The following is a 57671-nucleotide window of genomic DNA, read 5'->3' on the forward strand; positions in this document are numbered from 1 at the left end:
TCCGGCGCGGTGAGGTAGTCGTACATGGCTCCGCGGGCCACGAGCCCCCCGATTTTGCACCAGACGTTCGGCCGCTTCGCGACCTGCCGAATGCCGTCCCGCCATTGGTCGAACTGGCCTGATTGGTCCGACGCATAGCGGCCGTACCCCAGAGGGCCACCGCTATGGTTTACCACGACCTTCAAATCCGGAACAGCATCCGCCAGTGCCGCGACGTCGTCCAATTGGGTATGAAACAGCCAGGCGTCGAGGGTGAGCGAGTTTCGTGCCAGGACACGAGCCCCGTCAAGGATTTTCGCTTCTCGGAGCATCCCGGGTCGTTTCCCGGACTGCGTGTTCGCGATCTCGGGACTCGCATCCCATCCGGTGCTGAACCGGACACCCCGAAATCTCCCGCGACCAGCCGCCATGTGCTCTGCCAGAACCGGCTCGACTGCGGCACCCAGTGTGAGGTCGGCGAATCCCACGATGCCGGCCGCCACGTCCACTCCGGCGCTCGACGAACCGGCCGCCGCGGCTACGTACTCGGTCTCCCCGAGCGGCCGCAGTTCGACCGGTCCAGAATCGCGGTAGCCGGCTCCGCATTCCACATAAACCGTGGCCTCGACGTGGTGACCGGACTGGATGTCCGCCTCGAAGCCGGAACGATCGTAGACGTACGGGTGCTCCCAGAGATGGTGATGGGAATCGACGATCGGCAGGTCCGGCTCGAACACCGCCTCTGCCGACTGCTTCGCCAGCCACTCGTCAGACGGTTCGAAGATCGTGCCGAACTCAGTCGGCCGTCCGTGCTCGGAGAGCTTGTAGAAGCGCGCGTCCAGTGCCATGCCTACCCCAGCCATCCGGTTATCAAGGCGGACTCAGCCATTCGATCAGACCTCGCCGCGCGCCGCCGCGACAGCACGCGACTTCCGTGCCGCAGGGTCGAGGAGGATCGCGCCGATCAGACCGGCCGTGCAGATTCCCATGAGGAAGATTGCTGCGTACCAGGGCGTGCCGCCGCCTGCCCCGACGAGGGCCGCCATGACGATCGGCACCGGCCCCGACAGAAGCGCCGCGGATACCTGGTAGGTGATGGCAGAACCTGTGTAGCGAAGCTCCGGCGGGAAGACGGTGGTGAAGAGCAGCGCGGTAACCGAATACGCCACTCCATGGCCGATTCCCAGGCCGATGATCATTGCCGCGATGATGGCGATGGGGTTGCCTGTGTGAATGATCCAGAAGACCGGAATCGGAGCGACCGCCAGCAGTGTCAGGGCAGAGAGGAACACTCGCTTCGGGCCGATACGGTCGGAATTCCAGCCGACAATCCCCACACAGGCCAGGTGAACCAATCCCGCAACGATGACTGCCATCAGCACGGTCGTCTTCGCCAAGCCGGCCTCGGCCGACCCGTAGTTCACCGCATAGGTGCTGTACGCGTAGAAAGCCGCACCGAGTCCACCGTTGGCGAATCCGAGCGCCAGCATCGTCCGCCAGTGGTTGCGAATGACTTCCCTCGCCGGGTTGCTGACGAGAGCGTTCTCTGCCTTCTTCTCCTCGAACACCGGCGATTCTTCCAGCTTTAGCCGAATGAACAGCGCGATCGGGAAGATCAATGCACTGACCAGGAACGGAATACGCCAGCCGTAGCTCTCCAGCGCGTCCTCGGGCATGAAGTAGGCGGCCAGGCTGACAAGGTTGGCCCCCACGAGGGCCGCCGGAATACCCATCTGAGCGACGCTGGTGTAGCGCCCGCGCAGGTGTGGCGGCGCATGCTCAATCGACATGGTGGCGACGCCGGAGAACTCACCACCGGCCGACAGACCTTGAATCATCCGGAACAGGACGAGCAGCAGCGGGGCCCAGAAACCTATCTGATCGTATGTGGGCAGCAGGCCGGTCGCGATCGTGGCCACGCCCATGCCGATCAGGGTCATGAACAGTACCGACCGCCTGCCAAGACGGTCGCCGAGGTGGCCGAAAATGAACGCGCCCAAGGGCCGCATGAGCCACGCCGATGCGAAGGTGCCGAAGGCAAACAAGGTGCCGACGGTGGGGTTGTACGTAGGGAAGAAGAGCTTGTTCAGCACCAGCGCGGCTGCGACGCCGTAGACGAAGTAGTCGTACCACTCGAGCGCGGTACCCAGGAAGAGGGCCGTGCCGAGCCTGGCAAAGCTCGTCTTACGAGGTGGGGACGATTGGCCGGATATCGCATCTGGCTGCATAGTGCTCATGATTCTGCCTTCAGGTTTGGGATGGAGAAGTAAGCGCGAGGCACAATCTCGACCTGCCGACATTTCGCCATGAGGGCACGAGAGGTACCGACGCCTTTCCGGTCGAGAGCTATTTGCAATGTTGCGTATTTGCTCTGCAGCACAGCGATACGCTGATCTAGGGCTTCGCCGGAATTCGGACATCTGGGTTGCGAGCGGACATGCCAAACGCCGGTAGACGAACATGTTCGTCCCCGCTGACGTACAGCTGAGCTCCGTGTCGGTGCTTTGAGAACAGAATTATTACCTGCTGCCCTCAACTGTTCGACCAGGCGCGACCCGGTGAATCCAAAAGCGACTACGAGTACAACGTCCCTCGGTGTCACAGTGAGTTCTCCTACTCATCTCGCGTGGCCCGGTCGGGTCTTCCGGCACCCGAAGCCGAGATCCCCCATGTATCGCTTGTTTCGCTGCACTTATTGACACGGGGGTGACTGTGATTGCGCTCACTCGGTGATCAGTAGACCAGACTATTATCTGACTGTCAAACATCTAGCAATGGCGCGTCTGTTATTGTTAGCACGGCTTGTCGCTTGGCAACGCCTGGGACTCACTCCCATCAAGCTCCGAACGGCCCGAACGGGCCTCCGCGCCAGTTGTGGTGTCCGACAGAACGTACTGCCGAAAGTTCCCCAGGTTCGTTTATGCGGCGTTCATGCTCGATGTGTTCCCCCGACGCGGGTCGTAGGCCGGCAAGTGTTGACCTAACTGCGCACCGATCTCGCACTGGACGCGTAGGAGATGGGATTCAGGCCGTCACGACGACCAGGATCTTCGGCGCCGGGCACCCTGCACCCGAACCGTGGCGTGCAATACCTGGCCGTCCGCTACAGCGAACACCTAAGTGCGGTCGGCAACACGCCCAGCGGAGGTGTTCGGGTGATGGGCGGGGGCGCGCGATGATGAGGCGTGCCTGATGATCTCGATGATGGTGGTTCGTTCGAGGTAGCCCCTGGCGCAGCCGGGCAAACCTGATTCCGGGTGCCGAAGCCACTGGTGGATAAGAAATTTCGTGCGTTTGACCCGGATGAGGGTTTGTTGCTGCCGCCACCGGTCGACGACTGGGTGCCCGCCGAGCCTCTGGCCTATCGCGGAACTCGTCGACGAGCACCTGGACTTGACCCGGATCCCCGACGCGTACACCGAGAGCCGCGGCGCCCCAACATGATCCGAGGCTGATTGTGCTCATCCTACTCAACGGCTGCACCACCGGAGTGCGCTCGTCCCGGGCGATCGATCGCAAATGCACCGATGACGTGGCTGTTCCGGTGCTCGGAGCGGGGTGGCGGACTATCCGGCGATCACCCGGGTCCGCAAGCGGCGCCCGTCCGCCCTCGGGCCCTGTTCGTACAGGCGTTGGCGTTGCCAGGCCGCGGGCATGATCAGGCTGGGCGGTTGTTGGACGGGACGAAGTTGCGGACTAACGCCTCCAAAACCCAAGGCGACGAGCTACGCCCGCATGTCGGAGAAGGAGGAGGCCCTCGCCGCGAGGTCTCGACGAGGCCGAAGACGCCGAGCTCAGCGAGAACCGGCGTGGCGACGAGCTGCCCGAGGTATCGCGGCATCGGGAACCCGGTTGGCGACGATCCGGGAGGCGAAGGCCGCCCTCACGGAAGAGGCTCGGCAGGCGGCACGGGAGCGGACCGGGACGACGGCTGACCGGCGACGGGGCCTTCGCGCAGTGTTCCAACGCGGAGGTCGTGGTCGACGAGAAGCCTCAGGGATCGCGGCCACCGACGTGCACACAAATGCCGTCGATGCCGGCAATCTGATGCCGATGACCGAACAGACGGCGGCGAACACCGGGCAGGTCCTCGCCGACTCCCACTACTACTCGGCCGACAACTCGGACCGGGCCGCCGAGTTCGCCGCCGAACAAGGCATCTAATTCTATGTCGCGAGCGGGCGCCGGTCCCGTGACCGGGCATCGGTGCCATGGCGACCCACCAGCGGCGTCCTCGCGGGCGGATCCCCAAGCCCGCGAACGGCAAGCAGCGCGTGGCCTGCAAACGGGCTACCCGGAAAGGTCGGGCGGCATAGGCCCGCCGGAAGGCCACCATCGAACCGGTCTTCGGTCAGATGAGCACCATGCACAACGCCAAACAGATATTGAACCATCAGCCCTGCAAGAAGTTCCCTCGAAACCGATCGAATCAGTCTCCCGTGACGCCTGGGCCCAACGCCGCCGGCCGTCCCCACTGACTACACGGCTCTGCAGCCAGCCCTGGTCGCGCTATTCGACCAGGACTTATCAGGACAGGCTAGAGGCGGGGAAGTACACGTGCCTCTTCTTCGAACCCGTACACCGACTTGACTTCGAGGTACTCCTCCAAGCCGTAGACGCCCATTGAGCGGCCGATACCCGATTCCTTGTAGCCACCCATCGGTGTAGTCTGATTGGGACTGGAACCGTTGTAGCAGATACGACCCGCGCGAAGTCCGGATGCGAACTCGTACCCGCGCTTGCGGTCCTCGCTGAACACGTAACCGCCAAGTCCGAAGATCGAATCGTTGGCAATCTCCAACGCTTGTTCCTCTGTGCGGTACGGCATGACGACCAAGACCGGACCGAAGATCTCCTCCTTGGCCAAGGTCATGTCGGGAGTGACGTCCGCCAGGACGGTGGGCTTGCAGAAAAATCCCTGGTCGAAGCCGTCGATACGCCCCAGGCCGCCGGTGACGACTCGCGCCCCTTCCCGCAGCCCGATCTCGATATGACGCTGAACACTGTTGAACTGCTGCGCGTGAACGAGCGGTCCGTGCGTGGTGTTCGGATCGCTCGGGTCGCCGACTCGCATCAGGTTGATCGCGTCGACCAAGAAGGGAAGGATGTCCTCCACTTGACTCTCGTGCACCAGCAACCGGCTCGGCGCATGGCAGGATTGGCCGGAGTTCGAGAAGCCGCGCTGAATGTTGAAATGTGCGGCCTTCTCCAGGTCGCCGTCGGTCAGCACGATGTTCGCGGACTTGCCACCCAGCTCCAGGCAGGTTCGCTTGACAGTCTGAGCGGCCGCCTCGCCCACCTGACGTCCCGCGGTGGTCGAACCGGTGAACGAGATCATATCCACGTCCGGGTGCCGCGAGAGCCGGTCGCCCACCACACTGCCACGACCGATTACCAGGTTGAATACACCCGGCGGAGTTCCCGCTTCATGCATGACTTCTGCCAGTGCAACGCCCGAGGCGGGCGATGCATCCGATGGCTTGAGCACCATTGTGCAACCCGCAGCGATTCCGTAGATGACTTTAATGACGGAGGTCTGAATCGGCCAATTCCATGGTGAGATGAGGCCGCACACGCCGATCGGTTCTCGTCGAATGATGGTGTCGTCGAGTTGCCGTTCAAACTCGTAATCTCGGATCACGTCCCGCGCGACTCGCATGTGACCGGCCGAGGACTTCACCTGGCCTTTGAACGAAATGGGGATGCCTACTTCTTTGGCGATCAGCTCGGACAGCTCCGTCTCGCGGCGCTCGTAGGCCGCAATAATGCGGTCGATGAGTTCGATGCGCTCATTGACCGAGGTCCTGGAGAAGCGAATGAACGCTCGCTTAGCTGCCGCTACTGCGAGGTCCACATCATCGACTCCGCCGCCCGAGGAGACAGTCGCCCACGGCTCTTCCGTCGCTGGGTTGATCAAGGGACGGGTCCCCGAGATGGACGGCGAGACCCATTCGCCGTCGATGTACAACTTGTCGAAGTGGTCCATTGACTTCCTCCAAAGCGAGCAGATTTGCTTAATGTCAGACTAATTATACGACTGCTTGGTGTCAACCTTTTTCTCATTCTAAGGGGAGGCACCCGCAACACCGTCGGTACTGACCCCTATACCAGCATCAACGGCCGCGGTGACCACGCTGCATGCGGGTAGGGTTGACGACCCGGCGACGTGGCTACCGGAAAGCCGCCCGCGGACCACCGACACCGGCGACCGCGCGGAGATGCGAATCTGCAGCCACTGTGGCTGCGACCTCCTCCCCACCGGGACACATCACATGCCATTCCAGTGCCTGTCCGCCAGCGGCTTCCAATTCCCGTGCCGCGGCCGCTCGCACGGTCGCCAGCCCGGTGCCGGAGGCGCCGACGGACAAGTCATAGGTTGGATTCATCGCGATTCTCCGGGCGAGGTTGCCGACCGGGCGGGGCGTTCATGTGGCCGGCGCGGAGAAACCAAGCCCCACGGACGGATTGACGAACAATCCATCTATAGGTAATAGTGTGACAACCTTCACTTAGGTCAGTCAGTTTTCCTTGATGTCAAGAAAGTGTGTCTAGGTCAATGCGCTTACAGGTCAAGCACCGGTACCTGGCGCGCCACCCTCAACGCGTGGGCTGTGCTGATGTTGCTGATCGTCGTATCGCTGGCAGTGACACTTGCCAGCCTGGCGGGCGACCCCATTTGGGTGGCGTCTGCGTCGGCGAGTGTTCTCGCGCTTGCCACGTTCGGTATCGTCAGCAACCTGATCAGCTGCCGGACCGGTGGCTCCCCCTCGCGGACCGGTCTCGCACATCAGGTGCTCCGCTACTTCGCTGGAACGTCCGTCCGTCTTGCGCGGGAACGCATGTTTTCTCGCCGGAGTGGTTTGTTGCGGTCGTGGGGCGGCACTACTCACCCCGCTGTCCGCTGGGTCGCCGAGGGCAGCGCGAGCTCTCGGCATCCGAGTTGCCACTCGTACGGTTATCGAGTGTTGCGGCTTGTCAGTGCCACAACGGATTTCGCTCGCGAAGCACGCCAAGGCGGCCCTCGACAGCAACATCGCCGCGCTGCGCGGCGAGGACCCTACGGCCCAGTGCCGGTCAACCCGTCCGCACATCAGGGTAAGCGTCGAGTGGAATCAGTTGTGATCAGTCTTCCTTGTACAGAACAGTTTTCGGAGGCGAAATGAGCTCGACCATCCAAGGGCTACCCGAGGGCAGCATCGTGCCGGATACTGAAGCCCAGCGCCGGCTGGACACCGGCCAATGGTCGGTCACCTCGTTGAGTACGTTTCTCGACGATGCGGTAGTCAAGTACCCCCAGCGGGTGGCGGCGGTAAGTGTTGACCACCATGGTCAGGCGGTACGGGAAATGACGTTCGCGGAGCTGGACGAGATGAGCCGCAGGGTCGCGGCGGGGCTACAGGCGCGGGGCGTGCGTCCCCGTGACGTGGTGACGGTGATGATGACGAACTCGGCAGAGTTTCTCGGGATCGTCTACGGCATCCTGCGGGCGGGTGCGACGTACTCGGGAATTCCGATCACGTATGGGACCCACGAAGTCGAATTCATGACCAAGACAACCGGCACAAAGATGCTGATCGTGTCCCGCTTCCACGGCGGTCGCGACGTCGTGTCCACGGCAATACCCGCGAGAGTGCGCGACGACGAGGGACTGGAGGTCGTGATCGTCGGCGAGCCAGTCGGTGACACCGTCACGCTCGATTCCCTGATGTGCCCAGCCGACACGTTCGAGCCGGTTCCCGTCGACCCTCTCGGGATCGCGCAGCTCGCCTTCACGTCGGGAACGACGAGCGAACCGAAGGCCGTGATGAATCTGCACACCACGCTTGACGTGGTGGTTCGCGGCTGGGCCGCCCATGTCGGGCACGACTCGCTCGGGCAACCGATGCGCAACCTCGTCATGTCGCCAGTCGGACATTCGACGGGATTCTTCTGGGGAGCCCTTCTGACGGTGCACCTCGGAGGCACGGCGGTCTTCGTGGAGAAATGGAGCCCGGAAGTCGGGGCACAGATCATCCACGGGGCTCGCATCACCTGCATGGTCGGCTCACCGACTTTCCTGATCGACTTGCTGCGGACCGCCGGCCTCACCCGAGAGGAGGCTGACACGCTCTCACTTATCGTCGTAGCCGGTGCGCCGATCCCGCGGCCGCTGATGGCCGAGGCGGAGCGAGCGCTCGGATGCGCGGTGATTCCCGCGTGGGGTATGACCGAGTTCGGTATTGCGGTCTCCGGCCGGCCGGGTCTCGGGAACATCAACCGTGAGACCGATGGTGTGCGGCTCGACAGTGCCGAGATCAGCATCCGCGATCCCGAGGGTGCCGAGGCGCCCGACGGCACCGAGGGTGCCTTGTGGCTGCGCGGTACGGGCATGTTCGTCGGGTACTACCACCGTCCTGAGGCGACGCAGGAGGCATTCGACGGCGAGGGTTGGTTCGCGACCGGCGACACCGCGGTGCGTGATTCGCAAGGGTCGGTGACCATCACCGGCCGCACCAAAGACATCATCATCCGTGGAGGCGAAAACATCCCGGTGGGCTCAGTCGAAAGCCTGATCTTCCGGCATCCCGGGGTGACCGAGGTGGCGGTCGTCGGTTATCCCGACGAGCGGCTCGGTGAACGAGCATGTGCATTCCTGCGTTGTCAGGCGGGCACGTCGTTGAACGTCGACGAACTCCGGATCTTCTTGACCGAGTCCGGCCTCGCCAAGCGGTACTGCCCCGAGCGGGTGATAGTCGTCGACGATATGCCGAAGACCATGAGCGGAAAAATCCGCAAGGTCGAGCTGCGCGAGCGACTCGCCGTCGGAGCGTCCGCACAGCCATCCGGAACCGTCAGCACGTGATTCTAGATGGCTCAATCTGCACCAGTAACCTACTCGACTTTCACTTTGATTGAAGGTGTTTGATGTCCGGGTCTCCCTCCGCTGCCGACGTGAGACGCGTGGGTCTTGCCAGCCTGATGGGCACGACGATCGAGTACTACGACTTCTTCGTGTACGGCACGGCAGCTGCGCTGGTGTTCGGTCAGGTCTTCTTTCCGAACTCGAATCCACTGACCGGGACCCTCCTGTCGCTCGCGACATTCGGGGTGGCATTCGTGGCACGCCCGCTTGGTGGAATCATTTTCGGCCATCTCGGGGATCGTGTGGGCCGCAAGGCCGCGCTGGTGACAACCTTGTTGATAATGGGGGTCGCGACCGTCGCGATCGGGCTGGTTCCCTCCTACGGTGCCATCGGGATCGCGGCACCGATCCTGCTGGTCGTCCTTCGGTTCGTGCAAGGCATCGCGCTGGGCGGTGAGTATGGCGGGGCGGTCTTGATGACAGTCGAGCACAGCCCGCCAGGCAAACGGGGCTTCTACAGCTCCTGGGTGCAGACCGGCGCCCAGTTCGGACTGATTATTGCCAACGTCGTGTATCTGGTCGTCGGGTCTGCGATGGGCGACGACGCCTTCCTGAGTTGGGGATGGCGTATTCCGTTCTGGGTCAGCAGCCTGCTGGTGATTCTTGGGCTGATGATTCGGCTGCGGCTGGAGGAAAGTCCCGAGTTCAAGGCGCTCAAAGAGTCCAACGACATCCTTCCTGCCCCTGTCCTGGTCGTCTTTCGTCATCACATGAAAGAAGTTCTGCTGATCGCCGGCGCAGCCGTCGGCAATTCCGTGACGTTCTACGCGGCGACTGTGTTCGGTCTGTCGTATGGGGCCACAAAAGGCTTCAGTCGCAACGAGATGCTGGTGATCATCATCGTGGCAGCGGCGTGGGTCATCGCGGCGAGTATCTTCGTCGGCGCCCAGAGCGACGCCTTCGGCCGCAAGCCGATTTTCATCATGGGCAACCTGGCGATTGCCGCGACGGTCTTCGGATGGATGAAGGCCATCGACACCGGCAATCAGGCTGTGGTGTTGATCGCGTATCTGGTACTGCTGACCGGTTATTCGATGACGTGGGGCACCATCGGCGTCTTCTTCGCCGAAGCGTTCCAGGGTGCAGTCCGGTACACAGGCCTGTCGCTCGGATTCACCATCGGCGTCATCGTCGGTGGCGCAGTGACGCCCCTGGTTCTCACCAAGCTCGTCGCCGACACGTCTTCGGCGATGCCAGTAGTGCTTTGGGTCGCCGGGTCGACGATCCTCTCAGCCCTGTGTGCCATTCCCATGAGGCAGATCGACGACGGCGTGGGAGGGCTCGGTACCACGCCCAGTCGAACCGGTCGAACGGCTCCACAGCTTTGACAGCAGCACCCATCTATTGCAAACTGCCATACTGCGTCCCAAGAGGTTTCGTCGGTCCTGTAAGGCCATCGCTGTGGTCGCTGCAAGAGAACTGTCGCCAGGAGCCTTCATCGAAGGACATGCGACGGGGGCATCATCGAGCGATTCCGCGTCAATCACCTCCAACGAGTATGAGAACGCATTTCCCGGGCGCAGTCCATGGAAGCGCTCAGCTCGACGGCCGACATTGCCGACTACCGTGCTGTCGTGGGGCCGCCCACACGTTCGGTCGGTTCTTCACCGGTCAGGTCATCGCCGCGGGCAAGTTCCCGCCGGCCAAGGTTCTGATCGCAGGAGCCGGTGTCGCCGCGATCGGCGCCGCGAGCAGCCTCGGTGCGATCGTGCGTACAACCGATCCCGAATAAGAGAGGACCGAGATGCGCACTACAGCAGACTCTTCCGTATCGTCCCGGCTTCCCATGACTTGGTTCTGGGACTGGCAGCTCCGAGCACGCTGCCGCGGGATGGACATCAATGTCTTCTTCCCCCTGGATGACGAGACACGCGGTGACCGTCTTCGTCGAGAGCGCGTTGCCAAGCAGATATGTCTCGGCTGCCCCGTCCTACGCGAGTGCCGCAGCTACGCTGTGGCGTCGCTGGAAGAAAGCGGGATCTGGGGTGCCACCTCCGAAGTTGACCGCCGGTACCTGGCCCGCTCGTCGCCTCGGCGGACCGGCGATCCAGAAACCACCCACCCACGAGTGCCGCCACAGCATTTGGCGCCAAGAGGATTACGCAGGCTCACCGGGTGAACAGCCTCGCCGAGTGGCGTGAGTGCATATCTGGGCAGACGCGAGCCTGTCTCGACCATAACGAAGGCCTCAGACAGGGCGCACAACTTTGGACGATTGAACGTAACGCGCATCATTCACTTCGTTCGTCGGCGACGATTACCGTTCTGACTACGCGGTTGAATCTAGTTGCTAACGAATCGCGTGCTGGCCAATGCGCCATTCGCGAGACCTCCGCGTGGGAGCGCCCTCGGAAGAGGAGGCGAATACCACTGATTGATAGGTCGTTTCAGGGTCTGCTGATCGTTGTCGCCTCTTCGTCGCGATGGATTAATATTCGCCAGCTTGACGAGCACGGTTAATGACTTACAATTATCTAAGTGGGTCCACCATGCCAACGGTAGACGTGACGCACAGTATTCCCGTTGATCAGCCCCGCCAGGAGCTTTACAGCTCGGAACTCTACGGCTGGCGGGTAGTTCGTTGCTTTTGCAGAGGTGACTGCACCACTCAGTTCGATCGATAGGAGCGCAATGCCCGAAGGCAACCAGAGAAAGTACCTGGAGCAGCAAGAACTCGGTGCATGTTCGACGTCGCCGCCCCTCTCCAGCGCCGGTACACGTATGGCCGACATCCCAGTAGCTCTACGTAAGCATGGGAGGGATTGGCGTTATCGTCGACGCGCAGACCTGCAAAGGGCACTCTTGGGACTTCCCCACCCAAGCGCTGATCCACAGGATTTCATTGGATTCGCCCACTCCTGGCTGCCGTATGGCGGCGCGCCGGACGAGGACATCTTTGAGAAATTCGGGATGACACGTACACGCTTTATCGAACGACTCTGGCACACAATTCGGGAGTCTCATGCCGATCCACGTCTCTCTGCGAGGTTGGCCGCCGTTTACCGTCCACCTGGCACAGGTTGGAGAAAGCCAGTAACTACTGGCACAGGTAGAGAAGCCAGTAACGAACGACCCGAATGACTTTCTGAGAAACTGAATAGCACGACACGAAACGTGTTACAACGTTGATGATTAAGAAAATGCCGTGAGCCGGCGTTCTCCTCGATGCGGGAGGTGCAATTGGGCTCCGGGAGATTGGGACGATCCAGGTCTGCTGTGCGAGCAACCGGCCAGGGGCAGCCTCCCCGGGGTGACGTCCTTGCACCGAGTCCGTTGACGTGCTCGACGAGGGTTGCGTTCGCGGTCGGATTCTTCTCGGTGAGCCGTGGGACCTTGTTGCGCACATCCCGTCGGTGAACGTCGTTGTGGAGCGCACGGTGCCGGCAAATTCCTTGCCGAGCGGACTGAACGGGACCTGTCCGATTCCAGCCCGGCCAGGGTTGGCAAGATCTCCCCCGTGTCCACAGCAAGTACTCGCTGCAGGACGGTGATCCGCTGATGTCACGGAAGATTCCTCGGACAGCCCGAAGTGCCGCGCCTTGCCCTCATGAATCAACTCCCCTACGGTCCCCACGACGTCCTCGACAGGCAGGCACATCTGAGTCGACGCGGTGCTGGTAGAACAGGTCGCTTCGGTGACGCCTCGGGGATGCGACGTATCCGCTCTGGTCGGCTCGAGACGGAACCGTGTTGCCTTCGATGCGCCAACCACTTCGTGGCAATTACGACCTGGTCACGAACCGGTTCAACTACCTCATTGACGTTGGGCTGCGGGTCGACGCGACCACATCTAATCCTGCGGTAGGCCGATCGCCAGGGGATCACGTTGGCGAGCACGGTCTCTACGATTCCCCGGCGACAGGGCAGCATCACGGGCCCCGGTAGTCCCGCACCGTGCGCAGCCGACGGCCGACCGTGGTGATTCGCGGCACCGCACCACCCCGTAGCAGGTCGTCGCGACCCGAGGGAGTTCTCGTCGAGCGCCCTTCCTGTAGTGGTGGTTCACAGGGTGTCCATCGAAGGCAATCTGGAGAAGCTCCCGGCCACCGGACGCGCTGGGTGGTTCGATGCACAGGGAGCCAGACCAAGCCGGACTGGCGATAGGTCGCCGGATGACAACATGCGCGAGCTCATGCCCCCTACGGGGACCGCTTTTGTACGGCCTGCATCCTGTCGGAGCAGGTCAGTGTACGGGAGCGTTTGTCGCACACCTGCCCCACTCGGGTTCTGGGAATTTCAGTCTCCGGATCGACTCGCGACGTTCCATTTGTCTCGCCCAGCGCATCCATCGACTACAATCTACAATACTGTCATATCTTTTACGTAGTCTGCGTGGGATGTAGGGGAGCCAGATGTTTACACCACAGCAAAAGGGATTCCCGCCGAGGTGATCGCGCACCCCTTGGAGGACGCCTGCATCTGCGAGACTGTAGGACAATTGCCGACCGCCGAACGGTCGCGCGTCCAACCACAACTGGAGACCCGATGGCATCTACCGCAAACAAATCCTTCAAGGCGACGCAGGTCACCCGGCCGCGAGATCAGGTGGAGGCACAGCTCCGGGAAGCGATCTTGGACGGTCGTTTCGCGCAGGGCGACAAGCTTCCGCCCGAGACCGAGCTCGCTCAGCTGTTCGGTGTGAGTCGACCCACCGTTCGCGAGGCCCTCGGCGCCCTCGTCAGCTCTGGGCTGATTCGCAAGATCCCTGGCGTCGCTGGCGGCAGTTTCGTCAACACCGTGACGCCCGACTCTCTGAGCCAGATGCTCAGCGAGTCAATGGACACTATTTTGCGAATTGGCGCGCTAGACGTCGACGAGATCACCGAAGTCCGTCGTGTTCTCGAGATCCCCGCGGCGCAGTGGGCGGCGCGCAACCGCAGCGATGAGGATATCGCCACGATGCAGTCAGTCATCGACCAGCAGAAGAAGATCACCATCGACGACCCGAACATTCCGGAATACGACCTGCGTTTCCACACCGCCATCGGTTTCGCCTCCGGCAATCGCCTGCTGGCCGCATTCATCGCCGCGGTGCACAACGCCACCCATCCAGCGCAGTTCCTCGAGGTCACCCGCGATGTTGCACAAAAGACAGTTCGGCAACACATCGCCATTGCCAAGGCCATCGAGTCAGGCGATGCGGACAAAGCTGGGGAGGAGATGCGCAAGCATCTTGACTTCGTTCTTCGCTACTCACTACCTTGCTGATTCTCGAGAACTGCGTGCAAAGTCTTCCGAAGTTAGTTGTTATCCGACCAGTAAGTTGCAGTTTGCTCATCCGCCGCCAAATGACCCGTCGCCCGGTGGTAGGCAGCGAGGGGACCGCAGCCGCGGTCCCCTCGCTGTGACCGTTGACTGGCCACTATCCGGGTGCCAGTCAGCGACGTCGGCTACCGATCGGGCTCTCCGATTCGGTGCAACCGGCCTGGAAGCGCCGGTGATGACCCACTTGAACGATGACAGTGTGGACGTGGTCGATATCCCTGCGAAGCTGGCCGCGCGGGGGCGGCTGCTCTCCACCAGTCACGGCCAAGAGAAGTCCGGTCGGCGCTTCGAGTTCCGTTGAGCAGAACCGGACCTTCGACATGCATGTCCATGCCCGACGCGTCCTCGAAGCGGATACGTTTACCACCGACCATATTGTTGACCAGCACACTGAATTTCGGCTCCGGATTGCCATCAGCGCGAGCAGCAGCTCTCGGCCCTAGGGAGGCGAAGGATGACCCGATCAATTCCTCGGTTCAGGTTCGCCCAGAACAGACTGGCGCCGGCGCGGTCCAGCGGCCACCGGTCGGCATTGCTGCCGCGGACTCCGTGCACGGGCCTCCACTCCACGCCGTCGCTCATCGGCGGGTCTATGGTCGGTGGTCGTTCCAGTCGATCTATACCCCCGGCTCGAGTTCCCGCCTCTACCTCCCTCTCACCCGGCAGCCGTCTCGCGCGCCGCGGTAAGTCGGGTGTCCCGGGCCACGAGCATGCTTTGTACCTGGTTAGTCCCGTCATAGATCTCTGCGATCTTCGCATCGCGCAGCCGACGTTCCGCGCCGACCGAGACTCGGTCACCGTCGGGACCGAGCAGCTCGACACAGCTCGCCGCAACCCTGGTGCCCAAGGTGGTGCAGTGCATCTTCAGCAGTGAGACCTCGGCGACCGGTTCGTCTACGCTCTGGTCGACCTGATCGGACACCGACATCAGCATGGCGCGAGCGGCAGTGATCTCTCCGCGGAGACGCGCAAGATCGAACTGGAGATCCTGCGCTTCGGCAACCTTCGACGACAGCAAATCACGCTCCATCGCCCAGGCAACGACGGAGTCGAAGGCGCCCTGTGCGAAGCCGACGCCCTGCGCGGCGGCACTGATGCGCGAACGGGTCACCGAACGCAGTAGCAACGCATAGCCTTCGCCCTCAGCGCCCATCCGGGCGGCCACCGGAATCCGGCAATCTTGGAAGGACAACGCAACGGTGGAAGCGCCCTTCTGCCCCAGCTTCTTCATCGGCGCCCCGGCCTCGAATCCCGCAAGTCCCGCGGTCTCCAGCAGGAATGCGGTCACTCCGCCCTTTCCGCGCGAGGGGTCCACCGTCGCGAAGAGGACTATGACGTCCGCTCGATCGCCGTTGGAGATAAAGGTCTTCTCGCCGTTGACGACGTACTCATCGCCCTCGCGACGGGCCACGGTGCGCATCGCCCCGACATCCGAGCCGGCTCCAGGCTCGGTGAGCGCGATCGAGCCGACAGCCGACCCGTCGCAGAGCCGAGGAACCCAGGTCTGGATCTGTTCCGGGGAGCCCTGCAGCTGGATCGGGTGGGCGCAGTGCATCTGCGTCATGTACACCGTAGAGGTAGAACCGCAGGCCGCGGCGATACGAGACAGCGCCTCTGCATAGGTTGCCGTGCTGGTTTCTGCACCGCCCAGGGACTTCGGGGCCAGCATGACGCCGAGCCCGGATTCCGCGAGATCGGCCAGCCCGGCTGTCGGGAATTCGGCGGCGATGTCGACCGCGGCCGCCTGCGGTTCGATCGTGCGCTCGATCACTCGGTCAACGGCGTTGACCACATCTGGATCGACTGACGCCCACTGTGATTTCATGATTCCTCCCGCTCGAAGATCGGCGCCCGACGCTCGGCGAAGGAGATGATCCCCTCCTGGCCGTCACGCGAGGCGATGGAGATCGCCGCCAGCGCGGCCTCGTGATCCAGTGCGGAGGCGACGAATGCCGGACGCGCGGCATCGAGGATGTTGGCGGTGCCGCGTCGGCTCCCGGTGGCAATTAGCTCGGCCAGACGGCGTGCTTCCGTCGCGGCTTCGGCGGGTGCCAGTGGCGGCACCGACAGCAGGCCGATCTGCCAAGCCCGATCGGCGTCGATCCGCTCGCCTCCCAGCATGAGTAGCAGGGCGGCCGGCTTGCCCACGGACATCGCGAGCCGTTGCGTACCACCGAATCCTGGAATGCAGCCGATACGCGCCTCGGGCAGTCCGAACCGGCTACGACTCGATGCCACCACCAGGTGGCAGGCGAGCATCAGCTCGAAACCGCCGCCGAGCGCGTAGCCGTCGACTTCGGCGATGACGGGGACGACAGAGTCGGCGATCGTCGACATGGTCCGCTGTCCGGCATGGATGAAGGCCTGTGCGTCCTCGATCGGAAGGGCGCGGATCTCATCGAGGTCCGCGCCGGCGCTGAAGGCGCGTTCCCCACTGCCGCGGATCACGATGCAGCCCACCGAGGTGTCGTGGCGTGTTCCTTCGACCGTGTCTCGGATCTCGCGCAGCACCTGCGCGTTGAGTGCGTTGAGCTGTTCGGGGCGGCTGATCTCGATGGTCAGCACTCGCCCGTCCTGCGAGGTCTCGATCACGGAACCCACAATGTCTCCCTTCCTACCAGTTCGGAGATGGTCTTCTCATCGAGCCCGATCTCGGTGAGGATCTCGCGGCCATGTTCGCCGCGCATGGGTGCCGGAATCCGGGCTTGCCGGTCTTCGGGATCGGACGCCAGTCGCCATGGCGCTCCCACGCCGCGGAACACTCCCGCCACCGGGTGCTGGTAGTCGACGATCGCCTTGCGGGCCTCGACCTGTGGGTCGGCAACCACTTCTGACAGGAAGTTGATCCGGCTACAGGGCACGCCGACGTCTTGCAGCAGCTTGAGCGCCTCATTGGAGGACAGTGCGTTCAGGCGTTCCTGGAAGGCTCCGACGACCTCTTCGCGGTTGGCCCGGCGATCGGCATTGGTCGCCAAGTCCTCGCGCTGTGCCAGTTCGTCGAGTCCCAGCGCGGCGCAGGACCGCTGCCAATGCCGATCGTTGCCGATCGCGACGACGATGGGCCGGTCCGCGGTACGCATCGGCTGGTAGATCGCGACCACCGAATCGGTGCCACCGCAGGGCTTGGGTTCTTCGTCGCCGGCCAGGAAGCTGGCAATGCGCGGCGACATGAATGCCAAGTCGGCCTCCAGGAGAGCGACGTCCACGATCTCGCCTTGGCCGGTCTGCTGCTGACGCACCAGTGCCGCAGCCACCGCGAAGGCTGCAACGGTGCCCGCGGCCACATCTGAGAGCGCGGTGCTGACCCGCTGTGGGACTCCGTCGACGCCGGTCACGCTCATCATCCCGGACCGTGCCTGGGCAATCAGGTCGTAGCCGGGCAGCCCGGCATCCGGACCGGTGAGCCCGAAGCCGGAGAACGCGCAGATCACCAGCTGTGGGAAACGTTCGCGCAGGCCGTCGAGACCGAGTCCGTGCTTGTCCAGTTTCACCGGGTTCAGGTTCTCGATGAAGACGTCGGCGGACTCGAGCAGCTGGAATAGGACCTTGCGGCCCTCCTCCCCGCGGATGTCGAGACACATGCTGCGCTTATTGCGGTTCACCGAAAGGAACCAGGCTGCCTCACCATTGAGAAAGGGCGGCCCCCAGCCCCGGGCATCATCGCCCCCCAGAGGTTCGATCTTGATGACGTCGGCACCCATGTCGGCAAGGTACATCGAGGTCGTCGGTGCGGCGTAGGAGGAGGAGATGTCGACGACTCGCACGCCGTGCAATGGCCCGCTGCCTGTACTCATGCTCGTCTCCTTCGCCTCTGCTGATCTGGTTTCATGTGACGTCATTGGTGCCGTCCCGTCCGCGGACCCAAGCCGCGTTCGGCGACCCGTGCGACGTGCAAGCGTCTGCCGCCGGTGCGCGCCTGGATGCCGATTGCGTCACGCAGCAGCCCGGTGAGCGGGTACTCGTCGATGTAGCCGTAGCCGCCGTGCGCCTGAATGGCGTCAATGCACACCGACGTCGCCGCACGTCCGGCGGTGGCGGCGAGGTTGTCGATCGAGGTGCGGTCCTCCAGTGCCCGATCCAGGGCAGTCTCGACTCCAGCCACCGTGAGATCCATGTCGGCGACGAGCGCGCGCAGCCCGGCGAAGGACCCGATTGGCACTCCGAATTGATGCCGTTCGAGCACATAGGATTGGGTCTCTGAGAGTGCTCTTCGAGCTACGCCCGCGAGAGCGGCGCCGGTGAGCAGATCCCACAGGAAAGCGGCCTCGGCGGCGGAGCCTTCGAGGGCGGCGGCACCGTCGGGAATCGTCACCGAGACGAGGTCCGCCCGCTGCAGCCCCGTGCGGGCCTCGTGGTCCACCGACGGTGCCAGATCCGCCCAGGACACCACGTGCAGGGAGGACGTGGTGCTATCCAACACCACCACCGCGTCCGGTCCCAGGGCGCCGGCCAGCACCGGACGCGATCCCGGAACGGCGAGGGCGAAGGTCGGTTCGGTGGCGGCCTCGGCATCGATGGCACGATCGGCCACGTACCGGCTCGCCAGCACGAACGCCAGCGAGGGATCGGTCTGGGCGACGGTCCGAACGGTGTACGCCAGCCACTGGAGGGCGTCGGGTTCGTCCGCTGTGTCCCGCGCGAGTTCCAAGAGGCCGGTCTCGCTCAGCGAGTTCCGCATGGCAGACAGCGCACTCTCGCCGTCAGCTGCCGAGGAGACGACCTTCGAGACGACCGCGAGAAAGTCTGTGAGTTCTGGGCTGACTGAAGTCACCGGTGGAACCTCGCACGGTCGGGTTCGCGCCGCTGCTCGAAGGACTGCGACATCTCGTCCGCTTCCTGGGTGCTGCGGTAGGCCGTGAGCAGCAGGTCGTGCGCGATGCGCGCCTGCCCGACGACGCCTGAGTGACGACCAGAGAAGGCGGTTTTCAGCGCGCTGAGGGCGAACGGGCCTCGCTGCCGGAGAGTTTGAGCGATCTCGTGGGCATGTGCCACCGGGTCGTCGGCGATGTCGTTAACTAGTCCCATGTCGAGCGCCTGCTCGGCAGTGTATTTACGGTTGAGGTACCACATCTCCTTGGCCCGTCGCCGGCCGATCGTTTCCTCCAGGTACCAGGTGCCATAACCGGCATCGAAGCTGCCGACCATCGGGCCGACCTGCCGGAATATTGCGTGCGGTGCGGCAACGGTCAGGTCGCAGACCACCTGCAACACGTTGCCCCCGCCGACCGCGTAGCCGTTAACCGCTGCGATGACGGGCTTCGGCATGGTGTCGATGAACTCGTACAGGTCGATCACCGGCATCACGCTGGAGTAGTCCAGCGAGGCAAGCTCCTCGTGCTCGCCGCCGATGCAGAAGAACTTGTCTCCCGCGCCGGTCAGCACGGCGACGTCGATGCTCTTCGTCTCACGCACCATGCGGAAGGCGTCGAGAAGCTCCCTCGCGGTCACGAAGCGGAGCTTGTTGGCGTTTTCCGGGCGGTTGATCGCGATGGTCGCCACCCCTGCATCCACAGTGACGACGATGTCCTCAAATGTCATAGCACTACCACTTCCGCAACGTCGGTCTGACCGTGGCCAGCCCTTCCTAGTTGGTAACTTGTTGACAGCAAGTTATATTATCTTACAGATAGTTGCAAGGGTCCCCACCCTTTCAAGCGAGCCACGAACCGAGGAGACGCGATATGACCACAGCTTCCACCCCGATCTGCGTAATCGGAGCGGGCACCATGGGACGTGGAATCGCACAGGTGGCACTGACCGCGGGCCATCCGGTGAGCCTGGTCGATCCGCAGCAGGCCCAGCTGGAGGCCGCCGCCACCGAACTCGCGGCACGCCTCGCCAAACGCCATCCGGAGGTCGCAGCCAACCTGGATGCACAGCTAGGCACGTATGCCGCCATCGATCAGGCCCCCAACCACCCGGACACCGTTGTGATCGAAGCCGTCCTCGAGTCGCTGGAAGTAAAGGCCTCGGTATTCGCCGCAGCCGCCAAACACTTCGGGGACCGGTGCATCCTGGCCACCAACACCTCCTCGCTGTCGGTAACCGAGATCGCCGCCCGCTCGCCGCTACCGGATCGCGTGGTCGGATTGCACTTCTTCAATCCGGTTCCGGTGATGAAACTGGTCGAGGTAGTCACCGGCCTGCAGACCGATCCGCAGGTCACGGATCGCATCGACGAACTAGCCGTGACCTGGGGCAAACAGGTGGCGCGCGTCAAGAACGCCCCCGGCTTCATCGTCAACCGGGTCGCACGTGGCTTCTACGGCGAGGCGCTGCGGGTCCTGCAGGAACAGGCCGCCTCGCCCGCCACGCTGGACGCCGCATTGCGGGGCGCCGGGCAGTTCCGGATGGGTCCGTTCGAACTGATGGACCTGATCGGCAACGACGTCAACGCCGCAGTCACCCGATCGGTGTGGACCGCGTTCAACTTCGACCCACGCTTCGAACCCTCCCGGATCCAGGACGAACTGGTATCGGCAGGCCGCTACGGACGCAAGCGCGGCCACGGCTTCTACTCGTACGCCGAGGACGCGGCCCCTCCGTCTCCGGCTCTCGTCAGCCCCGGCGACCTTCCCGGCACCGTCGGCTTGCGCGGACAGTGTGGTCAGCTGAAGGCGATCATCAGCCGCGCGGACATCGCCGCCGAACCGCTCGACGGTGACGGCACCGAGCTCGTACTCGACGAGGCGATCGTCATGGTCACCCGCGGACTGACCGCCCACGCCGAGTCCGCAGCGCGGGGAGGGGCGCCGGTGGTGGTGATCGATCGATGGATCTCGGCGGAGAACGCCACCGGGCTCGCGGTGGCCGCGTCGCATCCCGAGGCACTGTCGACGGTCGCCGCGTTACTGGACCGCGCGGGCATTCACGCGTACCCGGTCGACGACGTGCCTGGTCTCATTGCGGCCCGGACTCTCGCGGTGATCGCCAACGAGGCCTGGGAGACGACCCTGCACGGGGTCGCGACCGCCGATGACATCGATGTTGCGATGCGGTTGGGCACCAACTACCCGGCCGGCCCATTCGAGTGGACCGCGGTCTGGGGCGCGGGCGCAGTCGTGGGGATCCTCGACCGGCTGTGGGAGACGTACCACGACACTCGCTACCGTGCGAGCCGAGCCCTCCGGGACGCCGCCGTCATCTGACGCGGCAGACGCACAGAGCACCCTCGTCAGAAGGAAGGGAGGTGCTTCCACCTGGAAGCACCTCCCTTCTTTCCGGCTCACCGCGGTGGGGTATCCGAGTGCCGCCTGAGCCAATCGACCACCCCCGGCATGGTCTTCTTCCGCGCGGCTGACCCCATCAGGGCGCCCGCGTGGCCACCGGGGATACGCAGGATCTCCACGTCATCGGACCCAACCAGCTCGGCGAGTGGTTCCGAGTTCGCGGGCGGCACGAACTCGTCCTTCTCCGCGATGATCATCAACAGCGGAATGGTGATCGAATGCAGGTCCACGGGCCGGCCCGCCAACTCCGCTCCCCCGTTGACCAATCGATTCCCTCGGACGTAATCCTCCACCATCTCTACAAAAGATGGTGCGGCCATCGATCGATGGTCCCACGCCCAGTGGTTGATGGCGCGGTGCGCGTCGGCGTAGCCGTCCCGCCACAGGTTCTCCCACAACGTGACGTACTGGACGATGTCCGAGGTCGGCTGCAACAGCCGGAACATGCCCCGGACGGCATCCTCCGGGACGAGGCCCGTCATCTCGTCCACCACATGGCGGGTCTCCAGCCGGCCGTCCTTGAAGCCGGTGAGAAACCCGGGGGCATGGTCGTAGTCGCAGGGCGGAGCGAACAGAACCGCGTTCCGTACCGGCACGTTGCTCCGGCTGCCGAGCAGCAGAGTCAGCATGAGCGAGCCCATGCAGTAGGCCGCCACCGACACCTCGCCTGCGCCGCCGATCCTGCGCACCGCATCGACAGCAGGCACGAAGTAGCCGTCCATATACGTTCCGAGGTCGTGCTCCCCTTCAGCCGCCTCCGGCCGTCCCCAATCGAACAGGAACACGTCGAAGCCCTCCGCGACCAGTTTCTCCGCCCATGAGTTTCCCGGAAACAGGTCGAAGATCGCCGAGTCACCAACCAACCCCAGGAACATCAGTACCGGTGGCCCATGCCGCACGTCGTCATTGTGGTAGCGCCACAGCTTCGCCTTCCCGAACGACCACACTTCGTCCTTCGGCGTGTTACCCACCTGAGGGGGCGGGCGCCGCGCGATCAGCTCGATGCCCCGCCGGGCACGCAACTGCGTGCGCTCGACCTCACGGACCAGTCCGCGTGCGATATCCACCACCGGGCCGATCGGACTCATTCTGAATCCGTCGACTCTCGCTCGGTGACGGCCTGTTCACGACGCATGGCCAGCAGTTCACGTTGCACCTTGATGAGATCCCTGCGCAGAACGCGCACCTCGGCATGGGACGGGATCCCGACCAGGTGCAGACCGAAGCCCACCACCGCCTCGACGGGGGCAATCACCGCCTTCTTCACGCGTCCCACCTTGAGGGAGAACACTTGGAAGTCCGCGGAGCTGGTCGCGTTCTCCAGCGGGGCGCCGATCCGACGCTCGACACCGTCGAATGCCTTCCGCCACAGAGGCGACTCAGCGGCCATGCCCGCCACGCTCCTTCTCGAGCGGGTACCGCCAACGGACCAGCGCGTTGGTGTACTGGTACGGATATGCGCTCCACGGTGCGGACCGCACCATCCCGGCCATCTGTTCGGGAGTCACGACCTGCGCCCCCGTCCACGCGGAACTCTCATCGTGGTGGTCTGCACCGAAGAACTCGGCGATGGCGTTGCCGGCTCCTGAGGCATCGTCATGGAGCATGTAGTGTCCCCAGCCCTCGAAGATGCGCAGCCGCGCGTTCGGCAGGTAGCCCGCCAGGATCGCACCGTTCGCCATCGGGATGATCCGATCACCGGATCCACTCAGGACCAGCGTCGGGTGGGCGACGGTAGGCAGCCACGGGAGGCTGTTGAACCTCGACATCGCCATCATTTGCAGCGTGTACCCGCGCATTGTCGGCGCCGCGCCGTGGTGCCAATCGGCCATCAGCTCCTTGAGTGCGATGCTGTTCTTCTCCTCCGGGGCAAGGTTCACCAGCTTCATCGTCGCCCGGTACGCGACCTTCGAGTGGTGCCGCGCGGGGGTCATCACAGCCATCAGCGCCAACATCGACCCCGGTACCGCTCCGGCTCCACACGTCGTGCTGACCAGCGCCAGGCGTCGCACCCGCTCCGGCGCCTGGCGGGCGAGCTGTTGCGCGACCGCGCCGCCGAGTGAATAGCCGAGCACGTCCGCGGATTCGTGACCGAGCGCGTCGAGCACCTCGGACGCGACATCGGCGATGTACGAGAGGCTGTACGGCAGATAGGGCGCCTGCGAGCGTCCCACACCCGGCGCATCGAAGGTGATCACCTGGAAGTCCTCGAGGTGTGGCAATAGCGGCCCCCACATCGCGACGTTCGCCCCCAATCCGTTGATCAGTAGCAACGGCGGTCCCTCGCCGTGGACGCGGACGCGGACCTGCCGGCCGTATATATCCAGGTACTGCTCGTTCACGGTCATCGTCCCCCACTCATCCGGCCACCTCGTCTATGCCCCACAACCGATTCCGCGCCTGATTCACATCCACCCGATGGGTGAGCAGCATCAAGTCCCGGTTCTCACCGTCGCTGTCCCGAACGAAATCGACGAGCAGCGCCTCCGGCTCGAACCCGATGTCCTGGAACATGGCGACCAACGCATCCTGTGCCGCGATCACCTCGACGTACACGTGGCTGCAGCCGAGCTTGACCGCCTCCAGCAGCGCCGCACGGGCCAGCGCCCGCCCGACGCCGCGGCCCCGATACGCCGCACCCACCACGACGCGGATCTCGGCGACGTGCGACGACCAACCCTCCCCCGCGAACGCACCCGCCAATCCGGCGATCTCACCGGCACCGTCGAGCGCGGCCAGCCGCACTGCCGCCGTCTCCCGTTGGTAGTCAGCGAAAACCTTCACGGGATCAGACAGGTCCTCCTTGAGGAAACGTCGTCCCTCACCCGCCAAGGCCATCGCGAACCGCGTGAACGCGTCGAGGTCCCCCGGTTGCAGCGGCCGCACGACCGCTTCGGCCCGATCGTCAAGCTCTGACGGTGTCATGTTTCGTCACACCATTTCCCGGTTCGTCAAATATCACTCTTTTCACAGCTTGTCTCGCATGACTCAGCGGCCGCCAAACGAAACAGTCCCGCCCGTCCGACTCGGACGGGCGGGATTGCAACACCTCAGCGCCATACCGAATTCGCGCTCATCGCGCACCGAAGTCAGTCCTCTTCGGAGCCGAGCACTTCCTGCGCGACGGCCATCGCGGCCATGGCCTTCGGCCAACCCGCGTAGAACGCGAGGTGGGTGATCACCTCGACCAGCTCGATGCGTGTCGCCCCGTTGTCCCGCGCCCGCACCAGGTGATAGCGGAGTTGCTCCACGTTGCCGCCCGTCACCAGGCACGCAACGGTGATCATGCTGCGCTCCTTCGCGCTGATCTCCGCGCGCTCCCACACTTGGCCGAATAGAACGTCGTCGGTAAAACCGATCAGCCCCGGGGCGAACTGCCCCAGCGGATGACGATCACCGCTGGGGCGGTTGTCATTCTGCGACATCTGACTCCTCATCCAACCGTTCGCGACACTCGCCGCAGGTCTCACAATCGTTCCGGGCCACCACTGCGGGAATCACCCGCGCAGCAACGCCCGGTTCATCAATCGTTTCGGTGCGCCGGCATCATCGTCGTGACCACCGTCGTCGGGCGGTCACTCCGGTTCTGCCACGCATGGCGTGTACCGCGCTGAACCATCGTGTCACCGGCGCGCAGTACCGTCTCCCCTTCTTCCATGACCGCCCAGATCTCGCCGTCGATCACGGTCATCACGTCGATGGTCTCGGTGGTGTGCATTCCCGGCACGGCGCCGCCCTCCGCATTTCCGGGGCCGTAAATGTCCGCCATCGCCGCCGCGTACGCTGCAGCGGCCTCGGCCGAGATCGAGCTATCGGGCGGAAAGACCGTCGTCCGCACCACGACACCGGTGGCGGGTGGGGCCAACACCACTTCGTTTTCCAGCGTCGACTCGGAGTTCACCGAAATCGGCAACTCGTCCTCACGCCACAACTCCATCACCAGGGTCCCAGTCGGCCGACGTGTCCAGGGACTCGCCGGCCCGTCGGACGAAACAACCGACTTTCCCTCGTCATTCACGCCGGTCACCACAACCCGGGCCAACGCCGGCTCACCGCTACTCGTCATGCTGATACTCCTTCCATTCTGTGAACTGGGGGCGGGTGAGATCGGAGCAGTAGCCCCATCTCACGGGGCCGCGGTCAGGCCCGAGCTTCGCCGTACTCGGCGTCGGTGACCTCGGATTCCCAATTCGTGGCACCCAGGGTGACCGATGTGTGCAGCATGAAGCGATCGTCGGCGGCACCGTGCCAGTGACGAACGCCGGGCGGAGTCCACACCATGTCGCCGGCGCGAACGGTGACAATTCCGTTCTCGTCGGACACATGCCCTTCGCCGGCCATGACGATGAGCAGCTGGCCGCCGACATGCGAGTGCCAGTAGGTCCGCGAACACGGCGCGAAAAAGTTGTTGCCAATCGCCACCCCGTCGGTCGGCGCCATCACCATGTCGCGCCAGGCCTCACCGGTGAAGGTCCCCTGCGCCAGGGCGGACGGCTCGCTGTTTGCTCCCCTGATAACTGTCAACATGGAATCGAAACTACTTTCTCTGTATATGCGTTGTTATCGTTTGACATTTTACACATTGCTCGAACGTGCGTGCATGTATTCCGTCCGTTCGGGTCACCCACCGCGTAGGGTTCTACCGAGGCGAGTCGCGGCCGTGAGAACCATGTCCTTCGCAGTTTCGATGAGCGCAAGATGGTGGGCGAACCCGTGCATCTGGTCGTCGGCCACGAGGAGCGTCACCGGCACCTCGGCTTGCCGCAGCAGTCGTGCGTATTCGATCCCCTCATCCCGGAGCACGTCGTACTCCGCGACGCACAGCACCGTCGGGGGCAGGCCCGCCAGAGAACCCTGGAGTGGAAACAGGTAGGGATCCTCGCGCACCCACTGCGACGGTAAGTACGCATCCCAGATCCACTTCATGAACGACCGATCGACGGTGAACCCGGGACCACGTTCGCCGTAGGAGGGCGTCCCCGGGTCCCAGTAGTCGAGCACGGGATACAGCAGGAAGTGCGCCGCGAGCTGGCGCGCGCCCCGCTCTCGGATCCGTTTCGCCAGTGCGGTCGCGATGGTCCCGCCGGCGCTGTCGCCGCCGAGAGCGAATGCGCCCGGCTCAACATCGAATTCGTCACTATTGGTCACCAGCCACTCGAACACGACATCGCCATCGTCGATCGCAGCCGGATATGTGTGCTCGGGGCTCCTCCGGTAGTCCACCGAGAAGACGCTGCACTGCGCGACCTCGGCGATAGTCCGGCACAGTTCGTCATGCGTATCGAGGTCGTTGAAGACCCAGCCGCCCCCGTGGAAGAAGACGAGCGCAGGGTTCCGGTGGCCGGGCGGCCGATAGGCACGCACTCGGATACCCCGATCCCCGGCGGGAACGATGAAGTCCGCGACGCGCAGCGACGACGGCTCGGCCTGCCTGATGAGTGCCGAGCGCATGCGAACACGAGCAGCCTCGAGTGGAATCTCGTAGGACGGGGGCAACTGGGTGGCGGCCACCCGCATTTTCTCCGCCGCTGGGTGCAGCGCCTTCGGGCGCAGTTCGTCCATGCTCACTCGGCCCTCGGATTGATCGCTACCCATCCCGGGAGGGCCGCACGATGTCAACCACGGGGATACCACTCGGCCATGAGCTGACTCTGATCCGCATCGCCGCCGAACCGCTCGATCGCCGTCTCCGTCATCTCTTCCACGAGATGTCCGATCGGCGTCGCGTGGTTCATGCTCGCGGCGAGTTCGTTTGCCAGGTGAACATCTTTCCGCATGAGATCGAGGGTGAACCCCTGCAGCTTGTAATCGGGCTCGCTCAGCAGAGTCGGGAACGTGTACTCGGTCGTGTAGTTCCGCCCGGTCGAGCTGTTCAGCACCGCGACGACCGTGGACTGCTCGATACCGCACGCCTGCCCGAGCCGGATGGCCTCCAGCGCGGCGAACCGATTGCAACTGTTCAGAAGATTGTTGACCAGCTTCATCGCGTGACCGGCACCGACCGGCCCCACGTGATGGACGTCCGGCGTCACCGCCTCGAGCACCTCGACAACCTCTGCGAACACGTCGTCGTCGCCACCCACCATCAGGGTCGCCGTACCCTCGCGGGCCCGCCGGACACCGCCCCCGATCGGCGAATCGAGGAACTTCACTCCACGTTCGCCGAGGGCCGCAACGACCTGGTAATCCGCCGTGGGGGTTCCGGTGGTGATATCGACGACGACGGTGCCGACGGCGAGGTCCTTCGCGATCCCCTCGTCCCCAAAGAGCAACTGATCGACATGCGTCGGAGCGGGGAGGCACAGGAACACGACCCGACACGTCCGGGCGATCTCGGCCGCGTCGGTGAAGGTGGCGCCGGCGGCGACCAGTTCGTCCGCAGCCACACGGTTGCGATCGTTGACGTACAGATCGAAGGGCTCGACCAGGCGGCTCGCAATCGCGGAGCCCATCGCCCCGATCCCGATGAATCCAATCTTCTCACTCATAGCATTGACTCCTTAACTGTCCAATAATCCAGCTGGCCCGGCGAAGCCAGCGACTCAGTCCACAGTGATGGACGCGCCGAGGTGCCAATCAACGAAGGCCTGGAGGCCGTCTTCGATCCGGGTGCCCAGGATCGGACCGAGGTCTGCGAGCATCAAGTCCCGGGACACCTGCTGATACCGCACCAGTTCGGGCTGCCAATCGATCGTTGCCGCGTCGCCCCCGACGAGTTCGACGAGAATGCGAAACAGCTCAGTGGTGTTGATCGGCTCACCGACCACGTTGATCGCCTTCGCCCCGGAGTCGACGTCGATCGCGGCAAGAAGCGCCGCGGCCGCATCATCGACATACACCAGATCGTGAAGCGCGTCGGGCGCCCACCGCACCACCGGGGCCCGGCCCGCGCGCACGGCGTCGATGGCATCCATCATCATCCCGCCGATCGAGTTGTCCCGGTTTACTCCGGGACCGTAGATGGTGCCGAGCCGCAGGGAGATGAACTCCGCCCCTCCGGTGTTCGCATGCGCCTCGAGATATGCCTCGACGGCCAGCTTGCTGGCTCCGTACATACCGATGCCGCTCCCCTCGGCGACCTCGTTCTCGCGATGCCGGTACGTCCGGCGCTTCGCGAAGTTCCCGTAGACACTGTGCGACGAGCCGTAGACGATGCGCCGCACCCCATGGCGCTTTGCCGAATCCATCAGGCCGTAGGCGGCCGCCACGTTCACCTCGAATGCGGCCCAGGGATCGTCGAGCCCTGCCACCGCGCGAATAGCCGCTAGATGAACGATGCTTCCCGACCTGGCCACCAGAGCATCAACCGCCTCTCGATCCCGGAGGTCGATGTCGCATCGCTCCACGTCGGACAGTTCACCGAAGGTCTTGGATCGGTCGGTCCAGTGCGAATCCGCGGCCAACACGCGATAGCGGCCCGATGTACTCAGCTGCTCGACCAGCCTCGATCCGACGAATCCGGAAGCACCGGTCACCAGCACGACTTCTTTCGATCCCGTCACGCCAACCTCTTTCGATTGTTCCAACTCACCCGCCCACACCCCCGAGCCGACGAAAAGGATCGAAGACGCAGTGACATTCGACACACGATTTCAGCAGATATTTTACCAGCTGTCAACTATCTGACTTATGATATTCTGTGCACAGAGTCCTTGGCTAGCAGAAGCCCGACCGTGAGATCGACGCGCACGAGCGATCGGCCGTGGCTTACCGCCACAATGCCCATCAGGACGAGGAGGACGCCCCCCTCACCCGACGTTCCCACCCAAAGGAGATAGAGCAATGCTCATGGAACACCGACACGGGAAGTTGTTCGTCGATGGTCGATGGATTGCAGCGCGCGGCGAGCGCATCCCCGTCGTCTCCCCGGTCAGCGAAGAACTCCTCGCCGACGTGGCGTCGGCATCGCCTGCCGACGTCGATCTCGCTGTAGCCGCGGCCCGCGTGGCCTTCGACACCGGCCCGTGGCCCCGCAAGTCGCTCGACGAGCGCATCGCCGTCGTACGGCGGCTTCGCGGATTGTTGATTGACCATGCCGAACAGATCGCGGAACTGATCACCACCGAGATGGGGTGCCCGATCACCCAATCCCGCACCATCCAGGCAGCGAACCCCGTGCGGGTGATCGATGCGTATCTCGACTTCATTGATGAGTACCCGTTCCGCACCGTCCGGTCGGGACCACTCGGAAACGCATTGGTGACAAGAGAACCCGTCGGGGTGGTCGGGGCCGTCGTCCCCTGGAACGTGCCGATGGGTATCAGCATGCAGAAGATCGTGCCGGCGATCCTCGCAGGATGCACATTCGTGCTGAAGCCGGCACCGCAGACGACGCTGGACGCGTACCTGCTGGCTGAGCTCATCGAACGGGCGGGGTTCCCCGCAGGTGTGATCAACGTCGTGCCCGCCGAACGCGAGGCATCGGAGCACCTGGTCGCGCATCGCGGGGTGGACAAGGTCACCTTCACCGGTTCAACGGACGCAGGTCGCAGAATCGCATCGCTGTGCGGCGCGAATATTCGTCGTGTGACGCTCGAGCTCGGCGGCAAGTCGGCCGCCGTGATTCTGGACGATGCCGACATGAACGCGACTGCCGAACTGCTCCGTATGGGTTCCTTCAGGAACAACGGTCAAGTCTGTACTTTGAAGACTCGCATCCTCGTCTCCGAGAAGCGGGAGAGTGAACTTCTGGATTCGCTCGCGGCGATGATCGACACGATGGCAGTCGGCGACCCGCACCACGATGCGACCGAGATCGGTCCGCTGTTCAGTGAGCGCCATCGCACCACGGTCGAGAAGTACATCCGAATCGGTCAGGAGGAGGGGGGCCGAATCATCAAGGGCGGCAACCGCCCCGCCGGCCTCGAACACGGATGGTATGTGGAACCAACGATCATTGCCGGAGTATCCAGAGGCGCAACCGTCGCACAGGAGGAGATCTTCGGGCCGGTGGTGTCCGTGATGACCTACCGCGACGAAGAGGACGCGATCGCCATCGCGAACGACTCGCAGTACGGCCTCAACGGTGCCGTCTTCTCTTCGGATCTCGAACGCGGACTACAGGTCGCCAGCCGGTTGCGCACCGGCGTGGTCGAACTGAACGGCAGTCCGATCGGACTGCAGTCGCCGTTCGGTGGATTCAAGATGAGTGGAATCGGCCGAGAGAACGGGATCGAAGGATTGGAGGCGTACACCGAGCTGCGGTCGATCGGCCTGCCGGCGGAGTTCGCGCAATCCCTGGCCTGACCGCCACGGACCGACGACTACAAACGTGGAGGCCCGGAACCGAGAACTGGTTCCGGGCCTCCGACGTTACGGATGAGCTACTCACCACGCATATGCTGCCGGAGCCTCACCGCCGGGCCCCGGGAAGATCTTGTCCAACTCCGCCATCGTCTCCGCGGACAACGACACGTCCAACGCACGAGCGCTCTGGTCGAACTGTTCGACGGTCCGCGGCCCCGCAATGATCGTGGAGACGACGGGATTCGCCAGCAGCCAGGCGGTCGCGACGTCGGAGGGACGCTCACCGATCTGCCGGCAGAGTGCTTCATAGGCCTCCAGTTGGGGACGGATCCGTTCAATCCGGGCCTGCATTTCGGGGCGGCTGCGGCGACCGCTGCTGGCGTTGTCGAGCACCCCTCCGAGGAGGCCACGCCCCAATGAACTCCATGGAATCAGCCCGATCCCGTAGTTGCGCAACGCCGGAATCAACTCGAGCTCGATTGTCCGCTCGGTCAAGTTGTACAGACTCTGCTCCGAAACCAGACCGAGAAAGTGGCGGGAATTCGCGATGCATTGCGCGGTCGCGATATCCCATCCCGCGAAATTGCTGCTACCGACGTAGCTGATCTTTCCCTCCCGGACCAACTGCTCGAATGCCTGCCACACCTCTTCCCACGGCGTGGTTCGGTCGACGTGGTGCATCTGATAGACGTCGATGTGGTCGGTCTGCAACCGGCGGAGGCTCGCCTCACACGCCCTACGGATGTGATAAGCCGAAAGCCCGCGATCGTTCGGACCGGTATCCATCGGCTGGTAGACCTTGGAAGTCAGGACGATCCTGTCCCGTCGGGAGGGGTCCTGTGCCAGCCACTTGCCGATGATTTCCTCGGAAGTGCCGAATCCCTTCTCCATGTCGGGAGTCTGCGGACCACCGTAGACATCCGCCGTGTCGACGAAGTTGATGCCCAACTCTACTGCGTGATTGAGAATCTCGAAGCTTCCCGCCTCGTCCGTGACGAATCCAAAGTTCATCGCTCCCAGACCGATTCGACTCACCTTGAGCCCAGAACGCCCCAGCCTGTTGTATTCCATTTCCCTCTCCTTAAGTCTCATTCCGGAGCCGCCCGAACCCCGATCACGATGATCCACGCACCATTCTCAGACCTGCATGATGTCGTTCCCGCCGCCCGGCCAGCCCCGTTGCGCGCACCGCTCTAATTCGCCAAGCTGTATTGCTCCATCACGTTGAGCACCAGCCTGCGCACCTCGGGCCGGGCGATGAGGGCGATATTCGCGGCCAGACTCTCCTTCAGCGCGGCGTCCAGCTCGACCGTCGCCGCGGCACGCGCGATCCGCTTCGCGTTCGCATACGTCGCCACCGGCCCGTGCGTCATCTCGCGGGCCACCTCGGCCGCCCGGCGTGCGAGGTCCTCGGTGTCGCACACCTCGCTCACCATGCCGGCCGCCAGTGCCTGCGCGGCATCGATGAACTCGCCCGTCGCAATCATCCGGGATGCCTTCTCCAGACCGATCAGCTTCGGAAGCAGGTACGCTCCGCCGGCCACCGGCACCATGCCGAGGTTGACATAGCTCTCGGCGAACCTCGCTTGGGACGCGGCCAGGCGCACGTCACAGGAGAGTCCGAAGTCCAGCCCGCCGGCAGTCGCGTGGCCGTTGTATGCGGCGATCACCGGAACCGGGGTGTTCCACAGCAACCGCACCGTGCGCTGCACGGCCGGCATCCAGGTGACGGCGAGGTAGTCCATCAACCCGTCGGCACCGTCGGCGGAGTACACCGCGTACATGTCCTTGACGTCGGCGCCGGCGCAGAACACCTTGCCGGTGCCAGTAAGCACCACCGCACCGATGCCGTCGGTCTCGGCGAGGTCGGCGACCGCATCGCCCATGCGGGTCACCACGTCGGGGGTGACCGAGTTGCCCCGGTCGGGCCGGTTCAGTCGTACCGTGCCCACACCGTCCACGGAATCGATGACGATGTCATCGGTGGACTCGATCACTGCGTCAGCCACGTTCCTTCACCACTTTCGTTACGTTGCGCGGCACCACGGTAGGGTCCTCGACCCACGACCGCACCAGCCGCTTGATGTCACCGCGCGCGATCTTCGCCGCCTTCGAGGCGCGCGGGATCGGATCGGTCGAGATGTACACGTGACCCGGGCGTTTGAACCCCGCCAGGTTCTCGCGCAGCACCGCGGCCAGCTCCCCGCTCACGTCGGCCCACAGTGCGTCGATGTGCACGTACGCCGCCGGGGTCTCGCCCCATTTCGGGTCCGGCACGCCAACCACCACCGCCTCGCGGACCATCGGATGCAGTTCGAGTGCCCGCTCGATCTCCACCGGCTGGATGTTCGTGCCACCCGTGATGATGGTCTCGCTCGCACGACCGACGATGAAGATCCGGCCGTGCTCATCGAAGTGCCCGAGGTCGGAGGTCCGCCACCAGCCGTCCGGCAGGGTCCGATCGGCATGCTCCACCTCGCCGCCCAGCAGGGTCGGTGCCACGCTCGCGGTGCGGATCACCAGCTCGCCGTCGACCCCCGGCTCCGGCCGGTCCTGGACGGCACCGTTGGCGTACACGGAGAACTCGACGCCCGGCACCGGCCGGCCGATCGAGGACCACAGCGATCGGTCGCGCATCTCGGCACGGGTGAGCAGCGTGGTCGACGCCGGGGCCTCCGTCTGCCCCCAGCAGTTGATCATCGCATCGGTGTACTCGGTGAGCACCTCGAGCGCAGGCAGCGCGGCGGGCTCACCGGCGAGCATCAGGCAGCCCAGCGACGAGGTGCGAAGCCGTTCGAGGCCCGTGATCTCGGAAAGCCGCCGCAACATCGTGGGAACCGCGAACATCCAGGTGATGCCGCGATCGACGATCACGTCGAGCATCTGCTCAGGATCGAACCTGGTCATCACAACGTTGGTGCCGCCGCACAGCAGCGTCGGCAACACACTCCAACCGCCGGCGTATACCAGCGGCGCCACCTGCAGGGTGCGCGGCGATGCGCTGGGCGCACTGGTGCTCATCACCCAGGTGTTGCCGAGGATCGCCGCGCGGGCCCCGCGATGCGTGATCGGGATGCCCTTGGGCTTTCCTGTCGAGCCCGAGCTGAAGCGGATGTGATAGAGGTCGTCGGGCCCGGTGGCCGCCTGCACCGGCCCGGATGCCCCAACTGCGACCAGCTGGTCGAAGGAGGTCCAACCGTCTCGTGCGCCGATGACCACCTTGTGCACCGCGGAGCCTGCGAGCACGCCGTCGAGCACCTCGGCCGAGGACGGATCCGCAACGACCAGCCCGACGTCGGCGAGGTCCACGCACCGCCGCAGCTCGTTCGGGGCGAAACGATTGTTCAGCGGCACCTTGACCAGGCCCGCCTTGAGCAGGGCGAACTCCAGGACTACATACTCGATGTGGTTCTCGGAGACCCATGCCACCCGCCCGCCGGGCCGCAGGCCGAGACCGATGAAGGCGTTCGCGAGCCGGTTGGAGGCGGCGACTAGCTGCTCGATCGTGAGCGACCGCTTACCGGTCGCCTCCTCCACCGCGATCTCGTGGCCGGGTCGTCGCTGGACCTGGCTCATCAACTGCACTACGGTCTGAGCGACGGCCGACGATTGTGCGCTCATATTCAGTTCTGCCCGAATCCGATTGGCATGGTGGCCACCGACAGGCCACCGTCGACCACGATGGTCTGGCCGTTGATCGCAACGCTCTCCGGTGAGCACAGGAAGGCCATCACGTCGGCCACCTCTGACGGGGTCGCGTAGGCGCCCGAGGGGGTCTGGGTCAGCCAGTTCTTCGCGTAGTCGTCCCAGGAATCGCCGGCGTACAGCCGGAACGAATCGGTATCGATCGGGCCGGGGCACACTCCCACCGCGGTCACGCCGTCACCGGCGAGCTCCACGGCCAGGTTCCGGACAATGGACTCCATGCCCGCCTTGGCCGCGCCGAGCAGGCCGTGCAGCGGCAGAGCCCGGAAGCTGTCCCAGCCGCTCACCGCGAGCACCCGGCCCCCGTTCCGCATGTGCGGCAGCGAGATACGGACCAGATCCAGGAATCCCTGGATGGTGATGCCCATGGTCTTCTCGATGTGGTGCGCGCGGATGTCCATCAACGGTTTGAACGCGCTGGCTGCGGCGTTGGCCACTACCACGTCCAGGCGGCCGAACCGCTCGACGGCGGCGTCCACCAACTGCTGTACCGATTCGGTGTCGGAGATGTCGGCCTTGAGCGCCAACGCGGTGCCGCCGACCGCCTCGATCTCGGCGACGGTCTTCTGCGCCGACTCGTCGTCGCGACGGTAGTTGACCACGACGTTCGCGCCCTTCGCACCCAGCTTCAGGGCGAGCTGCTGGCCCATTCCGCGGGATCCGCCGGTGATCAGGACGGTCTTGCCTCGCATGTCCATGGATGCCTCTCGGTGTTGTTGTGACGAGCGCGGGTGATGCGCTTGATCGAAGGTATGGGCCGGCTCTACGAGCCCATGGTCAACCCACCGCCGACGCACAGCGTCTGGCCGGTGATGTAGCTGGCGCCGTCGCCGGCGAGGTAGGCGATCGCGTCCGCGATCTCGGACGGCTCGCCCAGGCGGCGCATCGGAACGCCCCGCAGGATGCTGTTCAGCACGGTGTCGCCGTCGCCCTGGGCATCGTCGCCGCCGGCGATGCCCTGCTCCACCAGCAGCGGCGTCGAAGTGATGCCGGGCGCAACGGCGTTGACCCGGATGCCGTAGCGGGCCCACTCGCGGGCCAGCGACTTCACCAGGCCGATCACCGCGGCCTTGGCCGCGGAGTACACCGCCTCCCCGGAGGTGCCGACGGTACCGGCCTCGGACGAGGTCAGCACGATGCTGCCGCCGCGCTCTCGCATGGCCCGCGCCGCGGCGGCCGAGAGGTAGATCGCCGACATCAGATTGACGTCGATGATCCGCTGCCAGTACTCGGGCGTCTCGTCGAGGAACTTGGTGATCGCGGTCCAACCGACGGTCGAGATCACGGTGTCGAGATGCCCGACCCGCGCCACCGCCGCGGCGACCAGCCGGTCGCAGTCCTCGTGCCGGGTGGCATTCCAGGACTCGCCCAGGTCAACGATGTTCTCGTGCTCGGCGGAAAGCGCCGCCACCGCATCGGCATTCAGATCCGCGGCGACCACGCACACACCCGAGCCCGCCAACTCCAGCGCGGTGGCACGTCCGATGCCGGAACCGGCGCCGACCACCAAAGCAGTGCGGGTCTCGTTGTTCTCTGCCATGAAAATGTCTCTCCTCGTCATATGGGCGGCTACGGGTTGCGGCGCGCCGGTCTCACACCCGCGGACGGTGCGCATACTGCCAAATATTAAACAAGTCTAATGTCTAACAATTGCTCAACGGAGCTCGTCGTGCGCCCAGCTCAGGGCCTCCACCACCGGCACCAGGCCAAGGCTGGTGCCCAGCATCAGGATCACCGCCTGCTCGATCGCCTCGACGGGCACGCCCGCGTCCCGCGCGCGGTTGCAGTGCACGCGGAAGCCGCCCTCGTTGCGGGTCACGGCGAAACCGACCAACAGGCTGAGCTCACGCTGCCCGGGTTCCAGCGGCCCGTGGGCGTCCTGGGCCACGCGCAGCGCGCGGAACGCGTCCGCGGCGGCAGAGGAAGTCTCCCGCAGCCGATCCAGGTTGGAGATGAAGCTCTCATGCTTGCTCAGGGGGTATTCGGGTTTCATTGGTGTTCTCGTCCCTTACCTTCAGTTGCTGGTGTCGCCTGCGGCGAGCCGCGCCAGGGCCGGCACGTGGTAGCCCTCCGCGTATTCCGCGCCGGCCTGTCGGATGGAGGCCTCGGGGGCACGGGCGTACAGCCGACGACGGCTCACGAACGAGCCGGACTGGCGGTGCACTCGCACCGCCGCCTCGACCGCTGCGACCAGGGAGACGGTGCCGTCCAGCAGCGGGGCACCGTCGACCTCGCGGATGTTCACCGCGTTCAGGAACGCGGTCAACCGCCCGCCGGCGGGAATCACCACTTCGGCACCCTTGTCCAACGAGGCGCGGGCGGCGGCGGTGAACGAGTCGATCGCCTTCTGCCGGCCGTCCGGATCGGAGAAGCAGGCATCCAGCTCATGCGGCGTCAGACCCATGCACTCGATGCTCGCCAGCCGCTCACGCAGACCGTACTTGGCCACGTTCTCCTCGAACCGGCCGCCGAAGTAGGGGTTCACGCCGACCAGGGAGAACTGGCTGCCCATCATGCAGGAGGTGAGCATCGAGGTCTCCCCCAGCCCGAGGACCGGGATGTCGACCATGGACCGCGCCTCGCGCAGCGCTGGGTCGAGGATGTTGCCGATCGCAATCGCGTCGAAGCCATCCTGTTGGGCCTCGATCGCGGAGTCCATGATGGACACCCAGTCGAGGACCTCGAAGAACCGGAAGCTATCGATCCGCCCCACCCTGGTGCCGCGCAGCTCGACCTGGGTGCCTGGCGATTTCACCTGGTCGATGTACGACCTCAGGTAGGGGAAGTAGTTCGGCGAGTACTCCTCGCGGGACATGCTCAGGTAGAGAATCTTCATCTGTTTCATCCCACTCGTTCGAAGATTGCGGCGAGGCCCTGACCTCCACCGATGCACATGGTTTCCAGCCCGTACCGCGCACCGCGGCGGTCCATCTCGCGGAGCAGGTTCGCCAGGATCCGGCCCCCGGTCGCGCCGATCGGGTGGCCGAGGGAGATGCCCGAGCCGTTCACGTTGACCCGGTCCAGGTCCGCGTCGGTCAGCCTCCAACCCCGAAAACAGCCGAGAACCTGCGCGGCGAAGGCCTCGTTCAGCTCGATCAGGTCCATGTCCGACCAAGACAGCGAGGCCCGCGCCAGCGCGCGCTCTGCCGCCGGCACCGGACCGATCCCCATACGGTTCGGCTCCACACCCGCGAGTGACCAGCTGACGAGGCGGGCGAACGGCTTCAAGCCCAGCTGCTCGGCCTTAGCCCGCGTCGTTACGATCGCCACGGCGGCGGCGTCGTTCTGCCCGCTCGAGTTGCCGGCGGTCACCGTCGCCCCCGGGAGCGTGGCGGCCATCATCGGCTCGAGCCGCGCCAGCGACTCGACGGTGGTGTCCGGGCGGGGGTGCTCGTCCCGCGTCACCACCAGCGGATCACCCTTGCGCTGCGGCACCGAGACCGGAATCGTCTCATCATCGAACAACCCCGCCGCCATGGCGGCACCCGCCCGTTGCTGCGATCGCGCAGCCCAGGCGTCCTGCTGCTCGCGCGTAATGCCGTACTCGCGTCCGACGTTCTCCGCGGTCTCGATCATCCCGCCCTCGACCGGATACCGCGAGCCGCCCGAGTTCCGGCGCGGGGCCGCGAGGCGGTCCAGCAGCTTCGGCTGCCCACCGGCGTTCCAGCGACCGTTCGGGATGTAGTACTCGGCCTGACTCATGCTCTCGGCCCCTCCCGCCAGGACCAGGTCCGAACCACCGGTGGCGACCTGCATGCAGGCGTACAGCACGGCCTGCAGACCCGAACCGCAGCGGCGGTCGATCTGCAGCCCCGGCACCGTGACATCGAGGCCGGCGTCCAGCGCCGCGATCCGTCCGATGGCCGCGGCCTCACCGTTGGCGTAGCCCTGACCGAAGATGACGTCGTCGACATCCGCACCGGCCAGGCCGGTGCGCTCGGCCAGCCCGGAGATCACCGTCGAGGCCAGGGTGGTGACCGGCACGTCCTTGAAGATCCCCCCGTACCGACCGACGGGAGTGCGGACCGGTTCGCAGATGACTGCTTCTACCGTAGTGTTCGTCATCGCCTAGACGCTCGACTCTCCGCCGTCGACGGCGATGGTCTGGCCGGTGAGGAAGTCCGGCGCGTTCAGTGCCAGGTAGGTGACGACGTTCGCCAGTTCCTCCGGTGTACCCATCCGGTATGCGGGGATTCCACGCAGCACCTTCTTGTACGCCGCCTCGTCCGCCCGCATCTCCGCGTTGATATCCGTGGCGATGTAGCCAGGCGCCACCGCATTCATCTGGGCACCGAAGCGGGCCCACTCGGCCGCGACCGAGCGGGTGAAGTTGATGACCGCTCCCTTCGACGCGCAGTACGCCGAGAAGCCGGGGCGGCCGACCAGGCCGAACACCGAGGCGATGTTGATCGCGCGACCGGCACCCGCATCCCGGAACCGTCGCCCGGCCTCACGGCTGCTGAGGAAAAGGCCACGGACGTTGGTGTTGAAGATCCGATCCCATTCCGCCTCGTCCAGGTCGACCATGTTGGTCTGGGTGGCGATTCCGGCGTTGTTGACCAGCACGTCGAGCTTCCCGAAGGCCTTCTCGGTGTCATCGAAGAGGCCCGCGATGGACTCGGGATCCATGACATCGGTGGGACGGACCAGCGCGGTCCCCCCATCTGCCTCGATCGCGTCCCGCACACTCTCGAGCGCGGACACGGTGCGGCCCGACAGGACGACCTTCGCACCTTCCTTGGCGAGCGAGCGCGCGACGCACTCCCCGATGCCGCGCCCGGCCCCTGTGACGACTACCACTGCATTAGACATGTATGTAATATGTCTGACAGCTAGCTTTCAGTCAAGCTGTCATCACAGACTTATCCAGTCACGCTGTCATCACAGACTTATCGCAGAGGAGTTCGATCGACATCATGAGACGTCTCGTGCGCACCGAGGGCCTGACCGCCGAGCAGGACGAGATCCTGGCCGTTGTCCGGCAATTCGTGGACAAGAAGATCATCCCGGTCGCCACCGAACTCGAACACGCCGACGAGTACCCGACGGAGATCGTCGAGGGCCTCAAGGAGCTCGGCATCTTCGGCCTGATGATTCCCGAGGAGTATGGCGGTCTCGGGGAGTCGCTGCTCACCTACGCCCTGGTGGTCGAGGAGATCGCCCGCGGCTGGATGAGCGTGTCCGGCGTGATCAACACACACTTCATCGTGGCCCACATGCTCAACCAGCACGGCACGGAGGAGCAGAAGCTCGAGTACCTGCCGCGCATGGCCACCGGCGAGGTGCGCGGCGCCTTCTCGATGTCGGAGCCCGGGCTCGGCTCGGACGTCTCGGCCATCACCACCAAGGCCACCAGGACCGCCGACGGCTACGAGATCACCGGCCAGAAGATGTGGCTGACCAACGGCGGATCCTCCACCCTGGTGGCAGTGCTCTGCAAGACCGACGAGGGCTCCGAGTCGGTCTACAAGAACATGACCACCTTCCTTGTGGAAAAGGAGTCCGGCTTCGGCGAGACGGCCCAGGGGGTCACCATCCCCGGCAAGATCGACAAGATGGGCTACAAGGGCATCGACACCACGGAGATGATCCTCGACAACCACCGGATCTCCGCCGACCAGGTCCTCGGGGGCACCCCCGGCAACGGCTTCTACCAGATGATGGACGGCGTCGAGGTCGGGCGCGTCAACGTGGGCGCCCGGGCCGTCGGCATCGCGAATCGCGCATTCGAGCTCGGCATCCGGTACGCGCAGCAGCGCGAGACGTTCGGAAAGCCGATCGCGCAGCATCAGGCGATCCTGTTCCGGATCGCGGAGATGGCCACCAAAGTGGAGACCGCGCACTCCATGGTGGTCCGTGCCGCCCGGCTCAAGGACGCCGGCGAGCGCATGGACGTCGAGGCGGGAATGGCGAAGATGATCGCCAGCGAGTACTGCAACGAGGTCGTTCAGGACTCGTTCCGCATCCACGGCGGCTACGGCTACTCCAAGGAGTACGAGATCGAGCGACTGTACCGCGAAGCGGCGTTCATGCTGATCGGCGAGGGCACCTCGGACATCCAGAAGATGATCATCGGCCGATCCCTGCTCAAGGACTATCGAATCTAGACCGACGTACGGCGCGCAGAAACGACAGAAAACAGGAAGCCGGCTTGATTCATCAAGCCGGCTTCACTGGTCGCTTCTACCAGGCGTAGCCCTCGGGCGCTGTCCGATACCCCGGGAATATCGTATCGAGACGTGATGACGGCATCGAGACTCAATTCAAGCGCCGCCGCAGCGTCGTCGAGATCGTGTTCGGTACGCGGCCCCACGAAGGGTGCCCGTGATCCCGGGCGCACCAGCATCCACGCGAGAGCCATCCGCGCCGGCGGGACCCCTACACAACAGTTTCATACTCCTTCAGCTTCCTCCGGCACCCGCGAGCTGCTCCTACGTGAATCGGGCCCCTGGACTTCGCAGCCGATTACACCCCGATGCAGCGGGCCCATGCCACAATTCCGATGAGCACGCTGCGTCGATGCCGGAGCGCGATCTGGCCAATGCGGTGGCCAGGTGTGTTTTGCCGACGCCCACGCGCCGAGGACCAGCCTGCAGTGGCCGGCGTCGGCGAAGCGCAACGAGACCAGATCCGACAACGCCCGTCGTAGTGCAGGTCGTCGAGTGCGTTTCAGGTGTCGATCCGCATGTTCGAATTCAACCCGGCCTTCGCCGAACGTATTAGTGCCGAACGCGATTCGCGGCGTGACACTTCGTCGGCCCAAACAGTTCCAGGAAGGCGAGGTGGCTGAGCTGGTGCTGTCGGGCCAGCGCCAGTCGCTGCGGCAGGATGTCCTTCGGTGAGCGGAGTTTGAGGGCTTTGAGATCGCGATCCATTTAATTTCTTTCCACATTCGATCATCGAGCACCCCTCGACGGGTTTGATACCAGTGCTCCGGCCGCCATCGTGACGACCGGAGCCCGCCGTCCATGTTCGACGGCGGGCTCCTGGTCGTCACCTGCGAGGTTGTCGCTTCGTATCCGTTATGTGGCGGCTAATCGACGGTGCCGGCGCCGCTCGTACTCGTCACGCGGCACCTCCGGTGCATCCTTCCGACCCAGGTCGTCCATATGCACCCGGTAGGTCTCCCGCGTGAAGTAGGCGGCGATGGCTGCGACTACGCCGATACCGAAAACGACCGACCCGACGATCACCGGCACATTCGCGCCGGGGGGAGCGATGACGGCGAACACGGTCGGCATGATCGCTGTGGCCATGCCTGCGAGGTTTTGCGGGATTGCGAATCCGGTGACACGGGACCGGGTCGGGAACTGTTCCTGGAAGGAGCTCGGGAAGACTCCTTGGAACCCCTGAAAGGCCACACCGTATGCGAGGAGTCCGAACACGAACATAAGAACGACGTTATGAACACTGATGAAGTACAGATAGCCGAAACACAGGGCCGTAGAGCTGAGCATGCCGAAGATCAGACACGGCCGCCTGCCGATCTTGTCAGACAGGGCACCGGCCGCTGGGACGAGCAGCGCGGCCACCGCATTGCCAATCAGCGAGAGCCAGAGGAGGTTCGCCGGAGTGAACCCATTGCCATAAGCCTTGTTCGTCGCGAAGGTTGCGCCGAACACCAACATAACTACGGGAATGATGGTAAGCAGCATCATGATGAACACGCGCACCATGTCGGCGCCGTTGCTGCGAACGGCCTCCACAATAGGTGAGGGCGGCGTGTTGTCACCATCCCGCTCCTCGAGGAATGCCGGCGTCTCATTCACCCTGCGTCGAATAATAAGACCAATGAGGACCACGACCGCACTCAGCAGGAACGGGATCCGCCAACCCCATGAGTGGAAGGCTTCATCCGGAAGCCACGTGGCCATCGGCAAGAATGCCGCCGCCGCGAGAATCTGGCCGACCGCGACGCCCTGCATCGTGAAGCTCGTGTAGTAGCCGCGCCTTCCGAATGGCGCGTGCTCCATGATCATCGCGCTCGCCCCGGAGATCTCCCCACCGACGGCGAAGCCTTGAACCAAGCGCAAGACGACCAAGAGGGCCGGAGCCCAGACGCCGATGGAATGGTAGGACGGAATCAGCCCGACACAGAACGTTGCAACTCCGATGATGAGCATGCAGAGAACGAGGACATTCTTCCGTCCATGCTTATCGCCCCAGTGACCGAGAACGAATCCACCTATCGGCCGCGCCACATAGCCGACGCCGTATGTGGCGAAGGACGCAACGATCGCAACCGTCGGATCCGCCCCCGGGAAGAAGAGCGTGGGAAACACCAGCGCGGCGGCTTGTGCGTAGATAAAGAAGTCGTAGTACTCGAGCACCGAGCCGACCCACCCGCTCGCGGCGGCCTTCTTCGGCGTCTTCGCATGCCCTGCCGGTTCGCCTGAGCCGAGCGGCTCAACGATCTCATCACTCAATGGACTCTCTCCTAGCAACGGCAACTCCGAGGCATGACGCTCGAAATCGACTGTGAGCTCTACCACTGTCAAGTTAGACCATCGTTGACACTGATGCAATAGTCAGCCGATTAACTGTCTGACTTATAGGGAGGACTTCTATCTGACAGTAACGATCGGCGATCTCCACGATTCAGCCGAAGCGCCAAGGGCACTGCGGGCCGGGCGCGCTCGCAGTCCGGCCACCGGGGATTCGTTCTGCGCACCCGTCGCGGCGGTTACGCCGTGCGAATCAACCAGGGCGTCTGGCTCACTGTCCGCGCGAGCGTGACATCGGGCACCCGGCCTTCCAGCACCCCGGCCAGCCACGGCATCGGTTCGAGGGCAACATCCACTACGCGGATTGTTCGGACCGAGCACGGTGGGGCATCGGCAGGCGAGGCACTCCGCGTAGATTCCGGATGATCGGGCGACGCAGCCAGCCGAGCAGGGTCGGCTGCATGAGGACATGACCCGATCGAAATCGACCCGCACGTCCCATCCATCCCCGGCGCGGGTGACCGGCAACCGAACGCGGGCACACTGCGAGCCCCGCGCCTCGATACGAATCGTGGGGCGTGCCGCCGTGGCAGCGCGTCGACTGCGACCAGTTGAGGGCGAGGTGATGTCGACCGGAGTCTTCACGAGCACTGGTTTCACCCCGTCCCGGGTGCGGATGCAGACATGTTCTGCGCGGTCAGACGGACCCGGTCGGCTTGGCCGACAGTCGATCCGGTTCGAACTGAGCATCGATCGAGGACAAGATGAAAGCCACCGGGGTGCTCCCCGTGGTAGCTCGAATCCGTCATGGCCTCCCGGACCGGTTCTTCGCCGACACCACCTCCGCGCTCTCCGTCGGCACGAAGAAGTCGGATGCCGAGGCTGTAGCTTTGGGTGCCTCACGCGCTCCCGGCACGGTTGAGCAAATAGGTCTGCGGAGGTAATCGTTTGATGGGATTGCCTCGGCCCTGAACGCCCCGTACAGTTATTGCACTGCAACACAATCCGATCGTCTCCGTGAGAGGATGCGCTCCAGCTGGAATACGCGTCACCTGACCGAGGTCGAGAAGATTACGCTCGATGAGACGGCGCGCCCTTCCACCAGCCGCGAACCGCCGGGTCCCCGCGACACACTACTGGGAGGCCAAGGGCTTCGTACTGGTAGGCGAGACGAAGTCCCTCCAGATTTCAGAGCATCCACTCAAGATCGACGAATCGGCATGGCCGCAATGCCGATTAGTCGACGCTGGAGTGTTGCTGCATCGCAGCTAGCGGGCAGCCGGGGCTACATGCGGCGCGACTTCAGTGTTTGAACCGGCAGCCTTACAAGATAGGGACTCGTGTCCGCGGCCCGAATCGGCAAGCGAACCTCCGGCAAACTATCTTCTCGATCGAACTAGAGGCGCTCCTCGCTACTTAAGCGAGGTTGCAATCTCGCATGCGTCCGAGCGGATCCCGCCACCGGGTGAGATCTTGGCCGCCTGCGCGAACAGATGGTAGAGAACGTCACCCGCCATGTGCGAGAACGACTCGCGCTCGTCGATGAGCTCTCGGGCGTCACGGCTCACCGACCCACCAGCCACAACCACGGATAATTGACAGCTAGTAACTTCCAAACATTTAGGTATGTTTTTTACTTTCCTTCACATCTTTCAACTTTATGAAAAAGACTGCTCTTGCACTGTCTGTCAATTACGTGATTGACTGAGTGTCGTACATCACTCTGAAGGGATGCGTCATGCCATCAGCCCTCGTTGAAGCAACGCGAGAGACCAAAGAGACTTCGAGATCGACGCGGGCACCCGCGTTGGTGTCCGTGCACGGTCTGACAAAGTCATTCGGACGCCCAGGCAACGAGATTCACGTCCTCCGCAACGTCGACCTCGAGGTGGCCGATGGCGAACTGCTCGTACTCCTCGGCCCCAGCGGCTGCGGAAAGACCACCCTGCTGCGCTCACTTGTGGGACTCGAGCGCCCCGATTCAGGCCGCATCCACATTGGCGGCTCCTGCGTACTCGACACTGCGCGTGGCGTGTTCGTGCAGCCGAATCGCCGCGACGTCGGCATGGTCTTTCAGAACTACGCCCTATGGCCCCACATGAAGGTTCGCAAGAACGTCGCCTACCCGCTTCAGTCGCGAGGCCATAGCGCAGCACTCAAGGGTGGGCGTGTCGAGGAAGTCCTTGACATCGTGCAATGCGGCCACCTCGCAGACCGGTACCCACCAGAGCTCAGTGGCGGCCAGCAGCAGCGCGTCTCGCTTGCGCGTGCTCTGGCTCCGCGACCCACGCTGCTGCTTCTCGACGAGCCTCTCAGCAATCTCGACGCTCTCCTGCGCGTCGAACTGCGTGCGCAACTCCGGCTTCTTCACCGCGAATTGGGCTTCACAGCCGTCCACGTCACGCACGACCAGGAGGAAGCCATCGCGCTGGGCACCCGGGTCGCCGTCATGAACGCGGGCCGAATCGAGCAGGTCGGCGATCCGATCGAGGTGTATCGCGCTCCCGCGACCGAGTACGTCGCCGACTTCCTCGGCGCCAGGAATCGACTCGAGCTTCAGGCAGAGGATTCCGGAGTCGCCCTTGCCGGACAACGAGTTGCCGGCGTGGCCCGCGACGATCTTCGCGGTTCCTTTGCCCTCCGGCTGCGCGACGAGCACCTGTTGGTGCGGCCCACAGCGGACGACACCCCATCTTCCGCGTCGCATTCCATTACGGACACCGCGACGGCCTGGCTCTCCGATGGACACATCGTTGAACTATTGCCAGGGATCGAGACCAGTGAGTGCGTCGTCGAGATCGGTGACCTCCGACTGTTCGCCCGGATCCCGACAGGGGCGATGGACCTACGACCGGGCCAGTCGGTAGAGGTCGGATTCGCGATCGACAAAGCCCGCTGCTACAGCCAGGACCATGGCCGGCTCGTTCCCGACTGGGCCGACCGGACGGATCGCACCCACCAGGTCGCCGGAGTGTCGTCATGACCACTGACGTTGCCACCCGCGATGCCACAACAGACGACGTCGTCATCGACCAGACGCCGGCACCGGGAAGAGGGGCGTCCCCGATCGCGTTCGCGCGTCGATTCAAACGTCAACTACCGTGGCTTGCCCTCACCGTCCTGGTCGGCGGTTTGGTCCTGCTGCCAGTCGTCCCGCTGCAACAAAAGGCCTTCGCCGACGGCGCGGCCGGCCTGCGCGGCGTACTCGAGCTCGACGGAGTCGGCAAGATGTTCGCCACGACGCTCGTCCTCGGCGTCGGATCCTTGATCGTCGCGTTGATCGTGGGCACTGGCCTGGCGCTGTGCATGCACGCAACATCGCCGCGAACACGAAAGTACCTGGCGTTCATGCCAGTTCTGCCGATGATCATTCCTGGCGTCGCTCATGTCGTCGGATTCGTGTTTCTCTTCTCCCCGGAGAACGGGTACGTGAACACCCTGCTGCGCGCCACACCCTTTTTCGACGGCGACGCCGGCCCGATCAACGTCTACAGCGAGTTCTGGATCATCGTCTACACCGGCATTCACCTAGCAGCGTTCGTATACCTGTTCGTGTACGCCGGCTTGCGCAACTTGGGTGGTGACTACGCCCTGGCGGCCCGTGTCAACGGCGCCGGGCCACTGCGCATCCTCCTTACCGTGACGCTTCCCCTGCTGCGACCGGTGTTCGTCTACGCCGGCGTCGTGTGCTTCCTCCTCGCACTCGGTCAGTTCACCGGCCCCCTCATCCTGGGCCGTCGTGAGGGGCTCGACGTGATCACGGTGCGCATGTTCGAGCTATCCGCGCAGTACCCGATCGATTACTCGGTCGTCGCCGCGCTCGGCACACCCCTCATGGTCCTCGCCCTCGTCATGGTGATGGTGCAACGGGGCCTGATCGGCAAACAGGACCGGTTCGTCGGAACCGTGAGCGCAGCATCGCCAGCGAGCACCAGCCGATGGGGAAACATCGGCGCCACGTTGGTGGTGCTGCTCTTCACAGTCTTGTCAGCGCTGGCGCCGCTGGTGGCACTTGCATTCGTGGCGCTCTCGCCGTTCTGGAGCGGGTCGGTTTCCTTCGATGCGCTGACGACTCAAAACTTCTCCTCGGTGTTCCAGGACAGGGTGTTCGTCGAGTCCATCTTCAACAGCACGTTCGCCTCCGTCACCGCCGTCGCAATCGTCCTCCCACTCGGCACCTTGATCGCCCTCGGGATCTATAACCGAGACCGTCTCTGGCGCCCACTGTCAGTGATCCTCGACGTCCTCGCCAACATCCCACTCACAATGCCCGGAGCACTGCTCGGCTTCGGCTTCCTCTTCGCCTACTCCAATCCGTCGATCGGGCTCTACGCCACCAAAACAGGACTCATCCTCGCCTACGTCACGATCATGGTGCCGTATGCAGTGCGCTACCAACTCGCCACGCTCGTAGCGCTCGGCCGCACGACCGTCGAGTCTTCGCGGGTCAGCGGTGCCGGTCCCCTCCGAACGTTCATCCGCGTCATCTTGCCGCTCGGGCGCGCCGGAATGGCCTCGTCGGCGGCCATCATGTTCGTCCTCTTGATCCACGAGTTCGGCGTCTCGCTGCTCATCCGTTCCGCCGAAGTCAACGTGATGTCCGTGGCCCTGTTCGAACAATACGACGCAGGGGGCTACCCGCAAGTCGCGGTCATCGCGATTGCGATGACCGCCATCACCGCAATCGGCGTCTTCTTGGCCCTGCTGTTCGGAGGTAGCCGTGCTCTCGAGAAGCTGTGATAGGCAGAAGGACCAGAACATGAGACACCTGACCAAGTGCGTCGCCGTGTTGGCGGCCGCGCTCTCGACCACCTTGCTCGCTGCCTGCGTCCCGGCAGCCGGGTTCTTCGGCGACGGCGGGCGAACGGTCCACGTCTACAGCGTGGCGGCACCCTCGCAGAACAAAAGGCTCGAAGACGCCTTCAACGCCTCCCACCCCGATATCACCCTCGAAATCACCAGGGGTGCATCGGACTTGGTCCCCAAGGTCGACGCAGAGATCGCAACCGGTGCGGACGGCGCCGACATCTTCATCATGTCCGGCGATTCCTGGTTCCTGCGCAACAAGGACAACCTGGCCCCCGTGACCGCTGATGCCGCCAAAACCTACCCGGACTGGGGAGTCGACGGCCACGCGCCGATCGTGTCCTACTCACCGTTCAGCATGATCTTGTGGAACACCGACGCCTTTCCTGACGGCTTCGAAACCTGGGACGATCTGCTCGCGCCAGAGGTCAGGAATCGGCTGGGCGTGCGAGACACGATGAGCGCTGTGCTCGCTTCCTATCTGCAGTACCTTCAGGACAAGAACGGTCCCAATTATCTGCCTGAGTTGGCGGAGCAGAATCCGAAGTTCTACCCCTCGCTCATCCCGATGGCGCAGGCTGTGGCCTCCGGCGAGATCGGCGTCGCCTACACCGCCAGCCCTGCCGTCGTGCACGACCTCGAGAGCAGAGGAGCGCCGATCGACTCTGTGCTCATCAAGGACGGCTGGGCATCTCCGTTCATTGCCGGCATCCTCAAAAAGTCTCCACGCCAGGACGATGCCCAGATCGTAATGGACTACCTTCTCTCACCTGCAGGCCAGGAGGTATTCAACGGAAGTGGCGACGCTGGCAGTCCGATCGAGGGACTCGACGGCACGATCGACACCACACAGATGCGAGTCCTCTCCGAGAAGGACACCCCTCCCAAAGTGATCGCGGAGTGGGCCGTCCGGCTGCGTGAGATCTTCAACCGCGGCTAAACCCGCGCGTCTCCCCGCCGGACGCCTCGCCACAAAGGCTCCGCTCGACCCACGATCGTCCACCGTCAGTCGCGTTCTGAGGTGGCAACTGAGATAGGTGCCGTCTCGAGCTCAGTCGGTAGGGGCCCCTTTGTGCGATGTAGGCATGGGGTGGGCCTGTGGACTGAAGCAGGGTGTATGGGTCGTGCACTCAGTCCCGTGGCAGTGTGACATCGTCATCGCCGAACTCGGGCTTGGTCGCAAGCTCGCGGGCGTCGGGCACGCCAGCCGTCGAAATCTCCATGCAACGCCAGATGCGTCGGAGTCTCAGCATGCAAGGTCGGCGGTTGGCAGGTGCCCTAATCGGTCACAACCGACAGCAGCGATATCCTTGAGAAGACGTCATCGAGAAGTGAGCGAAAGGTCGATCCTCCCTTACTGGTCGTGCCGTCGGGACCAGTGCACAGGAACGACAGCGGCGTCGTGAATAGACCATGTGATGGGCACAGGTGATCCGCTCGACACAGAGTCGTAGTCGACTCCCCCGGTCGCCGAGCTGAGGGCGACCGGGTTCGATGATGCCCGGGAAATTGGGCGCGGCGGTTTTGGTGTTGTCTAGCGCTGCGTCCAGACCCCATTAGATCGCACGGTGGCGGTGAAGGTTCTCCTCGTCGAGCTCGACGAGGAGAATCGGGAGCGATTCTTCCGGGAACAACGGGCGATGGGCCGTCTGACCGGGCACCCGAACATCGTCACCGTCCTGCAGGTCGGTGCCACCAACAGCGGCCTTTCCTACATCGTGATGCCATACCATCAGCAGGATTCTCTCGACGTCCGGATCCGCGACCACGGTCCGCTGCCGTTGCCTGAGGCGTTGCGGCTTGGTGTGAAGGTGGCCGGCGCGGTGGAGACAGCACACCGACTCGACATTCTCCATCGCGACATCAAACCGGCGAACATCTTGCTCACTGATTACGGAGAGCCGGCACGGCCCTGGCCGAAGAGGCCCTTTCCACACCGGAGGGCGAGGGGCTGGAGCAGGGTGCTCTACGGCAGCGGTGCCATCCTGGCGTCGAACCGCGGATGCTTGTCTCGCATGTGGAACGACGATCAGACCACAGTTCTGAGGAACGAGTATCGACGCATCCTGTTCGAGTTGCTGACGCAAGCCAAGCAGCACGGCCGCATCCGCGAGGACGCCACCGACGCCGACCTGGACCTGATCTTCTGGTCCGTGCGCGGCGTCGTCGCAACGACACGCGGCGTCACCGACACCGGCTGGCGCCGAATCCTCGCGGTAATGATCGCGGGATTGCGGCCCGGCGCGGACAACCTCGACGCGGCGCCGATGAGCGTCCAGGACGGCGCACAGATCATGGATAATTTGTGGCCTCGGGTTCGGCGGGTGGCGAGGGGTCACTACCCCGTCAGGTATTCCTCGTCGGTGACGTGTTCGAGCCAGGTCGTGGTGGTGGCCGGGTCGTCGGCATTGTCGAGCATGGCGAGGTGTTCCATGAACGAGTCGGCGCTTGCTCCGTGCCAATGATGTTCGTTCGGTGGGCAGTAGAGGGTTTGACCGGCGTGTGCTTCGACCTTCTGGCCGCCACGGGACTGTACCCAGGCAGTTCCTTGGGTGATGTGCAGGGTCTGACCGTGGGCGTGCGAGTGCCACGCGGTGCGGGCGCCGGGTGCGAAACGCACTTTCGCCACTACCATTCGCTGACCGGGTTGTCGGGGAAAGGCGATGCGGTCGAGCCAGACGTCACCGGTGAATTGCTCGGGCGGGTTCTTCGTCGTCGGAGTGTGGGGATCAATCTGCATTGCTGTACTCCTCAGGGTTCGGGGATTTCGAGGCCGAATGTCTCGCGGGTGATGTCGTCCGGTTCCGGGCCGCCGCGCACACCGGTGTCGAGAGCGTCGATCGCGGCGAGTTGATCGGCGGTGAGCTCGAAGTCGAAGACGTTGAAGTTTTCGGTGATCCGGGACGGGGTGACCGATTTCGGGATCACCTGGCGGCCCTGCTGCAGGTGCCATCTCAGCATCGTCTGCGCCGGTGTCTTGCCGTGTGCCGCTGCGATGTTCCCGAGGGTGGGATCGTCGAGTGTGGAGCCGTGCGAGCCGTCGCGGTAGAAAGTGATGCCACCGATCGGGGACCATGCCTGGGACACGATCCCGTGTTCGGCGTTGGCCGTGAGCACGTCGGATTGACGGAAGTACGGGTGTACCTCGATTTGGTTGACCGCCGGCACCACCGATGTCTCGTCCCGCAGTCGCGTGAGGTGGTCGGACATGAAGTTGCTGACACCGATGGCGCGGACGCGGCCGTCCGCGAGCAGCGTCTCGAGCGCCTTGTAGGCCTCGACGGTGAGGGTGAACTCGCCAGGGAGAGCCTGGTGCAGTATCAGCAGGTCGATCTGATCGATTCCGAGTTTGCGGGCGCTCTTGTCGAAGGCGTGCAGCGTCGCGTCGTAGCCGTAGTCGGTGATCCAGACCTTGGTCTCGATGAAGATGTCCGAGCGGTCGATACCCGAACGGCGTATGGCTTCGCCGACCTCGCGTTCGTTCTGATAAGCAGCGGCGGTGTCGATGTGCCGGTATCCGGTCTCCAATGCCGCCTCGACCGCTGCAACGGTGTCATCGGGCGGCGTCTGGTACACACCGAAACCCAGTGCCGGCATCGTGATTTCGTTGTTCAACGTCAATACGGGGATCGTCATGTTTCAACCTTAGATTCGGTCGGCGTGGGCTGGGAGTGCCTGTCGGACCAGGTACCGGCAGTACCTGGTCCGACCAGCGGATGTCATGCGACGGGCCGGTGTCGTGCAGCGGGCACGATCACCGTGAGGACGACGACCAGCGCGAGGGCGAGCAGTACGGTGCCGCCGGTGAGCGCGGCGCCGACGTGCTCGGTCACCGCTGCTGGTCCGTCGAGGTTGGCGCCTGCGTCGGCCGCGAGTGCGACGAGGACGCCCAACCCGAGTGCCATTCCGAGTTGGTGCGCCGTGTTGACCAGTCCGGATGCCGCGCCGGCGTCCGCCGAATCGACACCGGCGATTCCTGCGTTCGTCAGCGGCCCGAACGCCAGGCCTTGCCCGGCGCCCACCAGGACCATCGGCAGTGCAACGTCTACGAGATACGTATCGAGTGGGTCGATGCGACTCAGCCATGCCATGCCGGCCAGAGTCAGCGCCGTCCCGGTAGCGAGGAGTGTCCCGTTCGAGAGCCGGGCGCTCAGCCGGGGAACCATGAGCGCGACGACGAAGTTGACGAGGGTCATCGGCAGGAAGCCGAGTCCTGCTTGCAGTGGGGAGAAGCTGAACCCGTCCTGGAGCAGTTGGGTGGTGAAGTAGAAGAACCCGATCATCGCCCCGAGGTACAGCAGTCGAGCGGTATAGGCGCCGCTGCGTTCGCGACTGCGGAACAACCGCAGCGGCAGGATCGGCTGCTGCACCCGGCCCTCGTGAACGACCAACCCGATCAGCAGGACGGCCCCGAGTGCCAGCGCGGCCTGTACCCGTGCCGATCCCCAACCGGCCTCGGCGGATTCGATGATCCCGAAGATCACGGCACCCATGCCGAGTGTCGCACCGAGAGCACCGATTACGTCGAACCGTCCGGTTCGTCGTGGGGTTTCCGTGAGCACGGTGCTGGACCAGACGATCAAGGCGACCGCGATCGGGACGTTGACCAGGAACGCCGCTCGCCAGGAGATCCATTCGGTGAGCGCGCCTCCGACCAGAAGGCCGAGGCTGGCGCCGATACCGGCTGTTGCTGCGTACCAGGCAACGGCCTTGTTGCGGGCCTCGCCGTCGAAATAGGTCGTGATCAACGCCAACGAGGTCGGTGCGACGATCGCCGCACCGATTCCCTGCACGGCGCGGGCGGCGATCATCCACCATCCCGCGGATGCGGTACCGAAGATCGCGAGACCGATCCTGAACAGTCGGCGCCGCCCCACGATGTCCCCCGCGCGGGCAGCCAACAGGAGCAGACCACCGAAGACGAGGGTATAAGCGTCCTGAACCCACGACAGCGCCGCCGGTGACAGGTCGAGCCCGGATCGGATGCTCGGCAATCCGGTGAAGATCACCGAGTTGTCCAGCAACACCATGAAATAGCTTGCCAGGATGATCCCCAGAATCGCGGCCGGGGTGGCCGTGGCCCGACCGGAAACAGCGGTGGTCACGGCCGGACCGCGACCTTGAGCGCATCGCGGGCATCCATCGCGGCGTAGCCCTCCGGCGTCTGGCCGAGACCGACGGTGCGGTCGAACACCTTCCCCGGCTGGACAGTGCCGTCCAGGACTGCCGGAAGCAGCTGCTCGATGTAGGCGCGCACCGGCGCCGGACCACCGGCCAGCGTGACGTTCGGCCCGAACAGGCTCCCGAACCCGACAGGCGCGTCCTCGTACTGGGGCACCCCCACCCGACTGATCACTCCACCCGCGCGGACGACGCCCACCGCCTGGTCGTAGGCCGGCCGGTGACCGACCGCCTCGAGGACGACCGGGCTGCCCAGTCCGCCGGTCAGCTCACGAACCTTCGCGATCCCCTCCTCGCCACGCTCGGCAACCACATCGGTCGCACCGAACTCGCGACCGAGATCGGTCCGCCCCTGGTGCCGCCCCATCAACACGATCTGCTCGGCACCGAGCAGGCGAGCCGACAGCACGGCCAACAATCCCACCGCCCCGTCACCGATCACGGTCACGACACTGCCCGCGCCGACGCCGCCGCGGACCGCGGCATGCCAGCCGGTGCCGTACACATCCGACAACGTCAGCACGGAGTTGAGCAGCGCATCGTCGGCGTCCTCGCCCACCGGCACCTTCACCAGCGTGCCGTCGGCCAGCGGCACCCGGACCGCCTCGGCCTGACCACCCGCCGTACCCAGCGAGGCGTCATTCCAGAACCCGCCACGCACGCACGACGTCTGCAGACCCGCAGCGCAGAACACGCACGTGCCACACGAGACCGCGAACGGTGCGATGACGAAGTCGCCGACCCGCAACGTCCTCACATCCGAACCGATCGCTTCGACGACACCGATGAACTCGTGGCCCATCGATCTGCCCGCAGGATCGACGTCCATGGAGTGATAGGGATGCAGGTCGCTGCCACACACGCAGGCCCGCACGATCCGTACCAGGGCGTCGGTGGACGACTGGATGGTGTGATCAGGAACATCGATGACGCGGACATCGCCCGCGCCGAACATGTACGTCGCTTTCATGCCACCCAGTCGACCTCCATTCGGCCCGCCCGGGGAGTCACGGACGTTCCGGGTACTGCCAGTACCTCCCACAACCGGCGGCCACTGCCTACCGTGGACTCATGAGTTCGACCGACCTGCGCACCGAAATCCGCGAGTTCCTCAGCACACGGCGCGCACGCATCACCCCGGAGCAGAGCGGACTACCCGTGTACGGCGGCAACCGCCGTGTCAAAGGCCTGCGCCGCGAAGAGGTCGCCATGCTCGCCGGTGTCTCGGTCGACTACTACGTCCGCATGGAACGCGGCAACCTCGCCGGCGCCTCCGACAGCGTCCTCGACGCCCTCGTCGTCGCCCTGCAACTCGACGACGCCGAACGCGACCACCTCTTCGCCCTCGCCCGGCAAGCACAGGCAAGCACCACCCGCCGCCCCCGCACTCCGCCGGTGACCGTCCGCCCGGCAATCCAGCAAGTACTCGATGCCATCACGGACGCACCGGCCTGGGTCCGCAACGGCCGCCACGACATCATCGCGATGAACGACCTCGCGCGCGCCCTCTACTCCCCTGTGCTCGCCGACCCCCGCCGCCCCGCCAACACCACCCGATTCGTCTACCTCCACCCCCAGGCAGCCGAAGAATTCTTCGTCGACTACGACACCATCGCCAGGGACGCCGCCGCCATGCTCCGACTCGAAGCTGGCCGAAACCCGCACGACAAGGCGCTCATCGCGCTGGTCGGGGAACTGTCCACCCAAAGCGAACTCTTCCGCCAACGTTGGGCGTCACAGGACGTCCGATTCCACCGCAGCGGCCGAAAACGCCTGCGCCACCCCGCCGTCGGCCAACTCGACCTCGACTTCGAAGCACTCGAACTGCCCTCCGAACCCGGCCTACACCTCAACATCTACACCGCAGCCGCCGGCACACCCACCGCCGACGCCCTCAAACTCCTCGCCTCCTGGGCCGCCAGCCAGGATCAACTCGGCACCGAACACGACGCTCCCAGCAGACCACATTGACTCCCGCGCACAGGCGATCCGTGAGCCGCCACCCTTGCGACAACGGCAGCGGCACAAAGGATCATGACCAGATTCAAGAGAGTCCGAGTTGGAGGCCGGCGTGCCGGTTGGTGTCTTTGTAGAGCAGATAGCGGAAGCGACTCGGCCCGCCCGCGTAGCACGCCTGAGGGCAGAAGGCCCGCAACCATAGGAAGTCGCCCGCTTGCACCTCGACCCAATCCTTGTTGAGCAGATACACCGCCTTGCCCTCGAGGATGTACAGGCCGTGTTCCATGACATGCGTCTCGGGGAACGGAATCGCACCTCCCGGTTCGAAGGACACGATGTTGACATGCATGTCGTGGCGGATGTCGGTCGGATCGACGAACCGCTGGGTCTTCCATGCCCCATTCGTGTCGGGCATCTCGGCACCCTCGATATCCTGCTCCCGGGTCACGAAGGACTCGGGTATCTCGATGCCGTCGACCTGCTGATAGGTCTTGCGGATCCAGTGGAACGTCGCGGTGGCCGGACCGTGGTTGTGCAGGGTCCACCGGGCGCCGGGAGCGAGGAAGGCGTAGCCGCCCGCATCCAGCACATGCTCGACCCCGTCGAGTGTGAGAGTGAGCGCACCGTCGACAACGAACACGACCGCCTCGGCGCCCGGATCGGCATCGGGACGGTCACTACCGCCACCAGGCGAGACCTCGACGATGTACTGCGAGAAGGTCTCCGCGAATCCGGACAAAGGCCGCGCCAGCACCCACGCCCTGGTCCCGCTCCAGTGCGGCAGCAGACTGGCGGTGATATCGCTCATCGTGCGACGCGGCAGGACCGCGTAGGACTCCGTGAAGACCGCGCGGTCGGTGGTCAGGTCGGTTTGCGGCGGCAGGCCGCCTCGCGGAACGAAGTAGTTCATGCTTTCCTCATCGGGTTGTCGGGACAGCGGCGGTGGCGAGCCACCGGTGATGTCGATCTTCCGCCTGTGGATCCCACACGAGAATATTCGTGGGGAGAGTGTCGGCGGCAGCCGAGTCCGGGCCCTCAGATCCGCCGCATCACCGATACCACCTTGCCCAGGACAACTGCGTCGTCACCGTCGATCACGGCATACGCGGGATTACGGGGCTCGAGGAAGACGTGGCCATCGCGGCGCCGGAGCACCTTCACCGTGGCCTCGCCATCAATCATCGCGGCAACGATCTCGCCGGAATGGGCTTCGTCCTGGCGGCGCACCACAACGACGTCGCCATCGCAGATCGCGGCGTCGATCATCGACTCACCGCGCACCCGCAGCCCGAACACGGTGCCGGAGCCGACGAGTTCGCGAGGGAGCGTCAGCATCTCATCGGCGTGCTCCTCCGCGAGGATCGGTGCGCCGGCTGCGATGTCGCCGACCACCGGTACCGTCACATTGTTTTCGGACGAGCGACCTTGCTTCCCCTCGGAGAGGAACGGGCGCACGTCCAATTGCCGAGCCATGGCCGTGCCCCTTCGGAGAAAGCCCTTTTCCTCGAGGCTCTTCAGATGCTTGGACACCGACGACGCGGAGCGCAGGCCCACCGCGTCCCCGATCTGTCGGGTGCTCGGCGTGCATCCGTGTGCAGCCACCCAGTCCCGGATCGCTGCCAGAATCCGCTGCTGGCGGGATGGCAGGGTGGAGGCATCGAGGCCACCGAACATGTCGAGATCGTCGTAATCGGTCACCGAAGAATCGTAGGGGTTCACGACAGCCCCCTCGAGCACGGCGTACGCGCGCGACCAGAAGCGGAGCCTGTCCCGTTCCACCTCACGGAAATGTCGACCTCAGTCGATGCGCCACCACCCGGAACCACAGTTGAGGGTGATCTTCCCCATGGACTTGAATCTCACTGCCCACGGCTCGACGCCTCTACGCAACGTCGAGCCGCGCCCGATATCGACTCTCGCACAACGGGAACCGTCAAATTAATGCCGCAATGCACCGCACCGCACCGCGCTCACTCGGGCCGCTGGCATCCCGACGCGCGAGCACTGTTGGCTCACCGCAAGGCCAGACATACGAGCAGGTGACGGTCCCGTAGCCGCCGGCCCGGTGTTCTCTCGCCGATCGCCGACCTTCACGGGATGGTGAGCGCCGGCACTGCCAGAGGGTCGGTGGGAGCCGGCGCGCGGCGGTTGGCCCCGACGAGGTCCCACGCGGTCTGCCGTGGCGCCACGCCGTCCAGTTTCCATTGCCCGAGCAGCAACGCGACCTTGGCCAGCATCTCGGTACGCAGCCGCAGGAACGAGTCCTCCGGGTCGGTGCCGACCTGACTCAGTAGTACCCACCAGGCCCAGGCGACTGCTCCGGCATTGGCAACGAAATCTGGGACCACCGGAATGCCCCGGCCGGTGAGCACCGCCTCGGCCCGCGGGGTCGTCGCGGCATTCGCCGCTTCGATCACGACTTTCGCTGCGACCTGGTCGACGTTATCCGCCGTGATCGCATACGAGATCGCGGCCGGGACGAGGATGTCTGCCGCAGTGGCGATCACAGCCGTGCTCGGCAACCGCTGAACATGCGAGGGGACGCGGGAGCGGTCGATCTCGCCGTAGCAGTCCCGCAGGTCGAGCAGCGCGGGAACGTCCAGGCCGTCGGGACAGTACAGCGTGCCGAAGGCGTCGGCGACAGCAGTCACGCGCATACCGGCCTCGTACAGATACCAGGCCGCGCCGCCCCCCATGGTGCCGATGCCCTGGATTGCCACCGTCGTGTCGGCCGGAACCCAGCCATATGCGTTCACCGTGCCGATGCAGGCCTGCGCGACTCCGTAACCGCCGATCACATCGCCCAGCAGAAAACCGCTGGGCACCGGGGCGTTCAACGCGGCCCGTACCCGGCGCAGAGTCCTCTGCGGATCTTCCGCACGGCTGATCGCCGCATGGTAGGACTGCTGAAGGCCGAGCCGCGCGAAGACGTCGTCGAGCAGATGCTGCGGTACC

General features: G+C 64.4%; 47 protein-coding genes and 2 pseudogenes (2 of these 49 running past the window's edge). 13 read left to right on the forward strand and 36 right to left on the reverse strand.

Going from position 1 to position 57671, the window contains the following annotated elements; genetic code table 11:
- The 3 genes from ACNJ7E_RS34785 to ACNJ7E_RS34795 all read right to left on the reverse strand — a co-directional run.
- Positions 1 to 827, reverse strand: partial view of an amidohydrolase family protein gene (locus tag ACNJ7E_RS34785; RefSeq protein WP_418342026.1) — the 5' portion only. Its footprint begins 232 nt before the window's first position; the window shows 827 of its 1059 coding nt (coding positions 1-827); the start codon lies at positions 825 to 827; its stop codon lies beyond the left edge, outside the window.
- A gap of 45 nt (positions 828 to 872) precedes the next feature.
- Positions 873 to 2216, reverse strand: coding sequence for an MFS transporter (locus ACNJ7E_RS34790; protein WP_197436105.1), 1344 nt, complete (start codon positions 2214 to 2216; stop codon positions 873 to 875).
- Between the two features lie 2300 nt (positions 2217 to 4516).
- Entirely contained in the window at positions 4517 to 5965 is a 1449-nt protein-coding gene (locus ACNJ7E_RS34795; RefSeq protein ID WP_005242222.1) for an aldehyde dehydrogenase family protein, read from the reverse strand.
- 1173 nt (positions 5966 to 7138) lie between these two features.
- Between ACNJ7E_RS34795 and ACNJ7E_RS34800 the strand changes: the two genes are divergently transcribed.
- The 5 genes and pseudogenes from ACNJ7E_RS34800 to ACNJ7E_RS34820 all read left to right on the forward strand — a co-directional run bounded on the left by ACNJ7E_RS34800 (position 7139) and on the right by ACNJ7E_RS34820 (position 14089).
- Positions 7139 to 8821: an AMP-binding protein gene (locus ACNJ7E_RS34800; protein ID WP_418342027.1), complete on the forward strand. Its 1683-nt coding sequence runs from the start codon at positions 7139 to 7141 to the stop codon at positions 8819 to 8821.
- Between the two features lie 98 nt (positions 8822 to 8919).
- On the forward strand, positions 8920 to 10209 hold the full coding sequence (locus ACNJ7E_RS34805; RefSeq protein WP_418342028.1) for an MFS transporter: 1290 nt from the start codon (positions 8920 to 8922) through the stop codon (positions 10207 to 10209).
- 177 nt (positions 10210 to 10386) lie between these two features.
- Positions 10387 to 10607, forward strand: a pseudogene (locus ACNJ7E_RS34810) (Re/Si-specific NAD(P)(+) transhydrogenase subunit alpha); the annotation flags it as partial.
- A gap of 60 nt (positions 10608 to 10667) precedes the next feature.
- Positions 10668 to 11000, forward strand: coding sequence for a WhiB family transcriptional regulator (locus ACNJ7E_RS34815; RefSeq protein WP_418342029.1), 333 nt, complete (start codon positions 10668 to 10670; stop codon positions 10998 to 11000).
- Between the two features lie 2366 nt (positions 11001 to 13366).
- Positions 13367 to 14089 carry a FadR/GntR family transcriptional regulator gene (locus tag ACNJ7E_RS34820; protein WP_005242230.1) on the forward strand — a complete coding sequence of 241 codons (723 nt, stop codon included), beginning with the start codon at positions 13367 to 13369 and terminating at the stop codon, positions 14087 to 14089.
- A 712-nt stretch (positions 14090 to 14801) separates the two neighbouring features.
- On the opposite strand, the gene ACNJ7E_RS34825 is transcribed toward ACNJ7E_RS34820, so the two are convergent.
- Genes ACNJ7E_RS34825 through ACNJ7E_RS34845 form a run of 5 tightly spaced genes read right to left on the reverse strand, consistent with a single transcriptional unit; the run spans position 14802 to position 19684 of the window.
- Complete coding sequence (locus tag ACNJ7E_RS34825) at positions 14802 to 15971, reverse strand: acyl-CoA dehydrogenase family protein (protein WP_418342030.1); 1170 nt, start codon at positions 15969 to 15971, stop codon at positions 14802 to 14804.
- Positions 15968 to 16738 (reverse strand): enoyl-CoA hydratase/isomerase family protein, encoded by a 771-nt coding sequence (locus ACNJ7E_RS34830; protein WP_418342031.1) that lies wholly within the window; start codon positions 16736 to 16738, stop codon positions 15968 to 15970. The genes ACNJ7E_RS34825 and ACNJ7E_RS34830 overlap by 4 nt, the downstream gene beginning before the upstream one ends.
- Positions 16735 to 17985: a CaiB/BaiF CoA transferase family protein gene (locus ACNJ7E_RS34835; protein ID WP_418342032.1), complete on the reverse strand. Its 1251-nt coding sequence runs from the start codon at positions 17983 to 17985 to the stop codon at positions 16735 to 16737. Before ACNJ7E_RS34835 ends, ACNJ7E_RS34830 begins: the two co-directional genes overlap by 4 nt.
- On the reverse strand, positions 17982 to 18917 hold the full coding sequence (locus tag ACNJ7E_RS34840; protein ID WP_418342033.1) for an acyl-CoA dehydrogenase family protein: 936 nt from the start codon (positions 18915 to 18917) through the stop codon (positions 17982 to 17984). The genes ACNJ7E_RS34835 and ACNJ7E_RS34840 overlap by 4 nt, the downstream gene beginning before the upstream one ends.
- Positions 18914 to 19684 (reverse strand): enoyl-CoA hydratase-related protein, encoded by a 771-nt coding sequence (locus ACNJ7E_RS34845; RefSeq protein WP_005242237.1) that lies wholly within the window; start codon positions 19682 to 19684, stop codon positions 18914 to 18916. The genes ACNJ7E_RS34840 and ACNJ7E_RS34845 overlap by 4 nt, the downstream gene beginning before the upstream one ends.
- A gap of 143 nt (positions 19685 to 19827) precedes the next feature.
- Between ACNJ7E_RS34845 and ACNJ7E_RS34850 the strand changes: the two genes are divergently transcribed.
- On the forward strand, positions 19828 to 21294 hold the full coding sequence (locus ACNJ7E_RS34850) for a 3-hydroxyacyl-CoA dehydrogenase (protein WP_418342034.1): 1467 nt from the start codon (positions 19828 to 19830) through the stop codon (positions 21292 to 21294).
- Between the two features lie 77 nt (positions 21295 to 21371).
- Here ACNJ7E_RS34850 and ACNJ7E_RS34855 read toward each other — a convergent pair whose 3' ends face one another.
- From ACNJ7E_RS34855 to ACNJ7E_RS34900, 10 genes are all read right to left on the reverse strand, one after another.
- Positions 21372 to 22463, reverse strand: a complete 1092-nt coding sequence (locus ACNJ7E_RS34855; protein ID WP_418342035.1) for an alpha/beta fold hydrolase — start codon at positions 22461 to 22463, stop codon at positions 21372 to 21374.
- The gene (locus ACNJ7E_RS34860) at positions 22460 to 22765 is read right to left on the reverse strand and encodes a hypothetical protein (protein WP_182624936.1); all 306 of its coding nucleotides are present in this window, start codon (positions 22763 to 22765) and stop codon (positions 22460 to 22462) included. The genes ACNJ7E_RS34855 and ACNJ7E_RS34860 overlap by 4 nt, the downstream gene beginning before the upstream one ends.
- Positions 22755 to 23723 carry an alpha/beta fold hydrolase gene (locus tag ACNJ7E_RS34865; protein ID WP_418342036.1) on the reverse strand — a complete coding sequence of 323 codons (969 nt, stop codon included), beginning with the start codon at positions 23721 to 23723 and terminating at the stop codon, positions 22755 to 22757. Before ACNJ7E_RS34865 ends, ACNJ7E_RS34860 begins: the two co-directional genes overlap by 11 nt.
- A 10-nt stretch (positions 23724 to 23733) precedes the next feature.
- The gene (locus ACNJ7E_RS34870; RefSeq protein ID WP_418342037.1) at positions 23734 to 24300 is read right to left on the reverse strand and encodes a GNAT family N-acetyltransferase; all 567 of its coding nucleotides are present in this window, start codon (positions 24298 to 24300) and stop codon (positions 23734 to 23736) included.
- A 164-nt stretch (positions 24301 to 24464) separates the two neighbouring features.
- A complete protein-coding gene (locus ACNJ7E_RS34875) occupies positions 24465 to 24800 on the reverse strand; it encodes a carboxymuconolactone decarboxylase family protein (protein WP_418342038.1) in 336 nt (111 codons plus the stop codon).
- A 98-nt stretch (positions 24801 to 24898) separates the two neighbouring features.
- Positions 24899 to 25441 carry a cupin domain-containing protein gene (locus tag ACNJ7E_RS34880; RefSeq protein ID WP_005242262.1) on the reverse strand — a complete coding sequence of 181 codons (543 nt, stop codon included), beginning with the start codon at positions 25439 to 25441 and terminating at the stop codon, positions 24899 to 24901.
- Between the two features lie 74 nt (positions 25442 to 25515).
- On the reverse strand, positions 25516 to 25902 hold the full coding sequence (locus ACNJ7E_RS34885; RefSeq protein WP_005242263.1) for a cupin domain-containing protein: 387 nt from the start codon (positions 25900 to 25902) through the stop codon (positions 25516 to 25518).
- Positions 25903 to 25995: 93 nt separating this feature from the next.
- Positions 25996 to 26970 (reverse strand): alpha/beta hydrolase, encoded by a 975-nt coding sequence (locus tag ACNJ7E_RS34890; RefSeq protein WP_418342039.1) that lies wholly within the window; start codon positions 26968 to 26970, stop codon positions 25996 to 25998.
- A 20-nt stretch (positions 26971 to 26990) separates the two neighbouring features.
- The gene (locus tag ACNJ7E_RS34895; RefSeq protein WP_283335342.1) at positions 26991 to 27863 is read right to left on the reverse strand and encodes an NAD(P)-dependent oxidoreductase; all 873 of its coding nucleotides are present in this window, start codon (positions 27861 to 27863) and stop codon (positions 26991 to 26993) included.
- A gap of 54 nt (positions 27864 to 27917) precedes the next feature.
- Complete coding sequence (locus tag ACNJ7E_RS34900; protein WP_418342040.1) at positions 27918 to 28877, reverse strand: NAD-dependent epimerase/dehydratase family protein; 960 nt, start codon at positions 28875 to 28877, stop codon at positions 27918 to 27920.
- Between the two features lie 280 nt (positions 28878 to 29157).
- Between ACNJ7E_RS34900 and ACNJ7E_RS34905 the strand changes: the two genes are divergently transcribed.
- Positions 29158 to 30621: an aldehyde dehydrogenase gene (locus ACNJ7E_RS34905; RefSeq protein WP_418342041.1), complete on the forward strand. Its 1464-nt coding sequence runs from the start codon at positions 29158 to 29160 to the stop codon at positions 30619 to 30621.
- Between the two features lie 81 nt (positions 30622 to 30702).
- On the opposite strand, the gene ACNJ7E_RS34910 is transcribed toward ACNJ7E_RS34905, so the two are convergent.
- The 9 genes from ACNJ7E_RS34910 to ACNJ7E_RS34950 all read right to left on the reverse strand — a co-directional run bounded on the left by ACNJ7E_RS34910 (position 30703) and on the right by ACNJ7E_RS34950 (position 39138).
- Positions 30703 to 31692 (reverse strand): aldo/keto reductase, encoded by a 990-nt coding sequence (locus ACNJ7E_RS34910; RefSeq protein ID WP_182624944.1) that lies wholly within the window; start codon positions 31690 to 31692, stop codon positions 30703 to 30705.
- Positions 31693 to 31814: 122 nt separating this feature from the next.
- Complete coding sequence (locus ACNJ7E_RS34915; protein ID WP_418342042.1) at positions 31815 to 32630, reverse strand: enoyl-CoA hydratase/isomerase family protein; 816 nt, start codon at positions 32628 to 32630, stop codon at positions 31815 to 31817.
- Positions 32623 to 34242 (reverse strand): class I adenylate-forming enzyme family protein, encoded by a 1620-nt coding sequence (locus ACNJ7E_RS34920; protein WP_418342043.1) that lies wholly within the window; start codon positions 34240 to 34242, stop codon positions 32623 to 32625. The genes ACNJ7E_RS34915 and ACNJ7E_RS34920 overlap by 8 nt, the downstream gene beginning before the upstream one ends.
- Before the next feature lie 2 nt (positions 34243 to 34244).
- Positions 34245 to 35018, reverse strand: coding sequence for an SDR family oxidoreductase (locus ACNJ7E_RS34925; RefSeq protein ID WP_143767456.1), 774 nt, complete (start codon positions 35016 to 35018; stop codon positions 34245 to 34247).
- A 71-nt stretch (positions 35019 to 35089) separates the two neighbouring features.
- Entirely contained in the window at positions 35090 to 35866 is a 777-nt protein-coding gene (locus tag ACNJ7E_RS34930) for an SDR family NAD(P)-dependent oxidoreductase (RefSeq protein ID WP_418342044.1), read from the reverse strand.
- 114 nt (positions 35867 to 35980) lie between these two features.
- Positions 35981 to 36319: a carboxymuconolactone decarboxylase family protein gene (locus ACNJ7E_RS34935; RefSeq protein WP_005242288.1), complete on the reverse strand. Its 339-nt coding sequence runs from the start codon at positions 36317 to 36319 to the stop codon at positions 35981 to 35983.
- A 21-nt stretch (positions 36320 to 36340) separates the two neighbouring features.
- Complete coding sequence (locus ACNJ7E_RS34940) at positions 36341 to 37162, reverse strand: aspartate/glutamate racemase family protein (RefSeq protein WP_005242290.1); 822 nt, start codon at positions 37160 to 37162, stop codon at positions 36341 to 36343.
- Positions 37163 to 37167: 5 nt separating this feature from the next.
- Positions 37168 to 38391 carry an acetyl-CoA C-acetyltransferase gene (locus ACNJ7E_RS34945; protein ID WP_418342045.1) on the reverse strand — a complete coding sequence of 408 codons (1224 nt, stop codon included), beginning with the start codon at positions 38389 to 38391 and terminating at the stop codon, positions 37168 to 37170.
- 3 nt (positions 38392 to 38394) lie between these two features.
- The gene (locus tag ACNJ7E_RS34950) at positions 38395 to 39138 is read right to left on the reverse strand and encodes an SDR family NAD(P)-dependent oxidoreductase (RefSeq protein ID WP_418342046.1); all 744 of its coding nucleotides are present in this window, start codon (positions 39136 to 39138) and stop codon (positions 38395 to 38397) included.
- A 104-nt stretch (positions 39139 to 39242) separates the two neighbouring features.
- On the opposite strand from ACNJ7E_RS34950, the gene ACNJ7E_RS34955 reads away from it, so the two are divergent.
- Complete coding sequence (locus ACNJ7E_RS34955) at positions 39243 to 40433, forward strand: acyl-CoA dehydrogenase family protein (protein WP_005242296.1); 1191 nt, start codon at positions 39243 to 39245, stop codon at positions 40431 to 40433.
- Positions 40434 to 41045: 612 nt separating this feature from the next.
- On the opposite strand, the gene ACNJ7E_RS34960 is transcribed toward ACNJ7E_RS34955, so the two are convergent.
- Positions 41046 to 41201 carry a hypothetical protein gene (locus ACNJ7E_RS34960; RefSeq protein ID WP_418342047.1) on the reverse strand — a complete coding sequence of 52 codons (156 nt, stop codon included), beginning with the start codon at positions 41199 to 41201 and terminating at the stop codon, positions 41046 to 41048.
- Between the two features lie 147 nt (positions 41202 to 41348).
- Positions 41349 to 42752: an MFS transporter gene (locus ACNJ7E_RS34965; protein WP_418342048.1), complete on the reverse strand. Its 1404-nt coding sequence runs from the start codon at positions 42750 to 42752 to the stop codon at positions 41349 to 41351.
- A gap of 1834 nt (positions 42753 to 44586) precedes the next feature.
- Here ACNJ7E_RS34965 and ACNJ7E_RS34970 point away from each other — a divergent pair.
- The 4 genes and pseudogenes from ACNJ7E_RS34970 to ACNJ7E_RS34985 form a co-directional block, all read left to right on the forward strand.
- Complete coding sequence (locus ACNJ7E_RS34970; protein WP_418342049.1) at positions 44587 to 45753, forward strand: ABC transporter ATP-binding protein; 1167 nt, start codon at positions 44587 to 44589, stop codon at positions 45751 to 45753.
- Complete coding sequence (locus ACNJ7E_RS34975; RefSeq protein ID WP_182624954.1) at positions 45750 to 47510, forward strand: ABC transporter permease; 1761 nt, start codon at positions 45750 to 45752, stop codon at positions 47508 to 47510. Before ACNJ7E_RS34970 ends, ACNJ7E_RS34975 begins: the two co-directional genes overlap by 4 nt.
- Complete coding sequence (locus ACNJ7E_RS34980; protein WP_418342050.1) at positions 47491 to 48516, forward strand: ABC transporter substrate-binding protein; 1026 nt, start codon at positions 47491 to 47493, stop codon at positions 48514 to 48516. Before ACNJ7E_RS34975 ends, ACNJ7E_RS34980 begins: the two co-directional genes overlap by 20 nt.
- A 535-nt stretch (positions 48517 to 49051) precedes the next feature.
- Positions 49052 to 49480 (forward strand): annotated as a pseudogene (locus tag ACNJ7E_RS34985) (serine/threonine-protein kinase); the annotation flags it as partial.
- Between the two features lie 434 nt (positions 49481 to 49914).
- Here the strand turns inward: ACNJ7E_RS34985 and ACNJ7E_RS34990 are convergent.
- The 4 genes from ACNJ7E_RS34990 to ACNJ7E_RS35005 form a co-directional block, all read right to left on the reverse strand.
- The gene (locus tag ACNJ7E_RS34990) at positions 49915 to 50316 is read right to left on the reverse strand and encodes a (R)-mandelonitrile lyase (protein ID WP_418342051.1); all 402 of its coding nucleotides are present in this window, start codon (positions 50314 to 50316) and stop codon (positions 49915 to 49917) included.
- Between the two features lie 11 nt (positions 50317 to 50327).
- Positions 50328 to 51212 carry an aldo/keto reductase gene (locus ACNJ7E_RS34995; protein WP_418342052.1) on the reverse strand — a complete coding sequence of 295 codons (885 nt, stop codon included), beginning with the start codon at positions 51210 to 51212 and terminating at the stop codon, positions 50328 to 50330.
- Positions 51213 to 51295: 83 nt separating this feature from the next.
- Positions 51296 to 52681 (reverse strand): MFS transporter, encoded by a 1386-nt coding sequence (locus tag ACNJ7E_RS35000; protein WP_418342053.1) that lies wholly within the window; start codon positions 52679 to 52681, stop codon positions 51296 to 51298.
- On the reverse strand, positions 52678 to 53727 hold the full coding sequence (locus ACNJ7E_RS35005) for an alcohol dehydrogenase catalytic domain-containing protein (RefSeq protein WP_418342054.1): 1050 nt from the start codon (positions 53725 to 53727) through the stop codon (positions 52678 to 52680). Before ACNJ7E_RS35005 ends, ACNJ7E_RS35000 begins: the two co-directional genes overlap by 4 nt.
- 101 nt (positions 53728 to 53828) lie before the next feature.
- On the opposite strand from ACNJ7E_RS35005, the gene ACNJ7E_RS35010 reads away from it, so the two are divergent.
- Positions 53829 to 54728: a helix-turn-helix transcriptional regulator gene (locus ACNJ7E_RS35010; protein ID WP_283335323.1), complete on the forward strand. Its 900-nt coding sequence runs from the start codon at positions 53829 to 53831 to the stop codon at positions 54726 to 54728.
- Positions 54729 to 54801: 73 nt separating this feature from the next.
- On the opposite strand, the gene ACNJ7E_RS35015 is transcribed toward ACNJ7E_RS35010, so the two are convergent.
- From ACNJ7E_RS35015 to ACNJ7E_RS35025, 3 genes are all read right to left on the reverse strand, one after another.
- A complete protein-coding gene (locus tag ACNJ7E_RS35015; RefSeq protein WP_418342055.1) occupies positions 54802 to 55626 on the reverse strand; it encodes a bifunctional allantoicase/(S)-ureidoglycine aminohydrolase in 825 nt (274 codons plus the stop codon).
- Positions 55627 to 55751: 125 nt separating this feature from the next.
- Entirely contained in the window at positions 55752 to 56414 is a 663-nt protein-coding gene (gene lexA / locus ACNJ7E_RS35020) for a transcriptional repressor LexA (protein WP_280780272.1), read from the reverse strand.
- Between the two features lie 392 nt (positions 56415 to 56806).
- Positions 56807 to 57671 carry the 3' portion of a glutamate dehydrogenase gene (locus tag ACNJ7E_RS35025; protein ID WP_280780271.1) on the reverse strand. The gene runs 425 nt beyond the window's last position, so 865 of the gene's 1290 nt are visible here — the last part of the coding sequence; the start codon falls outside the window, past its right edge; it ends in the stop codon at positions 56807 to 56809.

Source organism: Rhodococcus mengyinensis (assembly GCF_048381435.1).
Taxonomy (GTDB): Bacteria; Actinomycetota; Actinomycetes; order Mycobacteriales; family Mycobacteriaceae; genus Rhodococcus_F; species Rhodococcus_F opacus_D.

Coding starts and splice junctions, on each gene's coding strand:
- ACNJ7E_RS34845 (WP_005242237.1), bottom strand. CDS start 19,684: ATGACATTTGAGGACATCGTCGTCACTGTGGATGCAGGGGTGGCGACC.
- ACNJ7E_RS34910 (WP_182624944.1), bottom strand. CDS start 31,692: ATGGAATACAACAGGCTGGGGCGTTCTGGGCTCAAGGTGAGTCGAATC.
- ACNJ7E_RS35010 (WP_283335323.1), top strand. CDS start 53,829: ATGAGTTCGACCGACCTGCGCACCGAAATCCGCGAGTTCCTCAGCACA.
- ACNJ7E_RS34825 (WP_418342030.1), bottom strand. CDS start 15,971: ATGAAATCACAGTGGGCGTCAGTCGATCCAGATGTGGTCAACGCCGTT.
- ACNJ7E_RS34905 (WP_418342041.1), top strand. CDS start 29,158: ATGCTCATGGAACACCGACACGGGAAGTTGTTCGTCGATGGTCGATGG.
- ACNJ7E_RS34795 (WP_005242222.1), bottom strand. CDS start 5,965: ATGGACCACTTCGACAAGTTGTACATCGACGGCGAATGGGTCTCGCCG.
- ACNJ7E_RS34990 (WP_418342051.1), bottom strand. CDS start 50,316: ATGCAGATTGATCCCCACACTCCGACGACGAAGAACCCGCCCGAGCAA.
- ACNJ7E_RS34885 (WP_005242263.1), bottom strand. CDS start 25,902: ATGTTGACAGTTATCAGGGGAGCAAACAGCGAGCCGTCCGCCCTGGCG.
- ACNJ7E_RS34950 (WP_418342046.1), bottom strand. CDS start 39,138: ATGTCTAATGCAGTGGTAGTCGTCACAGGGGCCGGGCGCGGCATCGGG.
- ACNJ7E_RS34890 (WP_418342039.1), bottom strand. CDS start 26,970: ATGGGTAGCGATCAATCCGAGGGCCGAGTGAGCATGGACGAACTGCGC.
- ACNJ7E_RS34960 (WP_418342047.1), bottom strand. CDS start 41,201: ATGGATCGCGATCTCAAAGCCCTCAAACTCCGCTCACCGAAGGACATC.
- ACNJ7E_RS34920 (WP_418342043.1), bottom strand. CDS start 34,242: ATGAGCGCACAATCGTCGGCCGTCGCTCAGACCGTAGTGCAGTTGATG.
- ACNJ7E_RS34940 (WP_005242290.1), bottom strand. CDS start 37,162: ATGAAGATTCTCTACCTGAGCATGTCCCGCGAGGAGTACTCGCCGAAC.
- ACNJ7E_RS34995 (WP_418342052.1), bottom strand. CDS start 51,212: ATGACGATCCCCGTATTGACGTTGAACAACGAAATCACGATGCCGGCA.
- ACNJ7E_RS35015 (WP_418342055.1), bottom strand. CDS start 55,626: ATGAACTACTTCGTTCCGCGAGGCGGCCTGCCGCCGCAAACCGACCTG.
- ACNJ7E_RS34975 (WP_182624954.1), top strand. CDS start 45,750: ATGACCACTGACGTTGCCACCCGCGATGCCACAACAGACGACGTCGTC.
- ACNJ7E_RS34860 (WP_182624936.1), bottom strand. CDS start 22,765: ATGGCCGCTGAGTCGCCTCTGTGGCGGAAGGCATTCGACGGTGTCGAG.
- ACNJ7E_RS34935 (WP_005242288.1), bottom strand. CDS start 36,319: ATGAAACCCGAATACCCCCTGAGCAAGCATGAGAGCTTCATCTCCAAC.
- ACNJ7E_RS34820 (WP_005242230.1), top strand. CDS start 13,367: ATGGCATCTACCGCAAACAAATCCTTCAAGGCGACGCAGGTCACCCGG.
- ACNJ7E_RS34875 (WP_418342038.1), bottom strand. CDS start 24,800: ATGTCGCAGAATGACAACCGCCCCAGCGGTGATCGTCATCCGCTGGGG.
- ACNJ7E_RS34800 (WP_418342027.1), top strand. CDS start 7,139: ATGAGCTCGACCATCCAAGGGCTACCCGAGGGCAGCATCGTGCCGGAT.
- ACNJ7E_RS35005 (WP_418342054.1), bottom strand. CDS start 53,727: ATGAAAGCGACGTACATGTTCGGCGCGGGCGATGTCCGCGTCATCGAT.
- ACNJ7E_RS34925 (WP_143767456.1), bottom strand. CDS start 35,018: ATGCGAGGCAAGACCGTCCTGATCACCGGCGGATCCCGCGGAATGGGC.
- ACNJ7E_RS34850 (WP_418342034.1), top strand. CDS start 19,828: ATGACCACAGCTTCCACCCCGATCTGCGTAATCGGAGCGGGCACCATG.
- ACNJ7E_RS34955 (WP_005242296.1), top strand. CDS start 39,243: ATGAGACGTCTCGTGCGCACCGAGGGCCTGACCGCCGAGCAGGACGAG.
- ACNJ7E_RS34855 (WP_418342035.1), bottom strand. CDS start 22,463: ATGAGTCCGATCGGCCCGGTGGTGGATATCGCACGCGGACTGGTCCGT.
- ACNJ7E_RS34870 (WP_418342037.1), bottom strand. CDS start 24,300: ATGACACCGTCAGAGCTTGACGATCGGGCCGAAGCGGTCGTGCGGCCG.
- ACNJ7E_RS34815 (WP_418342029.1), top strand. CDS start 10,668: ATGACTTGGTTCTGGGACTGGCAGCTCCGAGCACGCTGCCGCGGGATG.
- ACNJ7E_RS34790 (WP_197436105.1), bottom strand. CDS start 2,216: ATGAGCACTATGCAGCCAGATGCGATATCCGGCCAATCGTCCCCACCT.
- ACNJ7E_RS34865 (WP_418342036.1), bottom strand. CDS start 23,723: ATGACCGTGAACGAGCAGTACCTGGATATATACGGCCGGCAGGTCCGC.
- ACNJ7E_RS34880 (WP_005242262.1), bottom strand. CDS start 25,441: ATGACGAGTAGCGGTGAGCCGGCGTTGGCCCGGGTTGTGGTGACCGGC.
- ACNJ7E_RS34945 (WP_418342045.1), bottom strand. CDS start 38,391: ATGACGAACACTACGGTAGAAGCAGTCATCTGCGAACCGGTCCGCACT.
- ACNJ7E_RS34835 (WP_418342032.1), bottom strand. CDS start 17,985: ATGACGTCACATGAAACCAGATCAGCAGAGGCGAAGGAGACGAGCATG.
- ACNJ7E_RS34895 (WP_283335342.1), bottom strand. CDS start 27,863: ATGAGTGAGAAGATTGGATTCATCGGGATCGGGGCGATGGGCTCCGCG.
- ACNJ7E_RS34930 (WP_418342044.1), bottom strand. CDS start 35,866: ATGGCAGAGAACAACGAGACCCGCACTGCTTTGGTGGTCGGCGCCGGT.